The 56973-nt window shown below is 60.1% G+C and carries 50 protein-coding genes, 1 tRNA gene and 1 riboswitch (2 of these 52 cut by a window edge); of the genes, 22 read left to right on the top strand and 29 right to left on the bottom strand.

Annotation, left to right across the window (positions count from 1 at the left end):
• Positions 1-2366, bottom strand: partial view of a translocation and assembly module lipoprotein TamL gene (gene tamL, locus ACYU7Q_RS03660; protein WP_460608077.1) — the 5' portion only. Its footprint begins 310 nt before the window's first position; the window shows 2366 of its 2676 coding nt (coding positions 1-2366); the start codon lies at positions 2364-2366; its stop codon lies off the left edge, out of view.
• On the opposite strand from tamL, the gene ACYU7Q_RS03655 reads away from it, so the two are divergent.
• Entirely contained in the window at positions 2357-3115 is a 759-nt protein-coding gene (locus ACYU7Q_RS03655; RefSeq protein ID WP_460608076.1) for an RNA methyltransferase, read from the top strand. The genes tamL and ACYU7Q_RS03655 overlap by 10 nt on opposite strands.
• 187 nt (positions 3116-3302) lie before the next feature.
• Here the strand turns inward: ACYU7Q_RS03655 and ACYU7Q_RS03650 are convergent, their stop codons facing one another.
• From ACYU7Q_RS03650 to ACYU7Q_RS03640, 3 genes are read right to left on the bottom strand one after another with little or no spacing between them, the layout of a single operon-like run.
• Positions 3303-4445, bottom strand: a complete 1143-nt coding sequence (locus tag ACYU7Q_RS03650) for a porin family protein (RefSeq protein ID WP_460608075.1) — start codon at positions 4443-4445, stop codon at positions 3303-3305.
• 24 nt (positions 4446-4469) lie between these two features.
• Positions 4470-5534 carry a hypothetical protein gene (locus ACYU7Q_RS03645; RefSeq protein WP_460608074.1) on the bottom strand — a complete coding sequence of 355 codons (1065 nt, stop codon included), beginning with the start codon at positions 5532-5534 and terminating at the stop codon, positions 4470-4472.
• Between the two features lie 11 nt (positions 5535-5545).
• On the bottom strand, positions 5546-6106 hold the full coding sequence (locus tag ACYU7Q_RS03640) for an RNA polymerase sigma factor (protein WP_460608073.1): 561 nt from the start codon (positions 6104-6106) through the stop codon (positions 5546-5548).
• Positions 6107-6242: 136 nt separating this feature from the next.
• Between ACYU7Q_RS03640 and ACYU7Q_RS03635 the strand changes: the two genes are divergently transcribed.
• Positions 6243-6782, top strand: a complete 540-nt coding sequence (locus ACYU7Q_RS03635) for a hypothetical protein (protein ID WP_460608072.1) — start codon at positions 6243-6245, stop codon at positions 6780-6782.
• 6 nt (positions 6783-6788) lie between these two features.
• On the opposite strand, the gene ACYU7Q_RS03630 is transcribed toward ACYU7Q_RS03635, so the two are convergent.
• From ACYU7Q_RS03630 to ACYU7Q_RS03605, 6 genes are all read right to left on the bottom strand, one after another.
• On the bottom strand, positions 6789-8072 hold the full coding sequence (locus tag ACYU7Q_RS03630; RefSeq protein ID WP_460608071.1) for a voltage-gated chloride channel family protein: 1284 nt from the start codon (positions 8070-8072) through the stop codon (positions 6789-6791).
• Positions 8073-8121: 49 nt separating this feature from the next.
• A riboswitch (Fluoride riboswitch) is annotated at positions 8122-8195 on the bottom strand.
• A 105-nt stretch (positions 8196-8300) separates the two neighbouring features.
• On the bottom strand, positions 8301-9911 hold the full coding sequence (locus tag ACYU7Q_RS03625; protein WP_460608070.1) for a hypothetical protein: 1611 nt from the start codon (positions 9909-9911) through the stop codon (positions 8301-8303).
• Between the two features lie 37 nt (positions 9912-9948).
• Positions 9949-10326 carry a cupredoxin domain-containing protein gene (locus ACYU7Q_RS03620; RefSeq protein WP_460608069.1) on the bottom strand — a complete coding sequence of 126 codons (378 nt, stop codon included), beginning with the start codon at positions 10324-10326 and terminating at the stop codon, positions 9949-9951.
• A gap of 56 nt (positions 10327-10382) precedes the next feature.
• The gene (locus ACYU7Q_RS03615) at positions 10383-12650 is read right to left on the bottom strand and encodes a heavy metal translocating P-type ATPase (protein ID WP_460608068.1); all 2268 of its coding nucleotides are present in this window, start codon (positions 12648-12650) and stop codon (positions 10383-10385) included.
• A 202-nt stretch (positions 12651-12852) separates the two neighbouring features.
• Complete coding sequence (locus ACYU7Q_RS03610; RefSeq protein ID WP_460608066.1) at positions 12853-13221, bottom strand: CoA-binding protein; 369 nt, start codon at positions 13219-13221, stop codon at positions 12853-12855.
• A gap of 72 nt (positions 13222-13293) precedes the next feature.
• Positions 13294-13719 (bottom strand): hypothetical protein, encoded by a 426-nt coding sequence (locus ACYU7Q_RS03605; RefSeq protein ID WP_460608065.1) that lies wholly within the window; start codon positions 13717-13719, stop codon positions 13294-13296.
• Positions 13720-13860: 141 nt separating this feature from the next.
• On the opposite strand from ACYU7Q_RS03605, the gene ACYU7Q_RS03600 reads away from it, so the two are divergent.
• Positions 13861-14538 (top strand): RNA polymerase sigma factor, encoded by a 678-nt coding sequence (locus ACYU7Q_RS03600; RefSeq protein WP_460608064.1) that lies wholly within the window; start codon positions 13861-13863, stop codon positions 14536-14538.
• On the opposite strand, the gene ACYU7Q_RS03595 is transcribed toward ACYU7Q_RS03600, so the two are convergent.
• Positions 14535-16106, bottom strand: a complete 1572-nt coding sequence (locus ACYU7Q_RS03595; protein ID WP_460608062.1) for an NAD(P)/FAD-dependent oxidoreductase — start codon at positions 16104-16106, stop codon at positions 14535-14537. The two genes, ACYU7Q_RS03600 and ACYU7Q_RS03595, sit on opposite strands and share 4 nt — an antisense overlap.
• A 149-nt stretch (positions 16107-16255) precedes the next feature.
• Between ACYU7Q_RS03595 and ACYU7Q_RS03590 the strand changes: the two genes are divergently transcribed.
• On the top strand, positions 16256-17575 hold the full coding sequence (locus ACYU7Q_RS03590; RefSeq protein ID WP_460608060.1) for an MFS transporter: 1320 nt from the start codon (positions 16256-16258) through the stop codon (positions 17573-17575).
• A 168-nt stretch (positions 17576-17743) separates the two neighbouring features.
• Complete coding sequence (locus tag ACYU7Q_RS03585; RefSeq protein ID WP_460608059.1) at positions 17744-17953, top strand: hypothetical protein; 210 nt, start codon at positions 17744-17746, stop codon at positions 17951-17953.
• 199 nt (positions 17954-18152) lie between these two features.
• Here ACYU7Q_RS03585 and ACYU7Q_RS03580 read toward each other — a convergent pair whose 3' ends face one another.
• Positions 18153-18863, bottom strand: a complete 711-nt coding sequence (locus ACYU7Q_RS03580; RefSeq protein WP_460608058.1) for a YqjF family protein — start codon at positions 18861-18863, stop codon at positions 18153-18155.
• A 173-nt stretch (positions 18864-19036) separates the two neighbouring features.
• A complete protein-coding gene (locus ACYU7Q_RS03575; RefSeq protein WP_460608057.1) occupies positions 19037-20032 on the bottom strand; it encodes a tryptophan 2,3-dioxygenase in 996 nt (331 codons plus the stop codon).
• A 270-nt stretch (positions 20033-20302) separates the two neighbouring features.
• Between ACYU7Q_RS03575 and sdaAB the strand changes: the two genes are divergently transcribed.
• The 7 genes from sdaAB (at position 20303) to ACYU7Q_RS03540 (ending at position 27015) form a co-directional block, all read left to right on the top strand.
• Complete coding sequence (gene sdaAB / locus ACYU7Q_RS03570; protein WP_460608056.1) at positions 20303-20983, top strand: L-serine ammonia-lyase, iron-sulfur-dependent subunit beta; 681 nt, start codon at positions 20303-20305, stop codon at positions 20981-20983.
• Positions 20984-21052: 69 nt separating this feature from the next.
• The gene (locus tag ACYU7Q_RS03565) at positions 21053-22612 is read left to right on the top strand and encodes a TolC family protein (protein WP_460608055.1); all 1560 of its coding nucleotides are present in this window, start codon (positions 21053-21055) and stop codon (positions 22610-22612) included.
• Positions 22613-22734: 122 nt separating this feature from the next.
• Complete coding sequence (locus tag ACYU7Q_RS03560; RefSeq protein ID WP_460608054.1) at positions 22735-24144, top strand: efflux RND transporter periplasmic adaptor subunit; 1410 nt, start codon at positions 22735-22737, stop codon at positions 24142-24144.
• A 98-nt stretch (positions 24145-24242) separates the two neighbouring features.
• Positions 24243-25232 carry an NAD(P)H-dependent glycerol-3-phosphate dehydrogenase gene (locus ACYU7Q_RS03555; RefSeq protein ID WP_460608053.1) on the top strand — a complete coding sequence of 330 codons (990 nt, stop codon included), beginning with the start codon at positions 24243-24245 and terminating at the stop codon, positions 25230-25232.
• A gap of 89 nt (positions 25233-25321) precedes the next feature.
• On the top strand, positions 25322-25633 hold the full coding sequence (locus tag ACYU7Q_RS03550; RefSeq protein WP_460608052.1) for a GIY-YIG nuclease family protein: 312 nt from the start codon (positions 25322-25324) through the stop codon (positions 25631-25633).
• Positions 25634-25706: 73 nt separating this feature from the next.
• Positions 25707-26579, top strand: coding sequence for a glycosyltransferase family 2 protein (locus tag ACYU7Q_RS03545; protein WP_460608051.1), 873 nt, complete (start codon positions 25707-25709; stop codon positions 26577-26579).
• Between the two features lie 4 nt (positions 26580-26583).
• Complete coding sequence (locus tag ACYU7Q_RS03540) at positions 26584-27015, top strand: EamA family transporter (protein WP_460608050.1); 432 nt, start codon at positions 26584-26586, stop codon at positions 27013-27015.
• Positions 27016-27106: 91 nt separating this feature from the next.
• On the opposite strand, the gene ACYU7Q_RS03535 is transcribed toward ACYU7Q_RS03540, so the two are convergent.
• The 4 genes from ACYU7Q_RS03535 to pdxH all read right to left on the bottom strand — a co-directional run bounded on the left by ACYU7Q_RS03535 (position 27107) and on the right by pdxH (position 31591).
• Positions 27107-28888, bottom strand: a complete 1782-nt coding sequence (locus ACYU7Q_RS03535; protein WP_460608049.1) for a hypothetical protein — start codon at positions 28886-28888, stop codon at positions 27107-27109.
• Between the two features lie 41 nt (positions 28889-28929).
• Positions 28930-29520: a Maf family protein gene (locus ACYU7Q_RS03530; protein ID WP_460608048.1), complete on the bottom strand. Its 591-nt coding sequence runs from the start codon at positions 29518-29520 to the stop codon at positions 28930-28932.
• Positions 29517-30845 (bottom strand): DUF1015 domain-containing protein, encoded by a 1329-nt coding sequence (locus ACYU7Q_RS03525; protein ID WP_460608047.1) that lies wholly within the window; start codon positions 30843-30845, stop codon positions 29517-29519. The genes ACYU7Q_RS03530 and ACYU7Q_RS03525 overlap by 4 nt, the downstream gene beginning before the upstream one ends.
• Positions 30846-30940: 95 nt before the next feature.
• Entirely contained in the window at positions 30941-31591 is a 651-nt protein-coding gene (gene pdxH, locus ACYU7Q_RS03520; RefSeq protein WP_460608046.1) for a pyridoxine/pyridoxamine 5'-phosphate oxidase, read from the bottom strand.
• A gap of 241 nt (positions 31592-31832) precedes the next feature.
• Here pdxH and ACYU7Q_RS03515 point away from each other — a divergent pair, with 241 nt between their 5' ends.
• The 4 genes from ACYU7Q_RS03515 (at position 31833) to ACYU7Q_RS03500 (ending at position 35468) form a co-directional block, all read left to right on the top strand.
• The gene (locus tag ACYU7Q_RS03515; protein ID WP_460608044.1) at positions 31833-32387 is read left to right on the top strand and encodes a YqgE/AlgH family protein; all 555 of its coding nucleotides are present in this window, start codon (positions 31833-31835) and stop codon (positions 32385-32387) included.
• A 90-nt stretch (positions 32388-32477) separates the two neighbouring features.
• Positions 32478-34949 carry a DUF349 domain-containing protein gene (locus ACYU7Q_RS03510; RefSeq protein ID WP_460608043.1) on the top strand — a complete coding sequence of 824 codons (2472 nt, stop codon included), beginning with the start codon at positions 32478-32480 and terminating at the stop codon, positions 34947-34949.
• A 122-nt stretch (positions 34950-35071) separates the two neighbouring features.
• Positions 35072-35144, top strand: a tRNA-Thr gene (locus ACYU7Q_RS03505).
• A 126-nt stretch (positions 35145-35270) separates the two neighbouring features.
• Entirely contained in the window at positions 35271-35468 is a 198-nt protein-coding gene (locus tag ACYU7Q_RS03500) for a hypothetical protein (RefSeq protein ID WP_460608042.1), read from the top strand.
• 100 nt (positions 35469-35568) lie between these two features.
• Here the strand turns inward: ACYU7Q_RS03500 and ACYU7Q_RS03495 are convergent, their stop codons facing one another.
• Complete coding sequence (locus ACYU7Q_RS03495) at positions 35569-36393, bottom strand: phosphatase PAP2 family protein (protein ID WP_460608041.1); 825 nt, start codon at positions 36391-36393, stop codon at positions 35569-35571.
• Between the two features lie 322 nt (positions 36394-36715).
• Between ACYU7Q_RS03495 and ACYU7Q_RS03490 the strand changes: the two genes are divergently transcribed.
• From ACYU7Q_RS03490 to ACYU7Q_RS03470, 5 genes are all read left to right on the top strand, one after another.
• On the top strand, positions 36716-37363 hold the full coding sequence (locus ACYU7Q_RS03490; RefSeq protein ID WP_460608040.1) for an HD domain-containing protein: 648 nt from the start codon (positions 36716-36718) through the stop codon (positions 37361-37363).
• A gap of 49 nt (positions 37364-37412) precedes the next feature.
• Positions 37413-37661: a hypothetical protein gene (locus tag ACYU7Q_RS03485; protein WP_460608039.1), complete on the top strand. Its 249-nt coding sequence runs from the start codon at positions 37413-37415 to the stop codon at positions 37659-37661.
• Positions 37662-37886: 225 nt separating this feature from the next.
• Positions 37887-40532 (top strand): DNA gyrase subunit A, encoded by a 2646-nt coding sequence (gene gyrA, locus ACYU7Q_RS03480; protein ID WP_460608038.1) that lies wholly within the window; start codon positions 37887-37889, stop codon positions 40530-40532.
• 185 nt (positions 40533-40717) lie between these two features.
• A complete protein-coding gene (locus tag ACYU7Q_RS03475) occupies positions 40718-41875 on the top strand; it encodes a tetratricopeptide repeat protein (RefSeq protein WP_460608037.1) in 1158 nt (385 codons plus the stop codon).
• 968 nt (positions 41876-42843) lie between these two features.
• A complete protein-coding gene (locus ACYU7Q_RS03470) occupies positions 42844-43887 on the top strand; it encodes a hypothetical protein (RefSeq protein WP_460608036.1) in 1044 nt (347 codons plus the stop codon).
• 79 nt (positions 43888-43966) lie between these two features.
• Here the strand turns inward: ACYU7Q_RS03470 and hisIE are convergent, their stop codons facing one another.
• From hisIE to rpe, 9 genes are all read right to left on the bottom strand, one after another.
• The gene (hisIE, locus tag ACYU7Q_RS03465; RefSeq protein WP_460608035.1) at positions 43967-44635 is read right to left on the bottom strand and encodes a bifunctional phosphoribosyl-AMP cyclohydrolase/phosphoribosyl-ATP diphosphatase HisIE; all 669 of its coding nucleotides are present in this window, start codon (positions 44633-44635) and stop codon (positions 43967-43969) included.
• Positions 44636-44663: 28 nt separating this feature from the next.
• Positions 44664-45419 (bottom strand): imidazole glycerol phosphate synthase subunit HisF, encoded by a 756-nt coding sequence (gene hisF / locus ACYU7Q_RS03460; protein ID WP_460608034.1) that lies wholly within the window; start codon positions 45417-45419, stop codon positions 44664-44666.
• A gap of 39 nt (positions 45420-45458) precedes the next feature.
• Entirely contained in the window at positions 45459-46175 is a 717-nt protein-coding gene (locus ACYU7Q_RS03455; protein ID WP_460608033.1) for a 1-(5-phosphoribosyl)-5-[(5-phosphoribosylamino)methylideneamino]imidazole-4-carboxamide isomerase, read from the bottom strand.
• A gap of 33 nt (positions 46176-46208) precedes the next feature.
• Positions 46209-46796 carry an imidazole glycerol phosphate synthase subunit HisH gene (hisH, locus tag ACYU7Q_RS03450; RefSeq protein ID WP_460608032.1) on the bottom strand — a complete coding sequence of 196 codons (588 nt, stop codon included), beginning with the start codon at positions 46794-46796 and terminating at the stop codon, positions 46209-46211.
• Between the two features lie 78 nt (positions 46797-46874).
• Positions 46875-47981, bottom strand: a complete 1107-nt coding sequence (gene hisB / locus ACYU7Q_RS03445) for a bifunctional histidinol-phosphatase/imidazoleglycerol-phosphate dehydratase HisB (protein ID WP_460608030.1) — start codon at positions 47979-47981, stop codon at positions 46875-46877.
• 48 nt (positions 47982-48029) lie between these two features.
• Complete coding sequence (gene hisD, locus ACYU7Q_RS03440; protein WP_460608029.1) at positions 48030-50444, bottom strand: histidinol dehydrogenase; 2415 nt, start codon at positions 50442-50444, stop codon at positions 48030-48032.
• 11 nt (positions 50445-50455) lie between these two features.
• A complete protein-coding gene (hisG, locus tag ACYU7Q_RS03435; RefSeq protein ID WP_460608028.1) occupies positions 50456-51307 on the bottom strand; it encodes an ATP phosphoribosyltransferase in 852 nt (283 codons plus the stop codon).
• A 397-nt stretch (positions 51308-51704) separates the two neighbouring features.
• Complete coding sequence (locus tag ACYU7Q_RS03430) at positions 51705-54308, bottom strand: TonB-dependent receptor (RefSeq protein ID WP_460608027.1); 2604 nt, start codon at positions 54306-54308, stop codon at positions 51705-51707.
• 27 nt (positions 54309-54335) lie between these two features.
• Positions 54336-55049 (bottom strand): ribulose-phosphate 3-epimerase, encoded by a 714-nt coding sequence (gene rpe / locus ACYU7Q_RS03425; protein ID WP_460608026.1) that lies wholly within the window; start codon positions 55047-55049, stop codon positions 54336-54338.
• A gap of 145 nt (positions 55050-55194) precedes the next feature.
• Here rpe and ACYU7Q_RS03420 point away from each other — a divergent pair, with 145 nt between their 5' ends.
• Positions 55195-55791 (top strand): hypothetical protein, encoded by a 597-nt coding sequence (locus ACYU7Q_RS03420; protein WP_460608025.1) that lies wholly within the window; start codon positions 55195-55197, stop codon positions 55789-55791.
• 89 nt (positions 55792-55880) lie between these two features.
• On the opposite strand, the gene trmB is transcribed toward ACYU7Q_RS03420, so the two are convergent.
• Together trmB and ACYU7Q_RS03410 are read right to left on the bottom strand one after the other, a co-directional pair.
• Positions 55881-56546: a tRNA (guanine(46)-N(7))-methyltransferase TrmB gene (gene trmB / locus ACYU7Q_RS03415; protein ID WP_460608024.1), complete on the bottom strand. Its 666-nt coding sequence runs from the start codon at positions 56544-56546 to the stop codon at positions 55881-55883.
• A 42-nt stretch (positions 56547-56588) separates the two neighbouring features.
• Positions 56589-56973, bottom strand: the final stretch of a protein-coding gene (locus ACYU7Q_RS03410) for a bifunctional folylpolyglutamate synthase/dihydrofolate synthase (protein WP_460608023.1). Its footprint extends 929 nt past the window's final position; 385 of the gene's 1314 nt are visible here — the last part of the coding sequence; its start codon lies beyond the right edge, outside the window; it ends in the stop codon at positions 56589-56591.

The following is a 56973-nucleotide window of genomic DNA, read 5'->3' as shown; positions in this document are numbered from 1 at the left end:
CTATAAATCGGGAAGCGGTACTCGGCGCTACCTTCCAGCAGCAGCTCGCCCGGCTGCTCGGTGAGGTAGTCGCGCACGGGCTGGCCGTTGCTCAGGCGCGTGGGCGTGAAACCGCCCGGCCCCAGGCGGCGCGGCTGCCAGGCCCGCAGGCTGGTGGAGCCACCGGCAAAAAACGACTTGTCGTAGGGCACAATGTATTGCGGGTCGTTTTCGGGTGTAGTAGGGTCGTCGGTTTTGGTGAGGGCGTGCACCGCGCCGCCGTTGAGGCGCCACACAAAATACGTTTGGGGTGTGAGGCGGTAGTAGCGGCGGTAATCGGCGCTGATGCGGGCAAAGTCGTACACGCTCAGATTAGTTTGGCTGTAGAGTGCATCGCGGTAGAGGCCGCGCGTGAGGCCCCCGATTTCAGCAAAAAGGCGCAGGTAATAGGCGTTGCGGGTTTCGTTGAAATCGTTGGAATTGTAGAGAGAGGTAAAGCTGAAGCTGGGCTCGACTTGTTTGCTGAATGAGCGGTACAGCGACGAGCCTTCCGTTTGCTGTAGTCGCAGCAGGCGAGCTTTGAAGGAGTCGCTGCTAAACGGCGTATTTACCAGTGTGATAACGACCGGCGAGAAAACGTACTGGTGAAACGGCGAGCGCTGCCAGATGTAGTCCCAGGCAAACTCGAAGTTGGACCGGATGTATTCCGGGCGCTTCACATAGGTTTCGGAGAGCGAGAAGCGGGTTTTGGGGTTGTAGCGCGTCAGGAAATAATTGGTGCGGAAGGGCACCAGAAACTGCGGCAGCACCAGCGCCGCCGTAGCCCCTAGCTGCGTGGTGTACACGTTATCCGTCGTGTTGTCGGTGGCTACCCGCGTGAGTTGCCCCTCAAAGCCGGCTCTTACACCAAATTCCAGCACTTCGGCCCCGCCAAAAGGGTTACGGGTTTTTAGGCGGTAGTTCAGGAACGGGCCGGGCAGGTAGGCCACGTAGGTGGCGCCCACTTCTACGGTCTGCGAGAATTTGGGCGCGGGCGAAGCGTTGATGACGGCCACGAGTTGGCCGGTGGTGGGGTGGTGGCCGGCGCTGTCGGCGGTGGGCGGGTCGGGCACCTTGCGGTAGTTCACGGTATTGAACCGGAACATGTCCAGGTCGGCCAGCAGGCGCTGGGTTTGCAGGGTGTTGGTCAGGCTGTAGTGCTGCTCGGGCCGCACCAGCACCTTATTGGCCAGTAGTCCGGTGCTGAATTTTTGCTGGTAAGCCGCAAAGCGAACCGAATCCGTAACCACCGTATCCGTGCGCACGCCCAGGCTGGGGCGGGCGCGCAGCGCGCCGGGCGTGCCCACCCGCCGCAGGGTGTCGCCGGAGGCGCTGCGCAGGGTGCGGCCCACGCCGGCATCGGTGATGAAACGGACCTGGCGCAGCGTGTACACGCGGTGGCCCTGGTTCGGGCCAGGGTTGGCGATGAAAGTGCGCAGCCGCACCGTGAACTTCTCGTAGCTGGTGTCGGCTTCGAGGGTGATGTACTGCTGGCGGAAATCGAAGTAGCCCGCGTTTTTGATGAGGGTTTCGAGGCGGGTACGCTCCTGGCCAATCAGTTCCTCGTTGTAGCGGTCGTTTTCGTGCAGCAAGGTGGCCGGCTGGCCCCGGCGCACCACCGCCGCCACCCCCGAATCGGGAATGCTGGGGGCCTGCAGGCGGTAGAGAAAGGGTTGGCCCTCCTTAATATGATAGGTCACCGTTACGCGGCGGTACTGCTTGGCCGCGTCCAGCGAGTCGGGCTTGCCGGGAATGACCGAGCCCACGGCCTTCAGCAACCGAAACGCGATGCTCCGGTGGTAGCGGGCCGTGTCGGTAGCCGACACCCGCGCCCGGAAAAAGCCCTGCGACCGCAGAAAAGTCGTCATCTGCTCCACCGATTTGCGCGTCAGGGCCGAGTCGTAGATAACCGGCGGTTCGCCCAGGCGCATGATGGCGTTGCCCTTGTCGAGAGCCAGCTGTTTGCGCTTGGTTTTGCGCTCGCGCTGCGCAATTAGCTTGCCCAGCTGGGCTGAGTCGGTGCCAGCGGCTTTTATTTTGGCCGCGTAAGTCGTTTCAATAGCGCGCAGCTTGTTTTTGATGCGCACCGAATCATAAAAATTGAAGCCCAAGTGGTAGATGGCCAGCTTGGGCGGCAGCTTGGTGTTGGGCTTTTGCTGGGCCAGCGCGGTGAGGCGTTCTTTGTCGGCCTGTTCGATGCCCTTGATTTCGACGCGGCTGAGCAGGCGCTGCTTGGGCCGCAGCAGGCCAAACGGCGAGCACGCTGCCAGCCCCAGCAGCACGAGCAGCGGCCCGAGCCGGTGCGCAGGCCGTAGTTTTGGCGAATAAGTAAAGCGTAATGGTTTCAAAAGCACTTGGCAAATACGTGCAGTCGCTGCACCAGAAGAAGTACCGGCACCGCCACGGGGCGTTCTTGGTGGAAGGGGGCAAAAGCGTGTTGGAGCTGCTAAGTTCCGACCTGGAAGTTGAACACGTGCTGGCCACGGCCGAATTCATCGACCAAAACCGTGCCTACCTGCCCGCCCGGCTGCCGCTCAGTGCCGCCACCGAAACCGAACTCACCCAGCTCGGTACGCTGGCCACCAATACCACCGCCCTGGCCGTGGTGCGACTGCCCGCCGAAACCCCGCTGCCCCTAACGCTGCCCGAAACCGGTTTGTTGCTCGCCCTCGACGAAGTGCGCGACCCCGGCAACCTCGGCACCCTGCTGCGCCTGGCCGACTGGTACGGCCTGCCCGGCGTGGTCCTCAGCCCCGGCTGCGCCGATGCGTACGCCCCCAAAACCGTGGCCGCCAGCATGGGGGCCTTTGCCCGCGTGCGCGTCTGGGAGCGCGACCTCGCGGAATGGTTGCCCACGCTGGCGGCCACGGTGGGCATCTTCGGGGCCGATTTGGAAGGTGACAACGTACACCGCCTCGCCCTGCGCCCCGCCGGCGTGCTCGTGATGGGCTCGGAATCGCACGGCCTGACGCCCGCCGTGGGGGCGGCCCTCACGCGGCGGTTGCACATTCCGCGCGGGGCCGGGGGCCAGGCCGAGAGCCTGAACGTGGCCATTTCGGCGGCCATTCTGCTGGATAATTTCTTTCGAAATCAGTGAGGCAGTAGAGGGACATTGCAAGCGCAGCGAAGCAAAATGTCCTGTCAAACTATGGATGCACTACGATGAAAAGCCCCGGCACTGCGCAGTGCCGGGGCTTTTCATCGTAGTGAGCTTGGCACTAAGAAGCTGGATTTGTGCGGAATTTCATTTGCCGTGTTCCGTTGCACTCTACTTGGAATGATGGTTAGTTAATTCCAATAATTCGCAGGCCAAAGCTCAGTACCTGCGTGTCCGGGCCGGCGTTGGCTTTGAACAGGCTGTTCATGTTGTATTTGCCGAAGAACTCCAAGCCGCGGTAGCCGATGGTACCCTGCAAGCCATACTGGAAGTTTTCCATGTTGTAGCTGCCGTCCTCTTTGTCCTTGTAGGTGGTGCCTTCGGAGGTGTATTTCAGCTTGGTCCAGGACTTGATACGGTAGCCCACAAAGCCCCCCGCGCCGATGGTAAAGGTGGGCTTGTAGTGCGTGTCGCGCAGCTGCAGGCGCAGCATGAGGGGCAGGTTGACGCTGGACGTGGCCAGCTTGGTTTTCTGGTACTGATGGCCGTTGGTTTCGTGCACCACGCTGGTGCGGCCGTTCTCGTTCACCCACTTATTGTTGCCGCTGAGCATGTAGTTGTTGAAGGCAAACTCGGGGCCGACGGTCAGGCTCACGGGGCTGCGCTTGCTGCCGAGGCGGGCGTCCCAGCTCAGGCCGATGTTGACGTAGCGCGAGCCCTCGGTGCGCAGGTCCACCGTCGATTGCCCGGCAGTCGCTTTCTGATTAACCAGCGCGTTCAGGCCCAGGTCGAAAATCAGGTGCGATTTGGTGCTGTGTTTCTCAATCTCCTTCAGGCGGGTCGAGTCGCGGTGGGCCTGGCGCTGCTCCTTGGTCTTCACGTCGACCGTGTTGTAGGACTTGTTGCCCTTTTCATCGGTGCTCACCGTGATGCCGAAGGCTTTGTTCAGCACCACGTCGACGCGGTTGGTATTCGCTTCTTTTTTGCGAGTGGTGATGCGGATTTGCTCGGGCAGGTTTTTGCCGGGCTGGTCCTTGTCGGGGTAAAATTGCAGGGTCACCTGATTCGTGCTTGAGCTTTGAGCTGCTTTTTCAGCCTGGGTGATGTAGCTGGCCAAACGCGACGTAAGGGAATCGAGCTGGTAATTTTTCATTTGGCGCAGCTGAGCCGCGTCGCGCACCACCAGTGTGAGGGTGGCTTGGTTGGGCAGGCGCACCACAATGGTGTCTTTAAAGGCAGCGGTATTGGCCGTGAGGGCCGTGGCGCGGGCCACGTTCAGCCCGCCCAGCGTCGTCATCAGCAGAAAAAAGGAGAGAAAAGCGCGTTGCATGGTTTCTAACGAGAAGAGGGTGAATTACAATTGAATAGATTTTGTGACCTGGTGGCCGGCCACGGTGGCCTGAATGGTCACGTTTTCGGGCAGGCCCGCAACTTCGGCCAGGCTCACCCGCTCGCCCCGCACCAGCTGGCCGCCCATGTGGAGGAGGCGGCCGCCCAGCCGCCGACGCTCGGCCGGCTCGGGGCTGGCGGCCAGGGCCGAAATCACAGACCGGGCAGACCGGGCGGGGGCTTCCCCGTTGCGCACCTCCACCGTGATAAGCCCGGGGGCGGGTACCAGGCGGGCGGGGTCGATTACCGTCGCGGGCGCTGGAGTGGTTGGGTTGGCGGCTACCACCGGGGCCGGCCGTTGCTCGTCAGCAGCGGAGGAATGAGCCGGGGCGGGCGTTGTCGTGCGGGCCGCGAGGGCGGGCGAAGGGGCGGCCGCGTCCGGCTGCCGGGTGCTTCCCAGCGGGTGGCGCGGCGACGGCCGCTCGGCCAACTTCCTGGCCTTTGGTGTGGTAGATGCGAAGGCCAAAGAGTGGGTTGCCTGAGCTGTCGTATTTTTTTGAGCGGAGGTAGAAATTGAGCTTTCGGTAGCTGCTGGGGCATTATTTGCGGCTAAGACTTCTTCCGAAACTGATGCGGCAGCAACTGGATTGGCTGCGATGGGAGCCGTAGCGGCGTTGGGCACGGCCGCACCTACTGTAGGCTTAGTAGTAGCGGTTTTTGTGCCGTTGCCTTTCTGAATAGCTACTTCGCTCCCGCCCACATTTCGGGCGGGAAAGCCCAGCCAGAGGCCAGCCCCGCCGGCCAGCAGCAGGATGAGCACGGCGGCGGCCATGGCCATGGGCCACCACGCGGCGGCGCGGCGCTGGCGGGGGCGCAGGTGCTCGTCTTCGAGGCGCTCCCAGAGCTCGCGGCGCGGGGGCGTGGCGTGGGTGCTGAGGCCTTTTTGAAACAGCGCATCGAGGCGCGGGTCGTGGGCTTCGGGCTGGGGGGCGCTGGATTGCAGGCGCGCCCAGAGGTCGTCGCCGGGGGGCGTTTCGTGGCCGTCGAGCTGGCGGCGGAATAAATCGTCAATATTATCTTCGGGAAGCATGGTTCTAGGGGCTAATTCGCCGAGATGGCGGAAAACTGAACGCGCCGCTGGAGCATGGCGCGGGCCTTGCTCAGCTGGGATTTGCTGGTGCCTTCGCTAATGCCCAGCAGCTCGGCAATTTCCTGGTGGCCGTAGCCTTCCAGGGCGTAGAGGTTGAAGACGGTGCGGTAGCCGGTGGGCAGGGTGGACAGCAGGTTCATCAGGTCTTCGGCCTGTAATTCGGTATCGGCGGTGGCGGCGGTGGTGGCCAGGTTCTCGGGCTGGGCAAAGTCCTCGAACGACACGGTCATCACCTCGCGCTGGCGCAGCTGCATCAGGGCTTCGTTGACCATAATGCGGCGCACCCAGCCTTCGAAACTGCCTTCGAAGCGGTAGTTGGGCAGGGCTCGGAACATCTTGGCAAAGCCCAGAATCAGGGCTTCTTCGGCATCTTCGCGGCGCTTGAGGTAGCGGCGGCAGACGGTGAGCATCAGCCCGGCCAATTGGTCGTAGAGCTGGCGCTGGGCCCGGTGCTCGCCCCGCACACAAGCAGCGATGAGGTCGGCTTCGGTCGTCACGGTAAGGGTGGGCAAAGGAGCAGAAAGGATGGTGAGTTAGGGCGGCAGATGCAAAAAAGGCGGGTAGGGTTGCCTGGGGTAGGAAGTTTTTTGCCGAACTCCGGTTGTTGGCTTGGAGGACGTAGTTTCGCAAGCGCTAATCACTGCAATTATGCAAAAACTACTACCGTTCCTGCTGTTCCCGTTGGCTATTTCGCGCCTGGCGGCACAGGAGAGCCCTATCAAGCCCGCTGTCTATCGCAAGTACACGGTTGCGCTGGGCATTCTGGGCAATCCCAAAGTGCTGGGCGTGCAGGCGGAGCGGCGTTTCGGGCAGCATTTTGGCGGGCGGCTGTTGGCCACGCAGGTGTTCGATTCGCATCGGCAGAACGAATTTAGCGCCGGGGGCATCGGCTTGCTCACGTATTACATCCCGCTGAAAAACCCGCGCCTGGAACCGGTGGTTGGAATCGGCGGCGTCTATTCGCTCTACCATTGGGACCTGGGCCCCAATGCCCATAAAGGCACCCTGGCGGACTTCAACGTGGGCGGCGGCATGGGCCTGAACCTGCGCTTCAGCAACGGCTTTCGGGCCGGTATCAACGTATTATTTGCCAATGGATTTGTGGCCGACTACCAAGCCGACGATATGCGCATTGTGCGCCGGAAGCTGCTCGTGATGCCCGCCCTCACGTTTGATATTCTGCTGTAGGCCCCGCTAGGGCAATTCGCGCAGCGGCCGGCCTTGTTGCCGCCCCAGGCGCAGGTACTTCGCTTGCCCCACCACCTGCGCCCCATAAATGCCCGTGTGGCCGGAGAACAAATACGCCATCACGCAGGCTAAGGCTAGATACACGCCCGCATTGGCCCCAAACAATTCCAGTCCCATCAGCAGGCAGGACAGGGGCGTGTTGGCCGCGCCCGCAAACACGCCCACGAAGCCCATGGCCGCCAGCAGCGCCACTGGCAGCGGCAGCACTACGGCCAGCGCGCTGCCCAGCGCCGCCCCAATAAAAAACAGCGGCGTGACCTCGCCGCCCTTGAAGCCGCAGCCCAACGTGAGGGCCGTGAGGGCCAGCTTGAGGGCCCAATCGGTGGGAGCCAGCGGGTGCTGAAAGGCTTCGACAATTACTGGCACGCCTAAGCCGCCAAAACGAATAGAACCGGCCACCCACAGCAGGCCCGCCACCAGCATGCCGCCCACCACCGGCCGCAGCGGCGGGTAGCTGATGCGGCTGAAAACCCAGCCGATGCCGTGCGTGAGTGTGGCAAATGCCCGGGCCGTGAGCCCAAACAGCGCCCCTGCCAGCAAGGTGCAACCCAGCAGCAGGGGCGTAAGGGGAAGTGCGTCAAGGGTGGGGTAATGGGTATGGCCCACGCCCCAAGCGCGCGTCACAAAATCAGCAAAAATGGCGGCCAGGAAGCTGGGCAGCACCGCATCGTAGCGAATCGAGCCCAGCAAAAAGACTTCAAGCCCAAACACGGCCCCGGCCAGCGGCGTGCCAAACACGGAGGCAAACCCCGCGCTCATGCCCGCGATGAGCAGCAGGCGGCGGTCGCGCGGGCGCAGGCGCAGCCAGCGGGGGAGTTGGTCGGCCAGGGCGGCGCCCATCTGCACGGCCGTGCCCTCGCGGCCCGCCGAGCCCCCGAACAGGTGCGTGACCAGCGTGCCACCCAGCACCAACGGCACCATCCGTAGCGGCAGGCGCTGGCTGGGACGGTGGATTTCATCGAGAATGAGGTTGTTGCCGCGCACCGCACGGTTGCCGAAATGATGGTAGGCCAGGCCGATAAGTAGGCCCGCCACCGGCAGCAGCGCCAGCACCCAGGCATGGGCTTCGCGCCAGCGCGTGACCCAGTCGAGCGACACCAGAAAGCCGGCCGAGGCGGTGCCCGCTAGCCCGCCAATCAGGCCGCAAATCAGCAGCCAGCGCAGCAGGAAAAGCAGCGCCGAAGTGGGTAGCGAGGCCTGCAGACGGGCAAAAGAGTTGGATGCAAACATGGGTGCGAACGGCAGGATGAGCTAAGCAGCGAAGCCATTGGGGCCGCGCCGTTTCGTAGGAATCATCAGCGCGGGGCGCGGGGCTCCGGCGGTTCGCGGTGGCAATCCATCACCGTATTCTGGGGCCAAATATAAACGGCGCTTGCTGGCGGTGCATTGGCCGCTATGAAAAGAAAACGCAGCGCCCGATTCCTGGCACTGCGTTCAGCAACCAAGCGGTTACCAGCTTTACATCTTCATGCCCTGCATTCCGCCGTGTTTCATCCCGCCGTGGCCCATGTGCATGCTCATGCGCGGCGCGATGAAGCGCAGGTAGACTTCAAAGGAGAGTGGGTTGCGGCCATAGGCCGCGAGCAGGGCGGCATTATTGGTATTATAGGTGTTGAGGGTGCCGGTGAGGCCGAGGTCGAGCCAGCCGGCTTTGGTTTTGGCGATGTATTTGGATGCGCCCAGGGTGAAGGCGGCCACCGAGCGATTGGCGTGGGCGTCGTGGTCGGCGGTGGCGGGCAATAGCAACTCGCCGTAGTTGAGTTGCAGGGTTTCGAGGCGGGTGAAGAGGTTGAACTGCCGGGCCTGGAGGTTGCTTTCGAGCAGGAAGGAATTAGAATACGTGGTTTCCTCGCCGAGGCCGCTGTGCCGGTTCATGCCCCACACGAAGGTGGACGACAAGATGCTTTCCTTGCCCACATTCGCATTGTGCAGAACCGAGGCGCTGGTCCGGTCCACGTTGTCGTTGGGTTCCAGTTCTTCCGGGCTTTTGAGATGAGCGGCCGAGACTTGCAGGGCAAGATTATCGGATGGATTCATTGAAAGGCGGGCGCTGTAGGAATCAAACCGGGGCCGGTCGAAGCCGTAGCGGTTTTCGTTGGGCTCGCGGCCGGTGAAGAGCGAGCCTTCGAGTTTGGCGTTGCGGTAGCGCACGCCCAGCGTGGCCACCCCAAACTGAATATGCGTGGCATCCTGCCAATGGTGGCCCAGCGGGGCCGTGGGCAGGCTGGCCGCCGAAGGCCGGTGCATGAACACGGGCGGCCCGATGGCCGGCTCGCCGGGGTAGCCGAGGTAGGCGGTCAGGTCGACATCGGAGCTGGCGGCATAGGTGTAGCCCACGGCTAGCGCGCTCACGAGGTCGTGCGGATGCTGGTGGTCGTGCAACTTTTCGCCCTGCCACGACTCGCCGGTCTGAAACAGCAGCGGGTAGCCCGCGCCGCCCACCGTCAGCGGGTCGGCCGATACCATGGCCTGAATGCTGAACAGCCCGCGCTGGCCCACCAGATGGTTGGCCATGCCCATTACGTAGGAGTTGGCGCGGAAATTTGCGTCACCCCGGAGCGCGCTATGGTTGAAATTCTGGCTGGTGTAGCGCAGGAAAACGGAGTACATCAGCATCACGTCCCAGCCCCGCGACTGGTACATCTGCATATACATCGGCGAGGAATCAGGGTGCCAGCTGGTGCCCGAGCCCTGCCGCGTCATGGGCAGGTTTTTCGAGAACGAATTACGCATCTCCATCATCATGTCGCTGCTGTCGGCAGTCATGCCGGGCATGGTGGCGCTGCCGCCCGTGCCCATGTTCATGCCGGGCATGGCGGGTGCGGGCGCGGTGGTCGGGGCCGGCTCGGGCATGCTCATGCCGGGCATATCCATTCCCGGTATGGCCGGGGCGGCGGCTTTGGCGCGTGGCGCGGTAGTGGCAGGTTTCGGCTTAGACGCGGGCGCTTTTGATTTCGGCTTGGGTGCAGGCGCCGGCATCGACATATCCATGCCGGGCATATGGGTGTGCTGGGCAAACACCGAAGTGCCGAGCAACAGGCCCAGGGAAGTTAGAAAAAGCGTTTTCATAAAATAGCGGGTTGGCAGCGTTGGCTGGCTTGAACGGTTATTTCACGAGGATACTACCGCGCAGCATGCCCATGCCGCAGGTGAACTCGAAGCGGCCGGCTTGCTGCGGCAATAGTTCGATGAGCGTGGTTTTGAAAGCCGGCAGCTCGCGCCGGATGCTGAAATCGGGCATGAGCAACTCTTCGGAGCAGCTGTTTTCCTCGTCGCGGTAAAAATTGAGCCGTACCGGTTTGCCGCGTTCTACCTCAATCACATCGGGCGAATAGCCTCCTTTTACGGTAATGTCAACTTCCTGCACACCACCCGCTGAAGACACGGCGCTGGCCACCGGTCGCGATGAGAAAAAGAAATACCAGACCACAAACCCAGCCAGGCTCAGGCCGATAATGGTGACGATGATGGCGGGAACATCCATAGAAGTAGAGGAAAATGGTAGAGCCGGGTGAGATGCGCTAAGCGGGTGACTGGTTTTTATTCGGCCTGGAAGCCCCGCAGGCGCAGCGAGTTGGTGAGCACCGACACCGAGCTCAGGGCCATGGCCCCCGCCGCAAGCATGGGCGAGAGCAGAATCCCAAATACCGGGTACAGCGCCCCAGCCGCGATGGGAATGCCCAGTGTATTATAGATAAAAGCGAAAAACAGGTTCTGGCGAATGGTGCGAATGGTTTGGCGGCTCAGCACGATGGCCGTGACCACCCCCCGCAAGTCGGAGCGCATGAGGGTGATGCCGGCGGTTTCCATCGCCACGTCGGTGCCGCCGCCCATTGCCAAGCCGATATCGGCCCGGGCCAGCGCGGGCGCGTCGTTGATGCCGTCGCCCACCATGGCCACCACGCGGCCCTCGGCTTGCAGGGCCTTCACCTGGGCGGCTTTATCGGCGGGTAGCACCTCGGCGAAATAGCGCGTGATGCCCACCTGCGCGGCCACCTGGGCGGCGGTTTCGGGGTTGTCGCCGGTCATCATTACCACTTCCAGCCCCATTTTTTGCAGCTGCTGAATGGCCGCGCGGGAGGTTTCGCGCACCGTATCGGCCACGCCGATGAGACCGGCCGCCTGGCCCGCCACGGCCACGTAAAGCACCGTTTTGGCTTGGGCGAGGAGCTGCGTTGCCTGCGCGGTGAGGGCCGGCGGCAGGGCAATTCCCGCTTCGGCTAGCAAACCGGCGTTGCCGATGTGCAGGGCTTGGCCCGCCACGATAGCCGTCGCGCCCCGGCCTTCCACGGCCCGGAAATCAACCGCTGCCAGCGAGGCCACGTTTTGCGCCTCAGCGTAACGCACCACGGCCGCCGCCAGCGGGTGCTCGCTCTGGCGCTCCACGGCGGCGGCCAGCGCCAATAGATTCTCCTTTATTTGGCCGGGCGCGGCCCAGAAATCCGTCACGGCCGGCTCGCCTTGGGTAATGGTGCCGGTTTTGTCAAGCAGCACGGTGTTCACCTGGTAGGCTTTTTCGAGGGCTTCGGCGTTGCGGATAAGTACGCCGTGCTCGGCGCCCTTGCCGGTGCTCACCATGATGGCCGTGGGCGTGGCCAAGCCCAGCGCGCAGGGGCAGGCAATAATCAGCACGGCCACAAAGTTGACCAGCGCCAGCGGCAGGCGCGTGCCCGCCGGGGCCAAATCGAACCACAGCACAAACGTGAGGATGGCAATGACGACCACCGTGGGCACAAATACGGCGCTCACCTTATCGGCCAGCCGCTGAATGGGGGCGCGGCTGCCCTGGGCATCTTCCACCAGCTTCACTATCTGGGCCAGCAAGGTATCGGCTCCCACTTTGGTCACGCGGAAGCGGAAGGAGCCGGTTTTGTTGAGCGTAGCCCCGAACACGGCATCGCCGACTTTCTTCTCCACCGGCAGGCTTTCGCCGGTGAGCATAGCTTCGTCGAGGGCCGAGCGGCCTTCGGTGATGAGGCCGTCGGTGGCCACTTTTTCGCCGGGGCGCACCAGCACAATGTCGCCCAACCTCACCTGATTAATGTCCACGTCTACTTCCTGGCCGTCGGGCCGCACCACGCGGGCAGTTTTGGCCTGCAAGGCGATGAGGCTGCGCATGGCGGCCGAGGTCCGGGTTTTGGCGCGCAGCTCCAGCACCTTGCCCAATAATATCAAAGCAATGATGGTGGCCGTGGTGTCGTAATACACTTCGGGTCGCAGGCCCCGGCTGAGGAAAAACCCGGGCGCAACCGTGGCGGCGAGGCTATAGATAAAGGCTGCGCCCGTGCCCACGGCAATCAGCGTGTCCATGTTGGCCGCCCGGTGCCGAAAGCCGTTCCAGGCCGATACATAAAATTCGCGTCCGCTGAACAGCAGCACCGGCAACGTGAGCAGGAGCAGGGCCCAGTTCAGCCCTTGCATGTTGAGGCGGGCCATCATCGCGGGCCAGAGCATGAGCATGCTCAGCGTCATAATTACGGCCGCCAGACCGGCGGCCACGCCGAAGCGGCGCTTGAGCTGGCGGTAGGCTTCGGCTTTCTGGGCGTCGATTTCGGCCTGGCGGTCGGCCGCGCTGGTGTCGGGCACGCGGTCCACTACGCCGTAGCCTGCATTTTCCACGGCCGCTTTCAGCGTGGCCAGCGAAGCCTGGTCGGGCAGGTACTGCACCGTAGCCTTTTCGGTGGCATAGTTCACCAGAGCATTTTGCACGCCCGGCGTGCGGGCCAGTGATTTTTCCACCGCCGAGGCGCAGGCCGCGCAGCTCATGCCTTCAATTTCGAGGGTGGTGGTTTCGGGGGAGGGAGACATATATTAGTAGGGCACCGTTGAAGTGGTGCCGGGGTATGGTGCAAAATTCGGGCATTCTGGACCCGGCATTGGTACGGAATCAGGCCAAAAAGATGTAGAATTCATCCCTGGGCAACCACCGGTTGCCGCCCCGCAAAAGCAAGCGCGCCCTCCGAAATCTGATTTCGGAGGGCGCGCAACGGCAAAGCCGGATTCTACTGATTTAATACTGCCCAATCGAGAGCAATACCAGCGTGCAGGCTTCTTCGGTCTGAATGCCGCGCTGCTGGGCCAGGCGCTCCAGCTCGGGGTTTTCGGTGCCTGGGTTGAAGAGAATGCGCTTGGGTTTGAGGTCCAGAATGTAGTCGTACCAGGCGGGCTGGTTTTGCGGCCCCACGTACAGGGTCACCGTGTCGATGTCCGTTTCCTGGGGCCGGTCGGTGTGAATGTCAAGCCCCGCCACCTTGCCTTTGCGAATGCCCACGGGCACCACTTCGTGGCCGTGGTTTTTGAGCATGTGCGCCGCCCGATAGGAGTAGCGGGAGGGATTATCTGAGGCCCCGAGAACGAGGGTTTTTTTCGTGGATTCCATGGGTGGTTAACTACGTACGGAGACAAAAACGTTCGTGCTCCATACGCAATAACCGGCCTATGGGCTGCCAGGTTATGCGTGCGGCTGGCCGGATGCTTCCAGGTGGCCCAGAGCCCAGGCCCCGACGGCAATCACCAGGTCGCGCACGGCCACGTCGAGGTAGCGGCCGCTGCCCAACAGCGTCAGGGCAATGGCCGTGAGCCAGGCCATCACCACGCGCGCCCCGAGGCGGGGCCGCAGCAGCACCAGCGCGCCGGCCACGATTTCAATGATGCCCACCAGCATCATAAACGAATGCGCCGGAACCGGCAGCATCTTCACCAGGCCCGGCGCGAGGTAAGCCTCCCAGTTGGCGAGCAGGTTCGTGAATTTGTCGAGGCCGGCCACGATGGGCACGACCCCGTAGGTAAATGTCAGGACCCGGACCACGGTATGAACCGGGCCGGTTGCGGGCCGGGCGGCTAGCTCGGCGTAGGGGAAGTTGGCGGAGGGTAACATGGCAACGAGGTTAAAAAGGGTTGTTGCCATTGGATGAATTACCCCCGCGGCGGGTTACATTTTATTATTTATATTTTATTGTAACCCGGCCTGTGGCCGCAGCATCTAATGCATATCTCCCGCGGAAACCATTCCTGAATTATGCTACCGCCCCTGGCCCTCATGCCTTATCTCCCATTAACCAATGCTGAAGTCATTGGCCGGGTGCTGGCGGGCGAAAAGCAGCTTTTTGAGTTGCTCATGCGGCGCTACAATCAGCGCCTTTTCCGCGTGGGCGTGGCCGTATTGGGGCACCCCGCTGCCGCCGAAGAAGCCATGCAGAATGCCTGGGTCAAGGCCTACCTGCAACTCGGCAGCTTCGCGGGCCGGGCCAGTTTCCCCACGTGGCTCACGCGCATCATGCTCAACGAATGCCTGATGGACCGGCGGCGTCAGCAGCGCTTTGTCGACCTCGAAACCCCGCCCGACGACGAGCCGGAGCCCGTGGCGGCCACGCCCACGCCCCTGCAAACCGTGCTGAACGACGAGCTGCGCGAAGCCCTCGAAGCCGCTGTGCAGGCGCTGCCCGACAAATACCGCAGCGTATTCGTGCTGCGCGAAGTAGAAGGCCTCAGCGTGGCTGCCACTGCGGCGGCCCTTCACCTCGGCGAGGCCAACGTGAAGGTGCGCCTGCTGCGCGCCCGCGAGCAGCTGCGCACCCAGTTGGCTCATTTTGCCCCGCAGCATGCTTTCGCCTACCTCGGCGCGCGCTGCACCCGGATGGTAAGCCGGGTGTTGGCGCGTCTCGAAGCCCTGTCAATACCGCAGTCCCGCAATTAGTGCTTCACCGCTGCCCGCACGGCCTCGGCGCAGCGCTCGCCATCCATCGCCGCCGACACGATGCCGCCCGCGTAGCCCGCGCCTTCCCCGCACGGATACAGGCCCGCCACCACCGGATGCCGGAGGGTATCCTTGTCGCGCGGAATGCGGATGGGCGCCGAGGTGCGGCTTTCCACGCCCACAATCTGGGCGGCGTTGGTGGCGTAGCCGGGAATCTTCCGGCCGAAATCGCGGAAGCCCTGGCGCAGCCGTTCGGCCAGCACCGGCCCGAGCACGTCGTCCATCCGCACCGATACCAGGCCGGGCTGGTAGGATGTTTCGAGCAGACTAGCGGACGTTTTGCCTTTGAGAAAATCGCCGAGCAGTTGGGCCGGGGCCTGCTGCGTGCCACCCGCCGCCTGGCAGGCCAGCTGCTCAATCTGCTGCTGGAAATGCAGGCCGGCCAGCGGGCCGTGCTGCTTTACGTCCATGTCGCTCAGCTCCACGGCGGCCACAATGCCGGAGTTGGCAAAGCGCGAGTCGCGGCGGCTCGGGCTCATGCCGTTCACCACTACCTCGCCCGGGGCCGTAGCCGCCGGCACGATGAACCCGCCCGGGCACATGCAGAACGAGAACACGCCGCGCTGCTCGCCGCGCACCTCCGTCTGGTGCACCAGCGAATAGGAGGCAGCCGGCAGCAGCCCGCGTTCGGCCCGCCGGTACTGCGCCTGGTCAATCAACTCCTGCTGATGCTCGACGCGCACGCCCAGCGCAAACGGCTTGGCCTCGATGAGCACGCCGCGGCGGTGCAGCAGCTCATAAATGTCGCGCGCCGAATGGCCGGTGGCCAGAATGGTGGCCTCCGCCTCAAAGGCTGCGCCAGTGGCCGTGACCACGCCGCGCAGCTGGTTGTTGTCCAGCAGCAGGTCGGTCACGCGGGTATCAAAGTGTACCTCGCCACCGGCTTCGATAATTGCCTCACGCAGCGCCTGCACCACGGCCGGCAGTTTATTGGTGCCGATGTGGGGGTGAGCGTCTACCAGAATATCAGGCGTGGCCCCGTGCTGCACCAACCGACGGAGTACGCGGCCCACATCGCCTCGCTTGGTGGCGCGGGTATAAAGTTTGCCATCCGAATACGTACCGGCCCCGCCTTCACCAAAACAGTAATTGGAATCAGGGTTTACTATTTGGTCCTTGTTGATGGCCGCTAAGTCGCGGCGACGAGTACGCACGTCCCGCCCACGCTCCAGCACAATTGGTTTCAGCCCCAGCTCCAGGCAGCGCAATGCCGCGAACAACCCCGCAGGGCCTGCCCCAATGATGAGTACGCGGGGGCTATTTGTTTTAACATTTGGATAAATAAACCAAGGGCCAAACAGCTCGTTGGGTGGCGTCTGGCGGTAGATGTCAGCACGCAGGCGCACGAGGGGCTGCCGCCCACGCGCATCAATAGAACGACGACGCAGATGAACAAAATCGGCTTCGCCAGGCAATAAACCCGCTTGTTGCAAAATGGCTTCGTAGCGTGCCAGTTCATCATAGGCGACTTCCGGAGCGAGGAGTATTTCTAATTCTTGTTTTAACATTTGTGTAATATGAAAGGTGGCTATCCTTTTGGTCGTAGGCAGATTATTGCGCCGCGCAGTTGCAAAGTTACGGCCCTTGCAACGGGGCCGTCCGAGCAAAAAAACAGGATGCGTCGGCCATGCTGGGCCGCCAACCGTTTATTTGCCCCATGACAACACTTACAGTTTCAACGCCTGTTTCGCGGCTCCGCTCCATCGTCAGTGGCTCGATTGGTAACCTGGTCGAGTGGTACGACTGGTATGCCTACTCAGCCTTTGCGCTCTACTTTGCCCCCGTCTTTTTCCCAAAAGGCAGTGCCACGGCTCAGCTGCTGAACACGGCCGCGATTTTTGCGGTGGGGTTTCTGATGCGGCCGCTGGGGGCCTGGCTCCTGGGCGCGTATGCCGACCGGAATGGCCGCCGGGCCGCGCTGTTGCTTTCGGTGCGGCTCATGGCCGGCGGTTCGCTGCTGATTGCGGCCGCCCCGGGTTACGCCAGTATTGGGGTGGCTGCGCCGGCGCTGCTGCTGCTGGCCCGGCTGGTGCAGGGCATCAGTGTAGGGGGCGAGTACGGCACCTCGGCCACTTACCTGAGCGAAATGGCCGGGGCAAAGCATCGCGGCTTCTGGTCCAGCTTTCAGTATCTCACCCTGATGGGCGGGCAGCTGCTGGCGCTGGTGGTGCAGCTGGGATTGCAGCAACTGCTCACCCCGGTGCAGCTGGGCGAATGGGGCTGGCGCGTCCCGTTTGTCATCGGGGCATTGGCGGCAATGGGCGCACTCTACCTGCGCACGCACATGGGCGAAACCGCTGCTTTCGAGCAGCAGCAAAATGCCGTTCTGGCCAACCCCGAAGGCGAAGGCCGTGCACCGTCGCCCAGTCAGTTCCGCTTGTTGATGCAGCATCCGCGCGCCGTGCTTACTGTGGTGGGCCTTACCCTGGGCGGCACGCTGGCATTCTACACTTTCACTACCTACGCCCAGAAATTTCTGGTCAATACTTCCGGCTTTTCCAAGGAGCAGGCCACCCTGATTTCGTTCGGGGTAATGGCGGTGGCGCTGCTGTTTCAGCCCTTGCTGGGGGCGATTTCCGATAAGTTGGGGCGGCGGCCGGTGCTGCTCATGTTTGGCATTGGGGCCACGCTGGGCACGGTGCCGTTGCTGCGCCAGCTGGCCCACACGCACGATGCCTGGCTGGCGGCGGGTCTGCTAATCGCGGCGCTGTTCGTGGTGAGCGGCTACACGTCCATCAGCGCGGTGGTGAAGGCGGAGCTTTTTCCGACCGAAATCCGGGCCCTGGGGGTGGGCCTGCCGTTTGCCCTCACCGTGGCCATCTTCGGTGGTACCGCGGAGTACGTGGCTTTGTTCGCCAAGCAGCACGGCGTGGAAGAATGGTTTTACTGGTACGTGACGGGCTGCGCGCTACTCTCACTGCTGGTGTACTGGCGCATGGGGGAAACGCGGGCAGAGAAAGGAACGATGGCGGATTAAGCACCAGACAAGCTCGCACCGCCCAGTACAGCCTTGCATCGGGCTACTTGTTTTACCTCAATAATATCCCTATATTTAGAGTGTTGCAAGCCCCTCGGCAGTGGTTCGATTCTGTTTGCGGGAGTTTGTCAGCCTGTTCATTCGTTTTATCACCAAACTTCTTCGGCAATGAAATCCCTAATGAAGTCACCGTATGTTTCCCCTGCGCGGCTGTTGCTGGTCACCACGCTGATGTTTCTGGCAGGCATTGTGGCCTGGTGGAGTTGGACGCAGACCGGCCAGGGCGGATTCCGCTACGCGACGGTAGGGCTGGTTATCGTGGCCGCGGCGATTGCCTTTTTCGGCCGGTGGAAAATGTATGGCACCAACCGACGGTAATTTAAACTATCGGGGCATTGGCCATGCGGCAAGGCCAAGTGCTTAGAAAATTTAATGCTCGGAAAAAATCAGGTTTAGGATGGCTGCCCCGGCATCCTTCAGCACCGTTGTGTCGTCACGGGTACATTACGGATAGAGCACTGTTCCCGCTGCTGGGCACCGGCAGCCGGGAACAGTGCCGAAAAAGGCACAAGACGGGCTAAAGTGCTGATATACGATGCCACTCGTGGGCGGTGTTTTTCATTATTAGGGCGTTGTCGAAAACAATCGAATTGGGTGGGAACAGGGTCGCATCTTCAAAGTAGGTGGAGGTGATATTGCCCACTGCTAGGGACGAAACCTGCCACTGAGGCGTATTTAGCTTAACTCCGCTAAAACCAGCCCCGGATGGATTGGGGGAGTAGCCAGTCGCCCCATTTCGATAAAATTCGGAAGCCTGCTCCAAGCTGTCAAAAATGCTGGTTGCCGGCCAGTTCATGGTTTCCTCCGCTTCCACTGCCAAGCAAGTGCCGTCGGAGCTGAGGAACGAAACGGCGTAACGCCCGTCTTTTTCCTTTACCTGGAATTTGCTGTGATAGTGTTTGCCAAAGAGGTGATTTCCCAATAGGCAGTTGATACGGGAAGAGGTGTCACGTCGGGGAATGTAAACGCCCCGGTGCAGCTTGGCCCCCGCCTCCCACTCAACGGCGATGCGGTGGGCTCCATTTTCTGACTCCAGTCCGAAGGCTACCGGAAGACCGCGAAGCCGCTCTTGCTTTAAGCGAATCAGACAGATGCCCACCATGGCTTTTCCCGCCATTAACTGTGGTCGGAATGGGGCGGGTAAAAGCCTGCTTACCACCGCCGGGTCGGCGCGAAAATTCAAGAGAATACGACGGTCAATGAGGCCGGTCAGGGGCAGCGCGTCCATAAAAGAGGGCTTAAGTAAGCATGCTTACAACGCCTGACGGTTAACCCGGTTGAATGTTTTAAAACCTAGTTCATTATTCCAACGTCGGCTTTAAGCAGCTGACTGAATAGAAAAAAGGAGGCCTCATCAGCTGAATGATGAGGCCTCCCTTTTTCTATTCGGATATGCAAAGGCTACGCGCCAACACCCGTTTCTTCCAGCACGCTTTCTACCCAGCCTTTGCCCCAGTCTTCGAGTTCCTGGGCGTTCCAGAGCTGGGGATAGAAAATGCGGCGTTGGAACTTGGGCGGCAGGTAGCTGCGCCAGTTGGTACCGCCGGTGGCGGCGAGGTCGGTGGGGTTGCGGTGCAGGTAGCGTACGGCCGATTTGAAGTGCATCAGCGGCCAGTTCACATTCACGCTCACGTCGAGCTGACGCAGGGCGCGCAGCAGGCGGGGGTGGTGGCGCTCCGCTTCGGGCAGGCGCTGCACCACGGCCCACACGTTGCGCTGGTGGAAGGCTTCGGCGTGGCGAACGAGGTCGGCGGTGTACTTGCGCTCGAATTCGATGAGCGTGAGGGCTTTGGCCCCGCTGGCTTCGATGGTGGCCCCGGCTTTCCAGTAGATGCAGCCCAGCAGCGCGTCATAATCATAAGCCGAAGCCTTGCCCAAGGCCTGGCGTTTGGCCTCGTCGGTGAGGTTTTCGAGGCTGGTGCTGGCAATCTCAATCATGCGGTACTGCACGCTCTGGAAGCCTGAGGCGGGCATCAGGGCCATGCGGAAATCGAGGAACTGCTGCTTGTCCATGCCGTCCACCATCACATCAAACGAGTCGATGAGGTTGTCGAAATAGCGGTTGATGCGGCCGATGCGCAGTACGACTTCGCCCAGCGTGGGCTGCTCGAGGTCGCCAATTTGCTCATATTCACACAGGCAGAGCTTGAAATACAGCTCCGAAATCTGGTGGTACATGATGAAAATCCGCTCGTCGGGGATGTTGGTGAGCGGCCGTTGGAGGGAGAGTAAAGTGTCTAACTCGATATAATCCCAGTAGTTAACGTATTTGGCGTGATACAGACCTTCGAGGTAGGCGGCCAGGTCTTGGCCGTCGGGGGCGTATTTCTCCTGGAGCCGGCGCAGCTGCGCCAGTACGGCGGGAGAAAACTCCTCCTGGGTGGGAGAGGGGGACATGAAAATGGGGGTGAGGTGGGAGGGTGGGGACAGGCTGGGTGGCCCGCAACAAATATCGTTAAAAAGCTGACTTCACAAAGCGGTATTTTACGCGGCGTGCCGAACAATTCGCAACCAAAACGGTTGGGGCGCATCTTTGCCCTGGAATTCCTGATAAAAAGAATTTGGCGCGAAAACTTTTTGTGTAAATAGTGCCAGGTGTCGGCACCGCTCACTCCGCCGCGCAAGCGCTACTTTTAGCTTTCCAAACCGCACCGAAGGCATCTGCCCATGGCTGAAAAATCCAGCATTTTTGATATGATTGGGCCCGTAATGATTGGGCCGAGCTCGTCGCACACGGCCGGGGTGGTGCGCATTGCGCGCGCCGCCATTCGCATCCTGGGCGCGGTGCCCACCGAGGCGGTGGTCACGTTCTACAACTCGTTTGCCCGCACGTATGAGGGGCACGGCTCGGACCGCGCCATTGTGGCCGGCCTGCTGGGCTACGCCCCCGACGACACCCGCATCCGCACCGCGTTCGACCATGCCGAGGCCGCCGGCCTGCGCTATACTTTTCAGAGCGTGGGCAATGCCTCCACCATGCACCCCAACACCATCAAGCTGAACCTGCTGGACGGCGCCACCGGCCGCCGCGTGGAAGTGGTGGGCCAGAGCCGGGGCGGCGGCGTGATTCGCATTGTGGAAGTGGACGGCTTTCCGGCCGATTTTTCGGGGGCGCTGCACACGCTCATCATCGATGCCGACGACGTGCCCGGCTCCATAGCCTTCATCGCCTCCGTCATCGCCCACGACCAATGCAACATTGCCACCATGATGGTGAGCCGCAAGGGCCGCAACGACGTCGCCCGGCAGTTTATCGAAATGGACAGCCCGATTAAAGAAATAACCCTGGCCTATCTGCGTCAACTGAGCTGGGTGCAGGGCATCACCTACATCCCGACGCTGGACTAAGGCCCGGTCGTGTAATAAAGCCGTCCCGAAACCGATTATGCTACCACCACGCACCCAATTTTCTGCAAGATGAAAACGAGGATACCCATTGCCGCCTACTCGCCCCGGGCGCTGGCCCTGGCCGGGCTGGGGCTGAACCTGCTGCTGGGACCGGCCGCCCTGGCCCAAACGCCGGCCATTCCGGCCTCGCCGCCCGCCGCCGCGCTGGGCAGCTCCGACCAGCCCGCCACCGGCCCCTGGACGCTGCAACGCGCCGTGGACTATGCCCTGGAGCATAACCTGGGCGTGCGCCAGTATGCACTCACGGCTCAGGGCAACCAGCAGGTGCTGCGCCAAAGCAAGGCCGCGCTGCTGCCCACCGCCAACCTCAACGGCACCCAGACCTGGCAGTACGGCACGAGCGTGAACCCGCTCACCTACGAGTACCAGAGCCAGACGGTGCGGGCCAACAACTTTTCGGCGGCCTCGCAGCTGGTGTTGTTTCAGGGGTTCCAGCTGCGCAACACCATCAAGCGCAACGCCCTGGACCTGGAAGCCAGCGTGCAGGACGTGGCCAAGGCCCGCAACGATTTGAGTTTGAACGTGGCCTCGCAGTTCCTGCAGCTGATGCTGGCCCAGGAGCTGGTGCGGGCCAACCAAACCCGCGTTTCCAGCGACCAGGAGCAGATTGCCCGCACCAAAATCCTGCTCAAAGCCGGCAGTATTCCCGAGAGTACGCTGCTCGACAGCCAATCGCAGTTGGCTACTGATGAGCTAAATGTTATCACGGCCCAGAACCAGGTTGACCTGGCCCGGCTGGCCCTCATGCAGCTGCTGAACCTCGACCCGGCCACGGCCAAGAATTTTCAGATTGAGGTGCCGCAATTGCCCGACCCCGACGAGGAAGCGCCCTACGCCATCGACCTGAACGATACCTACCAGGGGGCCGCAGCCCGCCTGCCCGAAATAAAAGCAGCCGAGCTACGGGTGCAAAGCGCCCGGCGCAGCATCGACCTGACCCGGGGGGCTTACTACCCGCGTCTGTTTTTGAACGGACAAATTTTCACTGGTTTCTCCTCTTCGTCGGTGTCGCGCGTGCTCACAGGTACCTCGTCGGGTACGCCGTTTCCGCTGAATATCCTGGATTCGGCCGGCAATCCGGTGCCGGGCACCACGGGCTATACGGTGGTGCTGCCCGGCCAGCCGACCTACGACGTGTTGCCGGTGCGCTTCTTCGACCAGCTGAATAACAACCTGGGCAAGTCCATTCAATTTGGCCTTTCGGTGCCCATTCTGAACGGCTTGCAGGTGCGCACCGGCGTGCAGCGGGCCATCATCAACGAGCAGGTGGCCTCGGTGCGGGCCGAGCAGGCTCGCCTCACGCTGCGCCAAAGCATCGAGCAGGCTTACGCCGATGCGCGTGCCGCCCAGCTGCAATACGCGGCCAGCAAGCGCCAGGTAACCGCCCTCACGCTGACGCAACGCAACGCAGAAATCCGCTTCAACAACGGCCTGCTGAACGGCACCGAATTCAACATCGCCAAGAACAACCTCACCTTCGCCGAATCGAATCGCATTCAGGCCAAATACAGCTTCATTTTCCGCCGCAAGGTGCTCGACTTTTACCAGGGCAAGCCGCTGGCATTGTAATCCTGCGGGTAGTCGGTAACGGTATTTGGTAGTCAGAGCTCAGCCCTGATTATTAAATAGCTGGTGCCGCTGCTTGCCTGACAAAGTCTGACTACTGAATACCCATTACCGACTACTTTTTCATGAAAAACAACCGTTTACTGTACATTCTGGGAGGACTGGTGCTTGTGCTCATCGTGGGCTACACCGTGGCGAAAAAGAAGGGCTGGGTGGGCAAAGTCCCCGGCGTGGAAGTGCTGGTGGCCAAGGCCGGTCCTGCCAACATTGTGGAGAAAGTGAGTGCCTCGGGCAAGGTGCAGCCCGAAACCGAAGTGAAAATCTCGCCCGACGTGTCCGGCGAAATCACCGAGCTCTACGTGCAGGAAGGCGATTCCGTGCGCAAGGGCCAGCTGTTGCTCCGTATCCGCCCCGATAACTATCAGGCCCAGGTGGCCATGCAGAGCGCCCAGGTGGGCACCCAGCGCGCCAACGTGGGTCAGGCCCAGGCCCGCCTCCAGCAGCTCATGGCTTCGGCTAAGCAGACGGAGCTGACCTTCCGCCGCAATGCCTCGCTGTACAAGCAGAAGGTGATTTCGCAGGCCGACTACGAAGCCAGCCAGGCCGCCTACAATGCCTCACAGGAAGAAATAAACAGCGCGAAGCAAACCATCCGGGCTTCGCAAAGCACCGTGAATGCGGCCTCAGCCTCGCTGGAAGAAGCCCGTAAAAACCTCAACAAAACCACCATTTACGCGCCCGTGAGCGGCACCATCAGCAAGCTTAACGTGAAGAAAGGCGAGCGCGTGGTGGGCACCACCCAAATGGCCGGTACCGAAATCATGCGCATTGCCAACCTCAACAACATGGAGGTGCGCGTGAACGTGAACGAGAACGACGTGAACAACGTGAGCATCGGCGACTCGGTGGAAGTGGAAGTAGACGCCTACAGCAACAAGGATGAGAAGTTTCGCGGCCTCGTGACCAACATTGCCAACACGGCCAAGGACGCCCTGACGGCCGAAGCCGTGACCGAGTTTGAAGTGCGCATCCGGCTGCTGCCCGAGAGCTACCAGCACCTGTTGCGCAACGTGCGCGGCCACATCGTGGTACCGTTCCGCCCGGGCATGACGGCCTCGGTCGACATCATCACCGACCGCAAAAGCGGCGTGCTGAGCGTGCCGCTGGCCGCCGTGACTACGCGCTCGGACTCGGCCAAAACCGAGAGTGCCAAGAACGGACCGCGAGTGGGCGGCAGCCGGGGCAGCGGCACCGCCACGGCCGTGGACCCTACTGCGGCTACAAAAAAGGCCGACATCCAAGAAGTGGTATTCGTGGTGAAGGATGGCAAAGCGGTGATGACGCCCGTGAAAACCGGCATCAGCGACTTCCAGAATATTGAGATTCTGAGCGGCGTGCCGGCCGGGGCGCAGGTAGTGCGCGGACCGTTCCGGGCCGTGGCCAAAACGCTGAAAGATGGCGCGGTGGTCGACATCAAGGACGAGAAATCGCTCAACAAAGAAGCGTTGAAAGAAGGCCCCGACGACGCCAAATAAGTTGGTTCTATCGTACGTGCAAAACTCCTCTTCCGGCTTGGGAGAGGAGTTTTGCCGTTATTGCACTCCATTTCCTGCCTTATCCCCACCCATCTCCTTTGGAAAAAATTGCCATGCTCGGCGGCGGCTCCTGGGCCACCGCACTCACCAAAATCCTCAGCGAAAACGGCGCCCGCGTGGATTGGTGGCTGCGCTCGAAAGACGATGTGCAGCACCTGCTGCGTACCCGCCACAACCCGCGCTACCTCTCGGCCGTGCAGTTCGACCTGAACCGCGTGTACCCAACCACCGACCTGGAAGACGCCATCGAGGAGGCCGACTGGCTGGTGTTGGCCGTGCCGGCCGCCTTCGTGCAGCCTGTGCTCGACAAGCTGGACCGCGACGCGCTGAAGCACAAAAACGTGATTTCGGCCATCAAGGGGATGATTCCGAGCAAAAACCAGCTCGTGACCGATTACGTGGCCGAGCGGTTCCGGCTGCCGCGCACGCAGCTGGGCGTCATTGCCGGGCCGTGCCACGCCGAGGAAGTGGCGCTGGAAAAGCAGAGTTACCTCACCATCGGCTCGCCCGATGCGGGACTCGCGCTGGCCTTCTGCGAGCTGCTGCGCAACCGCTTCGTGAGCGCGCACCCGGCCACCGACCTCGACGGCATCGAATACTGCGCGGTGATGAAAAACATCATCGCCCTCACCGGCGGCATCGCCCACGGCCTGGGCTACGGCGACAACTTCCTGGCCGTGCTGGTGAGCAACGCGGTGCAGGAAATCCGCCGCTTTTTGCAGGCCATCAACCCGCAGCCGCGCGACCTCTCGGCCTCGGCCTACCTCGGCGATTTGCTGGTGACGGCCTACTCGCAGTTCTCGCGCAACCGCACGTTCGGCAGCATGGTGGGGCGCGGCTACTCCGTGAAATCTGCCCAACTAGAGATGAACATGGTGGCCGAAGGCTACTACGCCGTGAAGTCCATCCACGAGCTGAATAAGAAGCTCAAAGTGAGCATGCCAATAACGGAGGCCGCGTATAATATTCTCTACGAGCGGATTTCGCCGGCGGTGGAGCTGGAGATTCTGAAAGAGAAGCTGCGGTAGTTATTCGTTGTCATTCCGAACGCAGTGAGGAATCTGAGTAATAGATTGCCAGACCAATTCGTCAGACTCCTCACTGCGTTCGGAATGACATGAAAACCTACTTTGTCTACCTACTAACCAATCCCAAGCGGACCGTTCTCTACATCGGTGTAACCAACGATTTGGCTCGCCGCCTAGAAGAACATATCGAAAGTGAAAATGTCCGCCGCACGTTCGCAGGGCGCTACTTTTGCAACCTTCTTATGCACTGGGAAGAGTTTAAGGATATCAACCAGGCCATTGCTCGGGAAAAGGAAATCAAAGGCTGGCGGCGAGAGAAAAAAGATGCTTTAGTGGCCATTGCTAATCCTGAATGGAAGGATTTGAGCGAACTCATATTTGGCAATGACACTACTTTTTAGTCTCAATATCAGACTTGTTTAGTCCTAATCAGAACTCAGATTCCTCACTGCGTTCGGAATGACACAATAGCACATGAAAGTAGTTGGTTTCACCTTCGTCCGAAATGCCATCAAGTACGACTATCCAGTCCTCGAAAGCATAAATTCTCTCTTGCCGCTTTGCGATGAATTAGTAGTAGCCGTAGGCAATTCGGATGATGACACGCTGGGCCTGATTCAGGGCATCAATTCCCCAAAAATCCGCATCATCGAAACCGTGTGGGACGACACCCTGCGCGAAGGCGGCCGAGTGCTGGCCGTGGAAACCGACAAGGCCCTGGCCGCCGTGCCGACCGATGCCGACTGGGCCATTTACCTGCAAGCCGATGAGGTGCTGCACGAGGCTGACTACGCGGCCATCCGGGCAGGCATGGAGCGCTGGAAGGACGATAAATCCGTGCAAGGACTTCTACTGAATTACCGCCATTTCTACGGCTCGTATGACTACGTGGGCGACTCGTACCGCTGGTACCGGCGCGAAATCCGCATTGTGCGGCCCGGCATTGGGGTGGCTTCGTACCGCGACGCGCAGGGCTTCCGGCTGGCCGATAACAGCAAGCTGCGCGTGAAGCTGCTCGATGCCACCGTGCACCACTACGGCTGGGTGAAAACGCCCGCCGCCATGCAGCGCAAGCAGGAAACCTTCAACAAGCTGTGGCATTCCGATGATTGGGTAGCCCAGAACGTGGCCTCCGCTGAAGAATTCGACTACAGCCAGGTCGACTCGCTGCAACGCTTTACTGGCACGCATCCGCAGGTAATGCTGGGCCGCATCCGGCAGCAAAACTGGCGCTACGAGCACGACATGAGCCGAAACCAGCACCGCTTCAAGGACCGTTTCAAACGCTTCCTGGAGCAGTTGACGGGCTACCGGCTGGGCGAGTACCGCAACTACAAGCTTGTCTAGCCCGATGATGAACTGGCTGCCCCTGGCGCTGCTCACGGCCCTGTGCCTGGCGCTCTACAACTTTTTCATCAAGCTGGCGGCCGACCATGTGCCGCCGGCCGTGGGCGCGGTGGTGCTGCAGCTGGTGGCTGCCGCCCTCGGGGCCGCGTGGCTGCTGAAACTGAAGCTGCAGGGCCAGCCATTGTCCTTGTCGGGCAAGGGGCTGGCCTGGGCGGTGCTGGCCGGGCTGGGCGTGGGCCTGGCTGAAATCCTCACGTTCGTGGTGTTTCAGCGCGGGGTAAATTCCTCCGTGGGCACGCCCGTGATTGTGGGCGGCTCGGTGCTGCTCACAGCGGTGCTGGGGCTGGTGGTGCTGCGCGAGGCCCTGACGCTGCCTCAAGTGGGTGGCCTGCTGCTGATTGTGGCCGGCATTGCACTGCTGGCGCGAGGGCATTAAATGTCATTCCGAAATTGCCATTCCGACGCAGGAGGAAGCTGAAAAAATCGCTCAAATGCTATCCTCAGCTTCCTCCTGCGTCGGAATGGCCTTACTCCGCTAAATGCCAATAGGAGGGAAGCGCCCCCGCTGCGCTGGCCGAATCGGCTACGGCCGGATTGAGTTGGTAGATATCCACCTGCTCATTGTGAAAAACGGGCGGGAAGGCAAAGGGGGGCTGAAACCAGCCGTGCAGTTGGGGAAACGCCAGCACGTAGGTGTAACTAACGCCCGGCTGCGGAAAGTGGTCGATGGGCCAGCGCTGACCGGGCCGCTCCGAGTGGAGGTACATCCGCACGAAGAGGCTGTGGGTTGATTCGGGCATGAGCGTGGGCGCTTTGGGGTGCTGGTCGAGCCACTGGAAGGCCTGGTACAGGGCATCGTTGCGGCGGCGCGGGCGCTGGTTGTCGCGCCACAAGCTGTTGATTTCGTAGCTGAACCAGAGCACTGCCACCAAGCCCAGCGCCGGGCGCAGCCACCGTTGCCAAGCTTTCGGGGCCACGTACAGGAGCCAGTCAATGACCAACGCCAGCAGCAGGAAGAAGAAAAAGGCTTTGTACAGAACCGCGCGGCCGGGGGCAAATACCCGTTGCGCCGCCATCATGGCGTAGGGGAAGGCCATGAACCACAGCGCCACCGGGACTAAGTGCTGCCAGGGCTGCCGCAGCGCCATTGGCCACTGCGCCGCCCGCCGCCAAAGCACCAGTGCGGCTGCCAGGACGCCGAGTACCAATAGTCCGCCGACCTTGGCCTGACCTGCCAGGAAGCCCTCGGTTTCCCACAGATATGCCGGCAGGCCATGCCAGAACTGCCCGAATGGTTTTGGGGCCACAAAGCCGTTACCGAAGAAAATGGCCGGCCCCGATACGAACAGCAGCGGCGCATATAGCAGCAGGCTTCCGGCTACGACTACCGCTCCTAAAACCGCCAGCCAAGTAATGGCCGGCCAGTTGCGCTGCTGCAAATACTTCAGCCCCAACCACGAAAAAGCCGACCCCAGCACCAGCGCGAATGTGGGTACCGTGTACAGGCCCAGCACGCCGCCCAGCACCAGCCCGGTCCAGGCTGCGCGGGGCTGGCGCGTGCCATTTGCCAGGGCCAGGGATGCGAAAAAGGCGACCACCGCGAATAACGTCAGCAGCCAGTAGCCCCGGCCCACGGCTACGTGGTAGAGGCTGAGCTGCGCCAGGCTAAACAGCAGCGTACTCAGCCACGCCACCCGAAAGCTGGCCCGCGCCCAGAGCAGGCCCATAAACAACAGCACGGTAGCCACCGTAGCGGCCAGCACCACCGGTAGGCGCATCGTAAACCAAAACCCGGGATTCACTTGGTAAAATACCCAACTGATGGTGTTGGACAGCACATGGTTATTCGGCACTGGGTAATAGCCCGAAACGGCCAGCAGGCTCTTACTGGCAAACATTTCGTACGACGGCACGTCATCATAGCCCGGTGTCACGGCCGGCAGGCTGATAAGGAACCGGAAGGCCGTGAGGACCAGCAGGAGCAGGGTGGCGCCGCGCTGTTGCCCCGCGGGCAATGCCGTGAAAGTGCGGCGCAGGCCCATTAAGGCGTCACGCAATTCGCGGCCCAACAATCGGCTTTCGGCGCGGCCAGCTGGTGTGGTAGCCAATACGCCGGCGCTGATTCCCAGCATAATTGCCGCGCCCGCCAACCACTGCCGGGCGAGGTCTAAATCAGCCGCTGAAAAAAGCCGGATGCGCCATTTATAAAACGGAAAAATGGCGTCGAGCTGCCGTGCCTCGGCCCAGGTAGAGCTGTACAGCACCAGAGCCGCATAGCCCGCGCACAACGCCAACAGTCCCAATGACAAAATGCTGAAAAAGCGCGCTCCCGGTAGCTTTGGTTGCGGACTCATCGCGGCTGAGCGCTGCCGGGCAGTGCTCCCAGCGCTTCCAGCTCGGCCCACACGCGGTGCGTGGGCAGGCCCATCACGTTAAAATACGAGCCTTCGAGCCGGGTGATGGCGGCCATGCCCAGCCAGTCCTGCGCGCCGTACGAGCCGGCTTTGTCGTAGGGCTGACAGGTGTCGATGTAGTAGCCGATTTCGACCGGGCTCAGCGGGCGGAAATGCACGGTGGTCTGGTCCGAGAACACAACTTGGCGGCCGTCGCCTGCCCGCAGGCACACGCCCGTGAACACATCGTGGGCGCGCCCTTGCAGGCGGGTGAGCATGGCGGTGGCCTCGGCGCGGTCGGCGGGCTTGTTGAGCACGTCGTTTTCGAGGCACACGATGGTGTCGGCGGTTATCACCAACTCATCAGGAGCCAGGTCGGGGGCGTAGGCGGCGGCTTTGTGGGCGGCGAGGTATTCGGCTACTTCGGCCCGGCGCAGGTGGGCGGGAAAGTCCTCGTCGACTTCGCGCAGCCGGATTTCGTAGGGCAGGCCCATGTCCGTGAGCAGCTGGCGGCGGCGGGGCGAGTTGGAGGCTAGAATCAGTTTCACGCGGGGTCGGCCTGGAAATACTCGGCGAAAGCGTTGCCGGCTTCTTCATCGGCAATGCTGCTGAAGAGGAAACCGCCAATGGTTTTGGGATAGAAAAAAGTCGATTTGGGCGGCATCACGGCCCCGGAATGGCACACGGCTTCCACTTCAGTCATGGTCACTTCGTTCACGATGAAGGCCGCCCGGGCCTCGCCGCGGTCCACGCGCTGCAGGCATTCGGTGAAATTGCGCACGTAGGCCACGCCAGGCCAGGCCCGTTGCGCATCCGGCCCCACAATGCCCAACACCTTTTCCAGTACGAAAAAGTGCAGCACCGTTAAGTCCAGGGCTCTCACTTCCTCGGTCGTGTCCCAGTTCAGCTGCGCGTGCACTTCGGGCCGGAGCCGGATTTTGAACGCCTGCCCGTCCATATACAAGCCGAAAGCCCACTGCTTGCCCGCAATTATTTCCGGCAAATCGCTGGCATCGTCGGTGGGCAATACCGTGAAGTAGGGCGCCAGCCGGTCCAGCAGCTCGCCGGCGCTCAGGTCGCCGGGGAGGTCCAGCAGCAGGCGGTGCGTGGGCAGAATGCGCAGGTCGTCGGCTGCCGCGTTGGTGAGGTACATGAGGTGATAGTTCCAGGGCTCGCGGCCGGTGGCGCGGCCTTCAGCGGCCAGTTCGCGGGCCTGACGGTAGGCCAGCGAGCCTTCGTAGCGGTGGTGGCCGTCGGCCAGAATTACCTCGCGGCTTGCCAGCACCGCCTGGAACCGGCGGATGACGGCGGCATCCTGAATCACGGCCAGCACGTCGCGGGCACCCTGGTAGTCTTCCTCGGTTTCCACCAGCGGCGAACGCATGGCCTCGTCCAGATAAGCTTCCAGCTCAAAGTCCTCGTCGCGGTACAGTCCGTGCGTGGCGCTGGTCTGAAACTGGGTGCGCGCCAGTAGCTCGGCCCGGTCGTTTACCGAGGCAGGTAGCGTGTTCTCGTGCCTTAGCACCACATTCTCTTCCCAGTCATACGCCCGAATATGGCACATGAAGCCCTTGCGGCAGTATTTGCGGGGGCTGCCAGGCAGCTGGAAATACTGGTAGTAGGCGTAGATGCCCGGCATCTCGTCCTGCCGCAGCACGCCGCTGGCTTCCCACTCGCGCAGGCGCGTCAGCGCGGCCTCGGCCGGGTCGTCGCCCCGGGGCACCGACAGGTGAATGGAATTGAGCGGGTTGCGATACAGCGCTTCTCGCTGCTTCGCCGATACTACATCGAACAGCGGCGAAACATAGGCGTCGATGTTGACGCTCAGCACCGCATTGTAGCGCCAGCCGCGCAGAGGTTGAATTTCAGCCAAGAAAATAGAAGGGTTGAGGGTTGAGGGTAAGTGTTGAATGTGTTGAGGCGTTGAAATTGTCATTCAATACTTAATCCTCACCACTCAACACTTCATCACGGGGCCAGGCGACTGCGTTTCCAGGCATTGCCTTCGCGTTCGTACACAATTCGGTCGTGCAGGCGGCTGGGACGGCCCTGCCACAGCTCCAGCCGCGTGGGGCGCAGGATGTAGCCACCCCAGTTGTCGGGGCGTGGCAACGGGTCCTGCTCCGCAAATTCTTCGGCTACGGCTTCTTCGCGGGCTTCCAGCTCTTCGCGGCTGCCAATGACCTGGCTTTGGGGCGAAGCCCAGGCTCCCAGCTGGCTGCTGCGCGGCCGGCTCTGGAAATACTCGGTCGACATCGCTTCCGGAGCCTTTTCCACGCGGCCTTCCACGCGCACCTGCCGCTCCAGCCCGGGCCAGAAAAAGTTGAGCGCCGCCAGCGGCTGCGCCGCCAGTTCCTGGCCTTTGCGCGAGTCGTAATTCGTGTAAAACAAAAAGCCGGCGTCATCCGGCAAGCCCTTTAGCAGCACCACGCGCGACGAGGGCTGGCCCGTGGCCGATACCGTGCTCACGGTCATGGCCGTGGGCTCCTCTACCTGGGCCGCCAGGGCTTCCTCCAGCCACACCCGGAATTGGGGTACGGCCTCGGGCAGCACATCAGCTTCGGAAAGGGTGCGCTGGGCGTAGGTTTTGCGCAGGTCGGCAAGGTGCGGGTCAGTCATGCGGAGTGAAGTTCGGGAAACAAAATACGGGCGGGTGGCACCCGCCGGCTCGGCGGGTTCGCATGGCAGTAAGGAGGAACATTTTTAGGCGAATGGCAGTCTTACTTATTCCGCCAGTGCGGTTGCCGGGGCATTGCGGGCGCAAGATACGACCCCGCGCAAGGCAGGGTGGCCCGTACCCGCTCATCGGCTGCCAGCTGCTCCAACTCCTTTATTCCTCATTCTTCAAATACACCCGATAATGCGGCCCGGTACTCTGCTCATCTCCAAGCCCTTTCTGGGCGACCCCAACTTCGAGCGCAGCGTGATTCTGCTCTGCCGCGACGAGCCCACCGACGGCTCCTTTGGCCTCGTGCTGAACCGCGTCACCAGCCTCGTGCTCGACGACGTACTCGACCTGCCGCCCGAAGCCACAGCCGCCGCTATGGTTCCCATCTACGTGGGCGGCCCCGTCGAGCCCAATACCCTGCACTACCTGCACCGCCGGGCCGACCTGCCCGGGGCCACTGACCTGGGCCAGGGCGTGTACTGGGGCGGCGATTTTGAAATCCTGCTCGGGTTGCTCGGCAGCGGAGCCGTTGTGGCCGACGATGTGCGGCTGTTTGCCGGATACTCGGGGTGGTCGGCGGGCCAGCTGGCGGTCGAAATGCAGGGGCAGAGTTGGATACGTCACCCCGCAAGCGCCGGGAAAGTGTTTACTTTGGCATCTGATGCGTTCTGGCGGGAAATTCTGCGGGAAAAAGGCGGCAAGTTTAAAGTGCTGGCCAATTATCCCGTCGACCCCCGCCTGAACTAATGCAGATTTTGTCCGGACTTTTGTTTTATTCCCACTTTTTTTTGCTCTCTCCTCTGGCCCCATGTTCCGGGCTGGCTTTTACGAAGATTTATGGCTGCTGAAGAAAACCCCACTGCTCCGCTCGCGGGCGGCAACGACCCGGCCAGCGAGGACCGGATGACCATTTTGCAACGCCGTCTGGCCGAAATTCAGAGTAAATCGGCTTCGGCTGCCCCCGCGGCCGATGTTGCTGCACCCTCGGCTACGCCCACGCCCAACGCGGCCGGCGAAACCCAGGTAGAGCTGTCCGCCCAGGGCACGCCGGATTTGGCCGCCGGGCAGCCCGATGGTGCCGGCACTGCCGAAGCGCCCGCTGCCGCCGTAATCGCTACCGATTTAGGCCCAACTGCTCCCGCACCCGGTACTCCCGAGGCTGTCGCTGCCGCCGAAACCGCCCAGCACGTTCCCGATTCGGTAACGGTTGATGGCAGCGATGTGTCGGCTCCGCAAGCGCGCGCCATTGCGCACTACGGCGAAGAAATGGCCACGACGCCCAATCCCGATGCCCTGCCCGCTGCCGAGCACATCGACAGCGCCACGCCCGCGCCCATTGCCGACCCCGAAACGCTCAGTGGCCCGAACACGGCCGCTACCGTCGAAAACCAATCGGCCGAATTGCCCACCGTGGAACTGCACGATGCCCCGGAACTGGAAACGGCCCAGGAGCCGCTGGCTACGCTGCCCACCTCGTCGGGAACGCCCCTGGACGCCGCTCCGGCCGATGTAGCCGCCATTGAAGCCGGCGAAGAAGCTACGGGTGTGGAAAGCGAAGACGCTGCCGAAACCGTTGCGCCCGATTTCACGGCGCTCGACCTGCCCGCCCAGGCCAATTACCTGGTGGGCCTGTTGCGCAGCCCCAATGCTGGCAAAAACCGCAAGCAGATTTCGGACCTCACCCGCCAGTACGAAACCAACGTGGGCCTCGCCCGCACCGCCGCCCGCGAGAAATTCGCCGCCGGCGGCGAAGGTGCCGAAGCCTTTGCTTTCCAGCAGCCCGAGGGCCAGCAGGAGCTCAACAAAGCCCTGCAGGAATTCCGCGAAAGCCGCGCCAAGGATGCCAAAGCCGAGGACGCCAGCCGTGGCGACAATCTCATCAAGAAAAAAGCCCTGCTCGACCAGCTCCGCGCGCTGGTGGACGCCGCCGAAACCAAAGACAGCTCGGGCAAGCTGAAAGCCCTGCAAGCCGAGTGGAAAGCCACCGGTGCCGTGCCCCAGGCCGATAGCCAGGGCATCTGGGACACCTACCACGGCCTGCTCGATATCTATTACAGCAAGCAGGGCCAGTTCCTGCAGATGAAGGACCTGGACCGCCGCCGCAACCAGGAGGCCAAAGAGGCCCTCATCAAGCGCGCCGAAGCCCTCGGCTCGGCCCCCGGCATCAACAAGGCCCTCGATGAGCTCACCAAGCTGCACGAAGACTGGAAGAACATCGGCCCCGTGCCCAACGACCAGCGCGAGCCGCTGTGGCAGCGTTTCATCGCCGCTTCGGATGTGCTGCACCAGCGCCGTAAGGAGTTCGTGGACCAGCGCTCGACCGTGGAAAAAGCTAACCTCGTGGTAAAGCAGGCCCTGCTGGAGCGCGTGCTGCCCTTCGCCTCCTTCGACACCGACCGCGTGAACCTGTGGCGCTCGAAAACCGACGAGCTACAGGAAATCAAAACCGAGTGGGAAGCCGCCGGCCTCGTGCCCCGCGCCCAGGCCGATGCCCTGAACAAGCAGTACTGGGCCGCCTACAAGGCCTTCTTTAACCGCAAGAACGACTTCTTCAAGTCGCTTGACAACGAGAAGTCGGCCAACGTGAAAGCCAAGCAGGCCCTCATCGACCAAGCCGAAGAAGCCGCCAACAACCCCGATGCCGACGCCGCCCGTCAGGTTATCATCCGGGTACAGAAGGAGTGGAAGGACGTGGGCCGCGTGCCTGATAAGCTCGCCGACAAGCTCTGGCACCGCTTCCGCGCCGCCTGCGACGCCGTGTTTGAGCGCCCCAAGCAGGAAGCCCGCTCCCGCGAGGAGAGAGTGCAGCAGTCGTCAGTGGAGCAAACCGCGCACCTCGATAAAATCGCGGAGCAGGTAAATGCCCTCACCGCCGATGCTCCGGGCTCGCTGGAAGGCTTCCGGGCCATCCTGGCTGACTGGGCTGCCGAGTTCGATGCCAACGACGAGCATCCGAACCGTGGCACTGCCGACCGTAGCGAGGAGCAACTGCTTTCCCTGCTGGGTAAGTACCTCGACCATGTGCCCGGCCTGAGCTACGCCGACCGCGCCGACCTGTTGTTCCAGACCGAAATCGCACGTCTCAAAGCCCGTCCGCAGGCTCAGCAGCAGCTCACGCGCAAGGAAATGGCCCTGCGTAAGGAAATCAACGAGCTGGAAAACGACCACGCCACGTTGCAAACCAACCTCGATTTCTTTGCCCGCTCCAAGAATGCGTCCCAGCTCCGCGAGGAATACCAGGGCCGCATCGCCGAAGGCCAGAAACGCATCGAGGCGTTGAAGAAGCAGTTGCGAGTGATTCGCAGCTAATTAGCGCTTCGAAACACAGTGAAGCGGGCCAGCATCTAGTATGCTGGCCCGCTTTTTTTTAGTAAATGTGGCCCGATTGCTGGGAAAGCGGCGTCGGCTGTTTACTTTTGCACCACCAACCCGCCGCCTTAGCTCAGTTGGTAGAGCTTCTGACTTGTAATCAGAGGGTCGTTGGTTCGAGTCCGACAGGCGGCTCATACATGGCAAAAGCCCGTTGTAATCCTCGGATTGCAATGGGCTTTTTGCTGGACTATTTCCGGTCGATTTCGCCGTTTCAAGCGAAAGAACGGCCGTACCCCAGATACTTTCCGTAGACAGGCTATGGAACCGAATCAATTGCCCCCAAATTCAGAAGTGCAGGAAACTGCCGACGACCATTTGCTCGAAGACCTGGCTGCTGCCACCAGTCTGTTCAACCCCGCCCAATTATGGCAACGGGAAGTCGAACTGGAGGCCCTGGACGAGCAGGATGCAGCTGACACCACGGGCACGGTTAGCTCCGAAACCCCGGTAACCTAGCTTTACCAAAATGCACTCCAACGCAAATCGGGCCGCCCGCATCAAATGATGCGGGCGGCCCGATTTGCGATTATACTGTAACAGGAGGGATTTCCTGCCACTATTTCGGTCGCCAGGTGAAGCATAGGCCCGTGCCGCCCGCCGGCGTCCACATGGGCATGAAGCTTGTGTCGCCGATGCCGCGGCCGGTGGGCTTGTGGCCCCAGCGGTTGCGGTGGGTCAGATAGGCCACGTGCGCCGAGAGAATCCCGAAGCCCGCGCCGGCTACCACGTCCGACTCCCAGTGCTTGTTGTTTATCATGCGGAACGCGGCCACGCTCGTGGCCAGCGTGTAGGCCCCGATGCCGTACCACTGGCTCTTGTCCCGAAACTCGGTGTGCACAATGCTGGCCGCCAGAAACGCCTGCGCCGTGTGCCCCGACGGAAACGACAGCTTGTCCGAGCCATCGGGCCGCTCGATGCCGGTCAGCGTTTTCACCACGTACACCGAGGAAAGCATAATCAGCTCACTTTTTACGATAACCAGGCCAAGGTTTAGCCGGTCGTTGTGCGATTCTACCCCGGCCAGCAGCACCACTGGAATTTCCAGGTAGGGTGCCCATTGCAGGTAGTCGTCGATGTGGTTGCGATAGTCTCCAAAGGCATTGCGAATGTCCTTTTTTGCATCATAGGAGCTATAAAAGCCGTTGCCGTGGATGGTGCTGACCCCGTAGCCAATCAGTACCGCCGGTACGATGCTGGCCCGAAACCCTTTGCTTTTGAAGAACGGCTTTTTGACTGGCGAAGACACCCCACCGGGGTTCTGGTACTTGTGGGTGGTATCGGCCGGCGCGGGGGTGGCCAGGGGCACCTGCGCGGCCGCGAGCCGCGGGGCCGATGCCAGCGGCAGGAGCAGGGCCAGCGAAAGAAAACAGCGGGAAATCATAGAAATGAACTTTAAGAAGGCGAAGAAACGGCCGTATGGTGTAAGTGTGGTGAAAGGCGCCCGTATTGTCTCTGTCTAAAACGGAAGTTGCGCCCGCTGCGGTGGCATTCTTGCAACTATTAGCTTGTACGTGGGTTGCTGGCGTAAATGAACCGGTTGATTCTGATTTGTTTCGGTATTCGGTAGCGAAGAAATTGGCCCTGATGCACCGCGGAATTGTTTTTCTAATGTTTGGCCAGAGCCTGTAGGCACAGAATAAGCCCGTACTTTTGCCCGGCTCTTAGGCGGCCGTTTTTCGACTCTTATCCTATTTTCAGTTCCCTTGGACGTAATTGCCACCACCGCCCGCTTTATCGAAGACAAGTTTGCCAACGAAGGCAGTGGGCACGACTGGGCGCATATTCGCCGCGTCTGGCTCATGGCCCGCCGTCTGGCCGCCGCTCATCCCGAAGCCGATGCGACGGTAACCGAGCTGGCCGCTCTGCTCCACGACATTGCCGACTGGAAATTTCACGGCGGCGACTACGAAGCCGGCCCCCGTGCCGCTCGCGCCTGGCTGCTCAGCCAAGAGGTGCCCGAAGCAGCCATTGCCCGCGTCGAAACTGTCATCCGGGAGGTTTCCTTCAAAGGATTGGGCGTGGCCACGCCGGTTTCGTCCATCGAGGCGGCCTTGGTGCAGGATGCCGACCGCCTGGATGCGATTGGAGCCATTGGTATTGCGCGGGCGTTTGCCTACGGCGGCCACGCCGGCCGGCCGCTGCACGACCCCGCCATTGCGCCCGTAGCGCACGACAGCTTCGCCAGCTATCAGAAAAACACGGCCCCCACGCTCAATCACTTCTACGAAAAGCTTTTCCATCTCAAAGACCGGCTGAATACGGACGGTGCCCGTGCCGTTGCCGAAAAACGCCACGCTTTCATGGAAGCCTACGTGGCCCGCTTTCTGGCCGAATGGGACGGCGAAGACTAAAGCGCGCAATCCGGCGTTTGGTCCGGTATTGGCCTGCGCCGCCTGTCGTATGCGTTACCTTTACGCCATGAAGCTGTTTTTTCGCTCGTTGTTTTGCCTGTTGCTGGTGGCCGTGGCCAGTTGCCGCACTTGTCCCATCGAATCCTGCCATACGCGCAAGGTGCACATGCACAGTGGGGTAAAGTACCGGGGCCAGCCGCTCTGGAAAAAGCAGAACCCCGCCATCGGCGAGAAAATCAAAGTCTACAATTCCAAGCCCGCCAAGCACGACAACGACCGTAGTAAGTCCATCCGGTAGGCTGGTTTCGGCAGTAGGAGGGAAGGTGCTGATTTAGTGGTTTTGCTGGTTTTTCATTCAGAACACCATCCGCTTTGAATCCGTCCGATTTTAGCCCGAAAAAGGCCGCAGCGCTTGCCGTTGCGGCCTTTTTAGTGTATCTTCGCACGCATATAAAGAACCATTCACCCTGCGGCTGAAAACCACCTTATTTGGGTTTTTTCAAGCCGCCTATCAACCCCCTCAATGGCGGAAGGCGAAAAAATCATTCCGATTAACATCGAAGACGAGATGCGGGGCGCCTACATCGATTACTCGATGTCGGTTATCATCTCCCGGGCCCTGCCCGATGTGCGCGACGGCTTGAAGCCCGTGCACCGCCGCGTGCTCTACGGCATGAGCGAGCTGGGCGTGGGCTACAACAAATCCTACAAAAAATCTGCCCGTATCGTGGGCGAGGTGCTGGGTAAATACCACCCGCACGGCGACTCCTCGGTGTACGACACCATGGTGCGCATGGCCCAGGACTGGAGCCTGCGCTACCCGCTGGTAGACGGCCAGGGCAACTTTGGCTCCGTCGATGGTGACTCGCCGGCTGCCATGCGTTACACCGAGGCCCGCCTCAAGCGCATTGCCGACGAAATGCTCGGCGACCTGGACAAAGACACGGTTGACTTCCAGCCCAACTTCGACGACTCGCTCGAAGAGCCCAGCGTATTGCCCGCCAAATTCCCCAACCTGCTGGTAAACGGCACGTCGGGCATTGCCGTGGGCATGGCCACCAACATGGCGCCGCATAACATGACGGAGGTCGTGAGCGGCATCATCGCCTACCTCGACAACCCCGACATCACGGTGGCCGAGCTCATGCAGCACGTCACCGCACCCGATTTCCCGACTGGGGGCATCATCTACGGCTATGAGGGCGTGAAGCAGGCCTTCGAAACCGGCCGGGGCCGCGTGGTGATGCGTGCCAAAGCCACGTTCGAAACCACCAAAACCGGCAAAGAGCAAATCGTCGTCACCGAAATTCCCTACATGGTGAACAAGGCGTCGATGATTGAAAAGACCGCCGCGCTCATCAACGACAAGAAGATTGAGGGCATTTCGGACATGCGCGACGAGTCGGACCGCGACGGTATGCGCATCGTCTACGACCTCAAGCGCGACGCCATGCCCAGCGTGGTGCTCAACAACCTTTACAAGTACACCCAGCTGCAAAGCTCCTTCGGTGTCAACAACGTGTGCCTGGTCAAAGGCCGCCCAATGACGCTGAACCTGCAGCAGCTCATTCAGTACTTCGTCGAGCACCGCGCCGAGGTCATCGTGCGCCGCACGCGCTACGAGCTGGCCGAAGCCCAGAAGCGAGCCCACATCCTCGAAGGTCTGCTCATTGCCCTCGACCATTTGGACGAGGTAATCGCCCTCATCCGCGGCTCGCGCGACCCCGAGGTGGCCCGTGGCCAGCTCATCTCGCGTTTCGCGCTGAGCGAAGTGCAGGCCCGTGCCATTCTGGACATGCGTCTGCAGCGCCTCACTGGCCTGGAGCGCGACAAAATAGTGGCCGAGTACAACGAGTTGATGAAGCTCATCGACTACCTGAAGTCGGTGCTCGAATCGGAAGTATTGCAGCGCGGCATTATCAAAACCGAGCTCGAAGATATCCGGGAGCGGTACGGCGATGCCCGCCGCACGGAAATCAACTACATCGGTGGTGATTTCTCGACCGAGGACATGATTGCCGACGAGGCCATGGTTATCACCATTTCCCGCGAAGGCTATATCAAGCGCACCAACCTCGACGAGTACCGGGCCCAGGGGCGTGGCGGCGCGGGTTCGCGCGGGGCCATCTCCAAAAAGGACGACTTCACGGAGCACCTCTTCATAGCCACCACCCACGAGTACCTGCTGTTCTTCACCGAGCTCGGCCGGGTATTCTGGCTGAAAGTATATGAAGTGCCGGAAGGAGGGAAGGCGACCAAAGGTCTGCCCCTGCAGAACCTCATCGAAATTCCACGCGAGGATAAAGTCCGTTCTGTACTCAATGTACGCGGCCTGAAAGACCCGGATTATCTGGAAAACACCTTCCTGATGTTCTGTACCGAGCAAGGCACGGTGAAGAAAACCCCGCTCGAAGCGTATTCGCGTCCCCGTACTGCCGGCATCAACGCCATTACCATCAACGAGGGCGACCGGATTTTGGACGTGCAACTACTCGCGCCCAATGCCGAAGTCATCCTAGCTTCGCGCACGGGGCGTGCCGTACGATTCAACGAGAGCGAGGCCCGCTCGATGGGCCGCGCCGCCGCTGGTGTGCGGGGCATTCGCCTAGAAGATGTGCCCGGCAATCGGGTGGTGGGCATGGTGTGCGTATCCGACCCCACACAGGAATTGCTGGTAGTGAGCGAAAACGGTTTTGGCAAGCGCAGCCAACTCGAGGAATACCGCGTTACCAAGCGCGGCGGCAAGGGCGTTCGGGCCATGAAAATTACCGAGAAAACCGGTAATCTCGTGGCCATCAAGGATGTTAACGACTCTGACGACCTGATGATTATCAATAAGTCGGGTATCACCATCCGCTTGCGCATGAGTGATTTGCGTACGATTGGCCGCGCCACCCAAGGTGTCCGGCTGATTAAAATCAGTGCCAATGACGAAATTTCTTCGGTAGCCAAAGTGGCTGCTGAAGAAAAGGAGGAAGAAACAGAAGTTGTACTGCTCGCCACTGGGGAAGAAGGCAGTGCGCAAGTTGCTGCTATTGCTAATGAATCTGGTAATGAAACATTTGCCGAAGATGCCGATGAGCCTGATGAAACCGACGATGAGTTGGAAGAAGACAGCGATGACGATGCAGATTTAGAGGATGAACCAGAATCCGATGACTTGGCATAATTGCTGAAGTAGGAGCGGGGCGGTCCATTTGGGTCGCCCCGTTTATTTTTGACGAACCCAAGGCCGGCAACCACCGTTTCCGGGTGAGGGTTTTGTCCCAATATTCACTATTTTTCATTTTCCCCGTCGTTATCAAACCGGGTGATTTTCACTCAGTCCCTGAATTTCGGCATATTCCCGAACTCATGAAGAAGACATTTCTGACGATTGCCGTCGCCGTGGCCCTGGCCGGTGGGTTGCCCTCGCTGGGTTACGCCCAAACTTCAGCCGTCACCAACGCCATTCTGAACCAGCGCTCCGGGCTGTTGGACAAAGCCCGTACGGACATTGACAAAGCCATTGTGAATGAGAAAACCATGGGCAAAGCCAAAACCTGGTATACCCGTGGTGAAATTTACCAAGGCATGCTGGAAAGCCCTATTTACAGCAAGCAATTGCAGCCTGGTGAAGGGGTTCAAAAAGCATATGAGTCTTATAATAAGACCGTTGAGCTTGATACGAAAGACGGTGAGTTCGGTAAGCAAGCCGTTGCCAAAATGGATGGCCTCTATGGTCGGGCGTTTAATGATGCTGTGAATAGCTACAATGCTAAGGACTACGACAAAGCCATTGAGAGCTATAAGTTAGCCTCGAAGATTAAGCCGCAGGATACCACCGCCGTGCTGTACTCGGCCTATGCCTCGGAGGCTAAGCAGGATTATGCTGGTGCTAAAGCCAGTTACAACCAGTTGCTTGGTATGAACTATAAGTCGGTAACGTTGTACTCGCGCTTGCTCCAAATGGCAAAGCAGCAAAACGATAATGCGGAAGCTGCAAAAGTGCTGCAGCAGGCTCTTGCTGCGTACCCGACGAATAAGGCCTTCATGTTGGAGGACTTGAACATGTCGCTCGCGAGTGGTAAGGGCGAGGATGCGCTGGCTAAAATCAACAAGTCTATTATTGCTGACCCAAGCAACTCTAATCTTTACGCAGTACGCGGGTCGATGTACGACCAGCAAAAGAAGACCGACTTGGCCCTTGCAGACTACAAGAAAGCGGTCGAGCTTGACCCGAATAACTTTGATGCGCAGTTTAACCTCGGCGTATATAACTACAACAAGGCTGCTGATGCCTACACCAAGGCCAGTAAGATGGATCTGAAAACATACCAAGCCTCGGGAAAGAAGTTTGAAGCTGAAGGTAAAAAGTATTTCGAAGCCTCGGTTCCTTACTTTGAGAAAGCCTTGCAGTTGCAGCCTGATGACCGCAACACGCTTACTTCTCTCCAGAAAGTATATTTCCGTTTGGGTCGTACTGCTGATTCCGAAAGGCTTAATGCAAAACTGCAAAGCCTGAAGAAGTAGGGGACTAGTGTTGAGTAAGTAAAAGGCCCGCTTTAGGCGGGCCTTTTTTATTGAATCCGGTTATATTTACAAGTCAAATTTAACATAATATAAATTATAGGACATAAATCTCATTGCTGAGAAGCTGTTAATGTAGTGGTGTTTAAAGCCAGTTCCCAGGCTTTGAAAGTTATCAGGTGTGGGCATTTTATGGTCTCCATTTAATGCGAGTCAACAACTCCTTATCCTTGCAATTATAGTACTTGGGACTTCATTTGGTAGTTCATTACACAGAGGTCGATTTTGAAGTTTCTTTTTTGTTGCGCCATGGTAGCCACAATATAATTGAACGCCTGTGGTATGGTCTGGGGTACGTTATTGATTGCTGGTGGTGTGTTTTGTGCTATCTTTTTCTGCTAATTCTTTACATGTCTGATTATGGCTGAGTGTAGTTAGTTCTTTAAGGACAGTAAAGGGAGGCTTTATAATAAGATAAAAAAAAGTATAAAAATTGGCATTTTTATATGCTTATTAATACTATATCTTTACATGTCTGATTATGGCTGAGTGTAGTTAGTTCTTTAAGGACAGTAAAGGGAGGCTTTATAATAAGATAAAAAAAAGTATAAAAATTGGCATTTTTATATGCTTATTAATACTATATTAATTAAAGATGAGCAGTACTCCCCTATTTAGCCTAACTTGCAGTATAAACTATTGGTAAGTAGGACTAAGATGCCTAAAATAGTTTCTGAAGCATTCTGCGGCTTAAGTTTCTGCAGATACTGATGAAACTAAGTCAAAAAAAAGTCGTAGGGATTCAAAGACACATATACTATAAAGACACATATACTATTTAGCAATCTAGCTTTACTGATAACGCAACCCACTAATACCAAAGTCTATAAAAGTATATATTTTCTTAGTGATTTATACTTTTATAGACTTTTATTTAAAACTCAACCTCACCTCTCGCCTATTAATGCATTATGCCAAAACTCATAGACTACCCCCGAACGAGCTATACCGGTGCATGGGAACTAGCTGAAATAACCGATGATACAGGCGGTAAATGCACAATAGAAACAGCTGCCCGGAAACTGAACAGAAAAGTAAGCGGCTCATTTAAAGCAATTATTGGCTCGGCAGTAAAGTTTGGGCTTATAACAAGCAAACGGGAACTGCTCACGACCACCACGCTATTCAAAAGGATTAAGCATGCTTATGATAAGCAGGAAGAGTTAGCTTTTCACCGGGAAGCATTTCTTACTCCGCCCCTGTTCACACAAATTTGCCGGAAGTTCCGGTCCCGTGAACTCCCCGTCCAAATGCTCGATGTAATGCTAATACGCGAGTTTGGCGTCGAGGAAATCAACGCACAGGGCGTAGCAAAGGCATTCGTAGATGGATGCAGAATGGTCGGATTAATGGATGAGCACAACACTATTGCCGATATCGACGCGTTAAATGCCGGCCAAGCAGCAAGACGACAACTAGCCAGCCCAGTGCCGAGAGTCAACTCATTCAAACCTGAGAGTGAGGTTTTGGGAAGTATTATCGCTTCGGAATCAACACGAGCGACAGATAACGCAGTCAACCCTGGAATCAATGGCTTGAATGAATCCCCGACAGCAGAGCATGAGCTAATCACACCTCTGGACTTGGCCAGAAATAATACCGCTGTGCCAATTGCCAAAATAGCCGAGACACCAAGTAGGGATACTGATGCCATTGCCAGCTTATTTGGCTTCGCAACGCATCATCCACCAGCAAGCGAACAAAAGAAGGACTTTACTCAGAATGCACACGCAGAACGAGATATTGCTAGTACACAGAAAGTACCCGATGTAAATGCGGATACTCAACCTGAACTACAACATATCGCGCCACCACCTCCCTCGTCTGCGAAACCGGGTTATCAGATTCAAATCAGTGGCCCTGGAGTTAGTACCGAACTCGCAATTACTGAGGAAGAAGATATTACACTCGCAATTGCCTTACTGGAGAAAATTCGTAGGCAGCTGAAAGGCTAACAAATATGTGAAAATATCCTTGTAAGCTATGGGAAGCAACCGAAAAGGCGCACTGTGGCTTACAAGGATATTTTCACAATTAGCGCTCCGATAAATGACGAGTATTGGGAAGCCGGTGGCGTTCCTGTAATACATCGATTACCTGTGCGGTGGTGACACCCGTGGCTTCTAATAGCACCAGCAGATGATATAGCAAGTCGGCAACTTCGCCCGGAAGTGTGGCATGACTACCAGCAACAGCATCTATTACCGTTTCAACGGCTTCTTCGCCCACTTTTTGCGCGATTTTGGGAATGCCCTTGTTGAATAATGAAACGGTATAGGAAGTCGGGGCTCTCTCTGGAAATCGGTGACGCTCGGCAATAAGGCGTTCGAGACTGGCCAGAAAGCCAATGGGTGCTGCAGGCGCCACGGTTTCATCGGCTTGCACGAAGCAGCTGATAGTGCCCCGATGACAGGTTGGGCCCGCGGGAAGTGCCCGTATAAGCACGGTATCCGCGTCACAATCGATGTGCGTGCTCACCACGGTGAGAAAATTACCGCTTGATTCGCCTTTGGTCCAAAGCCGGTTTTTCGACCTTGAGAAAAACGTGACCCGTCCCTCCTGCTGCGTTTTGGCCCAAGCCTCGGCATTAACATACCCCAGCATCAGGACTTGTCCGGTATCGGCATCCTGGATAATTGCCGGGGCTAAGCCTGTGGTTTCATCGAACCGAAGGCCATTAGAGGGATTGGAATCAGGAGTCATCTTGGAAGGGAAAACAATAAATACAGAATTACAGGCGTACGGCAACACCCGCCGCATGCAGGTACTGTTTTAGCGCGGGCAGAGCGGTTTCATTGAAGTGGAAAATACTGGCGGCCAAGGCCGCGTCTGCCCCACCTGCTTCAAAAACAGCCGTAAAATCAGCGGGCTGGCCAGCGCCACCGGACGCGATTACGGGCACGGAAACAGCGTCGCAGACCGCACGGGTCAGTTCCAGGGCAAAACCGGCTTTGGTACCGTCGTGGCTCATGGAGGTTAACAAGAGCTCACCGGCCCCCAAATCGGCCGCCAGCCGGCACCAATCGACGGCTTGCCTGCCGGTGGGCATCGTGCCCGCCCGCGTCATGACCTGCCATTCGCCTTCCACCAGGCGGGCATCAACGGCTACGACGACGCATTGGGAGCCGAAACGCCGGGCCAAATCCGAAATAAAAGCCGGCCTAGCCAAAGCGGCGGAGTTGATAGAGACCTTATCGGCTCCACTGAGGAGCAGCGCTTCTACATCGGCTACGGTGCTGATGCCACCGCCCACGGTGAAGGGAATATCCAAAACGCGGGCGACATCACGCACCAGGTCCGTGAGCGGCTGCCGGCGCTGGTTGGTCGCGGTGATGTCGAGGAATACCAGCTCGTCGGCCCCCTCGTGGGCATACCGAGCGGCCAACGCCACCGGGTCGCCGGCATCGCGCAGGCCTTCAAATTGAATGCCCTTCACGGTGCGGCCGTCGCGCACGTCCAGGCAAGGAATAAGTCTTTTCTTAATCACAATGGTAGCCGTTTAAGAAGTGCCGAACACCTGAATTTACTACAGGAATCGCTGCAAATCGCCCAAAGCAATGGTGCCTTCGTAAAGCGCCTTGCCGATGATGGCCCCGTGCATACCGGCCTCTACCAGTAGCTCCAGGTCGCCGATTGTGGTGACGCCACCGCTGGCAATAAAGCGGGCCGCAGGAAACTTCTGCACCAGCAAGCGGTAAGTTGGCAAGGACGGCCCTTGGAGCAAGCCGTCTTTGCTCACGTCAGTGCAAATGAAAGTGGTAGCGCCAGCAGCCATGTAATCGGCAATAAAACCGGCCAACGTCAGCTCACTTTGGTCGGCCCACGCATTGATGACAATATGATTGCCTTTGTAGTCAGCTCCCAGGAAGATAGTATCAGGCCCGTGCTGCGCCAGCCAGGCCTGCACCGTGGCGGGCTCGCGCACGGCCAGGCTGCCGGCGGTAGCGTGGGAAGCACCGGCGGCCAGCACCTGCGCCAGAGCAGCATCGTTTTGAATGCCGCCACCGGCATCAATGCCGAGATTGGTTTGGCGAGCAATGGCTTCCAATACGGCCAGATTAACCGGATGGCCGGCGCGGGCCCCGTCGAGGTCGACCAGATGCAGGCGGCGCAATCCCGCATCGGCAAAACGCTGGGCGACGGCTACAGGGTCGGCATCGTAGGTGGTTTGGCGAGCAAAATCGCCGGCGCTCAGCCGCACGCACTGGCCATTAATAAGGTCGATAGCAGGAATAATATCCACTGAGGATTGGGATTTGTGAGGGGGTGACGCCGGTTACAGCGCCAGAAAATTGGCCAGAATGCGCGTGCCCACTGGGCCGCTTTTCTCGGTGTGGAACTGCACACCATAGAAGTTTTTGTGTTGCACTGCCGCGCTGAAGGCGCTGGGATGCGCGGCTTGCGCAATGGTATAGGCCCCCACCGGGGCATAATAACTATGCACAAAATAGACGTGGTCGGCTTCGGTGAGGCCCGCCAGCAACGGTCCACGCAAGGCTTGCAGGTTGTTCCAGCCCATGTGCGGGACTTTGTGGTCAGCATCGGGCACAAAGCGCTGCACCTTGAAGGGTAGTAGGCCGAGCATAGGGGTATCGTTTTCGTCGCTGTGCGTGCCAAGCAACTGCATCCCCAGGCAGATGCCTAGAAACGGCTGGGTGAGGGTGGGCAAGACCAAGTCGAGACCTGACTCACGCAGCGCCTGCATAGCCGATGAGGCTTCGCCTTCACCCGGAAACAGCACTTTGTCGGCACGTCGCAATACGTCGGGGTCGGCAGTCAGGATAGCCTGCGCACCTAAACGTTCCAGGGCAAACAGGACTGATTGCACATTCCCACCCTTATAGTCTACCACTGCTATTTCCATAACAAATCACTTAATCCAAATGAATATAAACCATCATTATTTATTTGGATATACAACATATTTTCCACTTGCTACACACTACAAAATCCCTTTTGTGCTGGGAATAGCAGCTGATTCGTCGCGCTGCAAAGCCATTTTGATTGCCTTAGCCACCGCCTTGAAAATGGCTTCAATCTTGTGGTGTTCGTTGTCGCCCCGGCAGGAAATGTTGAGGGTAGCCCGGGCGTTATCGGTGAAGGACTTAAAGAAATGGAAGAACAATTCGGTAGGCAAATCCCCTACCCGCTCGCGCTTGAATTCGGCGTCCCAAACCAGCCAGGGCCGGCCGGAAAAGTCGATAGCCGCCTGGGCCAAGGCTTCGTCCATGGGCAGCAGAAAGCCATAGCGGGCTAAGCCACGCTTGTCGCCCAGTGCCTGGGAAAAGGCGGTGCCGAGGGCAAGGGCCGTATCTTCAACGGTATGGTGTTCATCAATGTGCAAATCCCCTTTTACACTTATGTGTAAATCAACTCCACTGTGGCGCCCTAGCTGTTCCAGCATATGGTCGAAGAAACCCAAGCCCGTGTGAATATCGGTTTTACCGGTGCCATCCAGGTTAAGACGGATGGCAATCTGGGTTTCGTTGGTGTTGCGCTCGATAACGGCAACGCGGGCCGGGTAACGCAGGAAATTGTAGATAGCCTCCCAACTGGTGGTGGTGAGGGCAGCGCGGGGGTCCGGCTCCTCTCCTATCAGAATGGACTGGCTGCCGAGATTTTCCGCGAGCTGAACATCGGTGAGCCGGTCGCCGATGACGTAGGAATTGCGAAGGTCGTATTCGTTGGCGGGGTCGAGGTACTGGCCGAGCAGGCCCGTGCCGGGCTTGCGGGTGGGCAAGCCTTCGTGCGGAAAGCTGCGGTCGACGTGCTCGGCGGCGAAATACACGCCTTCATTGGCGAGAATGTCCCGCATTAGCTGATGGGCCGGCCAGAAAGTATCCTCCGGGAAGCTCGCGGTGCCCAACCCATCTTGGTTAGAAACAAGGACCAACTCGTATTCCGGCAAATCGCGGGCAATACGCGCCAGCGCGCTGATGGCTCCGGGCAGGAATTGAAATTTATCGGGCGTGAGGCCGTCGATTTGCTGGCTGGGTTGCGGCTCTACGAGGATAGTGCCGTCGCGGTCGATGAAAAGGGCCTTTTTCAACTCAATAAGATTAACGAAGTGCGAGATAAACCGGGGTTGGCCCGGGTACTATTGGATAAGGGATGCGGCAAGCAAGGGTTGCGTTTCGGCCCCGATTTCAGTGAGCGCCTGCACCAACTGGCTATTTTCGGCTGCTGTACCAACGGTGAGGCGAAGGCAGCCAGCGCAGCCCGGCTGGGTAGTCCGGTTGCGGACTACAATGCCCCGGCTGCGAAGCTGGTCGTACACCGCGGTGGCATCAACAGTGAAGCGCACGAGCAGGAAGTTAGCATCAGAAGGGAAAATGCGCTCGACGATGGCCACCTGCGCTAACCGCTCAATCAGCCAGCGACGGCCTTCGAGCAGTTCTGCCCGCATTTCGGGCAGACGCGGCGCGGCGGCCAAGGCGGCCAGCGCGTGTTGCTGGGTGGCGGCCGAGATGTTATACGGTGGCTTAATTTTATCGAGGTAGGCAATGAGTTGCGCCGACGCATACGCCACGCCCAGCCGCAAACCAGCCAGGCCCCAGGCTTTGGAAAAAGTCTGCATGACTACCAGACGTGGGAATTCGGCCAGGCGCGTAATCCAACTGGGGGCATCGGCAAAATCGGCGTAGGCTTCGTCGACAACGACCAGGCCCCGGAAACTGCGCAGGATGGTTTCAACGGCTTCCTGCGCAAGTAGATTGCCGGTGGGGTTGTTCGGCGAACAGAGGAAAACCAGCTTGGCATTGGAAGCAGCAAGTTTTTCGGCGGCATCGGCGGGTAGCTGGAAATCAGCGGTCAGCGGCAGACGCTCCACGCGCACATCGTTGAGGTTGGCGGCAACTTCGTACATACCATAGGTGGGCGGGCAGATGACGATGCGGTCCTGGCCCGGCGTGCAGGTGAGGCGCACCAGCAGGTCGATGGCTTCGTCGGAGCCGTTGCCGAGGAAAATCTGGTTCGGCTGAACGCCTTTCAGACGGGCCAAACCGGTCTTGATGGCGCGCTGGTGCGGGTCGGGGTAGCGGCTGAAATCGTCCGGGCCGACGGAACCCAGGCTGTTCTCGTTGGCATCGAGCATGACCGGGGCCATGCCCTCAAACTCGTCGCGGGCCGAGGAATACGGCTGCATCCGCTCCACGCTGGGGCGGATGAGGCCGGCATAGGGGCTCACAGGCGTGGCAACGACGGCTTCCGTCGGGACAGAATTGGTGGTCAGTACAGCCAGGCGCAGGCTAACGGCGCGGGCGTGCGCGGCCAGGCCTTCGGCTTCAGCCATGGTTTCCACCACTGGACCAATGGCTTGCAAGCCCTGGGCCGACAGGCGCTGGAAAGTAATTTTCTTCACGAACGAATCGAGCGACACGCCGCTGTACTGCCGGGCGTAGCCGCTGGTGGGCAGCGTGTGGTTGGTGCCGGAGGCGTAGTCGCCCACGGCTTCGGGCGTGAGGTGGCCCAGGAATACGGAGCCCGCGTTGGTCACCTGGGCGGCGAGGGCATCCGCGTTGTCGGTGGCCAGGATGAGGTGTTCCGGCGCGTACTGGTTAGAGAATTCCAACATGCTGTTGGCATCGGGCAGCAGAATGGCGCGGCTACTTTCCAGCGCTTGCGCGGCCACATCGCGGCGGGGCAACAGGGCCAGCTGGCGGGTTACTTCGGCCTGCACCTGCTCCAGTACCGCACTGGAATCACTCAGCACCACCACTTGCGAATCGGGGCCGTGTTCGGCCTGCGATAACAAATCGGCGGCGACAAAAGCCGGGTTGGCGCTGGCATCGGCAATAATTAATACCTCCGAGGGGCCGGCGGGCATGTCGATGGCCACCCCAAATTCGGCGGCGGCCAACTGCTTGGCGGCCGTGACGTAGCGGTTGCCGGGACCAAAGATTTTGTCCACAGCCGGCACACTGTCCGTACCCAGGGCCAGGGCGGCCACGGCTTGCGCCCCACCGGCTTTCACCACTTTATCAATCCCCAGAAGCTGCGCCACGAATAGAATGACCGGGCTCACCGAGCCATCGGCCTGCGGCGGGGTGCACACCACCACCTCCGGGCAGCCGGCCAGTCGGGCCGGTACGCCCAGCATCAGCAGCGTGCTGAATAGCGGGGCCGAGCCGCCCGGCACGTACAAACCCACGCGCTGCACCGGCACCGCCCGACGCGAGCACACCACGCCAGGCATGGTTTCAACCCGCAACTCGGGCTCGCGCTGGGCGGCATGGAAAGCTTCAATGTTGGATTTGGCCTGGCGGATGGCGGCTTGCAAATCGGCTGGGACCTGGGCGGCCGCCGCGCCGAATTCGGCATCAGAAACCAGCAGGCTGGTGAGCGTGGCTTGGTCGAGTTCGGCAGCCAAAGTCAACAGCGCGGCATCGCTACCGGCGCGAACCTGCTCGAAAATGGCCCGTACGCGGGCGGCTACCTGGGGCGCTTCGCCCGCGGCGGGGCGCTGCTGGAGCGCGGGCCAGGTGCTGGGGTCGGGATAGGAATAAAGCTGCATGGCGGACCGGGCTAGGCAATCATCTTTTCAATGGGCAGCACGAGGATGCCCTCCGCGCCCACGGCTTTGAGCTGGCTGGTGATGTGCCAGAACTCATCTTCCTGCACCACCGACTGCACCGAAACCCAGCCGGCCTCGGCCAGCGGCGTGACGGTGGGCGACTTGATGCCGGGCAACAGCCGCCGCACTTCCTCGAGGGCCGATATGGGCGCGTTGAGCAATATGTATTTGCTGCGCTTGGCGCGGCGCACGGCCTGCATCCGGAACTGGAGCTGCTCCAGCAGGTCCTTTTGCTCGGCGGTGAGGTTGGGCTGGGCGATGAGTACGGCCTCGGAGCGGAAGACGGTTTCGACTTCGCGCAGGCCGTTGCCCAGCAAGGTAGAGCCGCTGCTTACGATGTCGCAAATAGCCTCGGCCAGGCCGATGCTGGGCGCAATTTCGACGGACCCGCTGATGGTGTGGAGGTTGGCCTGCACGCCGTGCTCGGCCAGATAGCGGCCGAGGATGTTGGGATATGAGGTGGCGATGTTCTTGCCTTGCAGCGCTTCGATGGACGGGTAGGCATCGGCGCGGGGCACGGCCAGGCTCAGGCGGCACTTGCTGAAACCGAGAGCTTCGACTTCGAGGTTGGGGTAGCCGGCTTCGACCAGCACGTTCTGGCCCACGATGCCGAGGTCGGCCACGCCATCTTTCACGTAGCCGGGAATGTCATCGTCGCGCAAAAACAGGATTTCGAGCGGGAAATTGGTGGCTTCCGTTTTGAGCTTGTAGGAAGTGCTCAGGAAATTGATGCCGCACTCGCGGATGAGGGCCAGGGAGTCCTCGCTCAGACGGCCGGACTTTTGAATAGCTAAACGGAGCATGAAATAGGGTAACTAGCGGGCGCGGCCCCGACGGGGCACAAGCATTGGATATAGCCCTAACGCAATTTAGACGGCGTATGGCTGAATTTCCCGCAAAGTGAAACGGTGAAGCCCGGGGCACACACCCCGAACGCGGCGGTGGAGACTCGGGCAACCGATGCTAGGCTAGCACCCGGCACACAACCCGGCCTCCCACAGATGGTGGTGATGACCGTGGCCCACAACAGCCCAGCTGCCAGCCGAGGCGGGAAGCGAAACCAGTGAAAACGAAAAGGCGAAGGCGGTCATTGCGGCTGCAAAGGTAATTCGGAAAGCCAAACGGGCAAGTCCGGCCAAAGGTTTCGGAAGTAGCGCGGACTTGTAGTCCGCGCTACTTCACACCATCCCATAAACGGCGCTAGAAGCGCGCAATCAGGCGCAGGTTCACGACGCGCTGGGACAGGTAGTTGGGCACCGAATACGTCACGCCGTTCACGTCCTGCAGGTAGCTGTAGCCGGCCACGTTGTTGGCGGCAAACACGTTCAGGATTTCCAGGCCCAGCCAGAGGCTTTCGAAGCTGTAGAAATGGGCTTTGGGGGCATTATTGTTTTTCAAGCCCACCACTTTGGAGAAGCCCAAATCGACGCGGTTGTAGCTGCGGGTGAGGTCGGAGGTGCCGCGGCGGTCGGGCAGGTTGGGCGGGCTGAACGGCAGGCCGGTGCCAAACACGAAGTTGACGTAGCCGCGCACCGAGGGGTTGTTCGGCAGGTGGTCCTGGAAGAAAATGCCCACGTTCACGCGCTGGTCCTGCGGACGGCGGATGTAGCCTTTGGGCTCGCGGCCGGTCACTTTACCGTTGGCATCCACCACGTTCATCGAGTCGCCGTCCACGTTTTCGCGGGTGGTGAGCACGCCGAGGCTGAACCAGGATTCGGCGCCCTTCACAAACTCGCCGCTGATGCGGGAGTCAAAACCGGCGGCGTAGGCCCGGGCATTGTTTTTGGCGAAGTAACGTAAGCGCACGTTGTCCACGTCGTAGGGCACCACGTCGGTGAGGTACTTGTAGTAGGCTTCGGCGGAGAATTTGAACGGGCGGCCGTACTGCTGAAAGCTAATTTCCTTGCCCACGATGAAGTGGTAGGATTTCTGGGCCCGCAGCTCCACGTTCAGGTTGGCAGTTTGAATCAGGGGCTGGCTGGGGTCGGTGCGGTCGCCGGCCTGGTTGCGTAGCTCGCGGTAGAACGGCGGCTGATAGTACACGCCCACGGCCGCCTTGAACGAGCGGTTGGGGTGTGAGCGGCTGATTTGCGAGAACTGCACCCGGGGGCTGATAACCAGCTGGCCGTTGGTAGTCCAGTAGTGCGCCCGCGCCCCGTAGGTGAGCGTCCTCAGCGAATCGAGATTCCAGGTATCCTGCACGAAGCCTTGGGTGCGGGTGCTTTCCAGGCTCAAATTCGATAGCAGCCGGGTGCGGCGGGCATCGGGCACGAAATCAGCCGAGTCGGCAAAGCTGTACTCGTCGAGCTTGTCGGTGATTTTTTCGCGGCCAATTTTGGCGCCCCAGCGCACGGTGTGGTTAGCAGCGGGTGTCCAGCGGCCCCGGGTTTCGGCCGTGAAAATCCGGGCCGTAAGGTTGTTGCGCGAGTGCTTGAACTGCGAACCAATGTCGCGCTGGCGCACGGCCTGGTTGAAATCGGGTGAGTTGGGGTCGCGGTTGATTTCGGCAAAGGTGTAGGCGGCTTCTACGTCGCGGTATTCAAACTCGCGCGAAACCAGGGCCGAGCCCAGCAGCTCCATCTGAAGCTTCGAGGAGAAGTCGTGCTTCAGGTTCAGGCCGGTTTGGTAGGTATCGAACTGCATCCGCTCGCGGCCATCGTAGGCAATAAAGACGCGGGTGAACTGGTTGGTGCCGGTCGAGAATGTGGCCTGGCCGGTTTCGGGCGAGAAGCGGTAGTCGTTGTGGGCCACCACGCCAAGCAGGCCCAGCGTGGTCCGCTGCAGGTCATCCTTCTTGCCCAGGCCAATGTTCACAAAGGCCTGCGCGTCGTAGAAGGTGGGGTTGTAGCCGCCCTGCGCCTGCTTTAGCGAACTCAGTACATACTGCGCGTTCTTGTAGCGCACGCCGGCCAGGTAGCTCACGCGGCCGTTGGCCGAGCGGGCTTCGGCGTGGGCCGCTCCACCCACCAGACTGGCCGTGAGCGAGGCCGCGAATTTCTCGGGGGTCTTATAATCCACGCTCAGCACCGAGGCCAGCTTGTCGCCGTACTTTGGCTGCCAGCCGCCGCTGCTGAACTCCACCTGCTTCACCAAATCGGGGTTGATGAAGCTCAGTCCTTCCTGCTGGGCCGAGGTAACGAGAAACGGCCGGTAAATCTCGAAGCCGTTGACGTACACCAGGTTCTCATCGTAGTTGCCGCCGCGCACGTTGTACGTGCTGCTCAACTCGTTATTCGACACCACCCCGGGCAGGGTCTTGAGAATGGCGTTGAAATCACCGAACGGCGAAGGAAGCTCTTTGGCTGAGCGCGGGTCGATGCGCGTAATGCTCACCTGCTCGCGGGTGTCGGCCTGGTTGGAGCGACCCGTCACGCGCACGTTGCTCAGCGCTTTGGTATCGAGACGCATGGTTAGGCGCAGGGGTTTGCCAGCATCGCCGGGCAGCTGCAGCGGCTGCCGCAGCGTGATAAACCCCAGGCGGCGTACGACCAGCACCACACTCTGGCCCGCGGCCGGCACGCGCACGGGCAGCGCAAACGCGCCGTCGGCGCTGGTATTGACGCCGCCGGGCTGGCCCTCCACTCCCACCGCGGCCAGCTCCAGGGGCTGGCCGCTGGCATCACGTAGCGTGCCCGTGAGGGTTACCAGGGTGCCCGGCGTTGTTTGCTCTGCACCATTGGCTTGCGCCTGAGCCGTAGTTGTCGGCAAAGCCCCCAGGGCCAGACCACCCAGCAACACCAGGCTGCACTCAACTTTCCTAATAACTGGCACTAACGGCAACGGCAAGGTAGCGGGTTGTTTCACGGAGCTTAAAACGAGCAGGCGGGCCAACTATTGCCGACGGCCGGCGGCCAACGCATCCATTTCCAGGCCGGCCAGGTGGTCGCGCAGCCGGGCCAGCGTAGCCACCGGCCCCTCGGGCGCGCTAAACACAAAATTTCCCGCCACCAACACATCAGCTCCGGCTTCCACCAGCGGGCCGGCATTTTCCATGTTCACGCCGCCATCCACTTCAATCAGCGCATCCGAGCCGGTATCAACCAGCAATTCCTTCAGCATGGCTACTTTTTTCAGCGTGTTCGGGATGAAGGCCTGCCCGCCGAAGCCCGGATTTACCGACATCACCAGCACCACGTCGAGGTCGGCGGCGATGTCTTCGAGCAGCGACACCGGCGTGGCCGGGTTCAGGGCCACGCCGGCCCGGCAGCCCAGCTGCTTGATTTGCTGCACCACGCGGTGCAAGTGCGGGCAGGCTTCGTAGTGCACCGTGATGCTGCTGGCCCCCGCGTCGCGGAAAGCAGCCAGGTAATGATGCGGTTCCTCAATCATGAGGTGTACGTCAATGGGCTGCTTGGCGTAGCGGGCCACGGCCTGCAGCACGGGCAGGCCGAACGAAATATTGGGCACAAACCGGCCGTCCATCACATCGAAGTGCAGCCAGTCGGCGGCGCTGGTGGCGAGGCGCTCGGTTTCGGCTTGCAGGTTGGCTAGGTCGGCGGCCAGAAACGATGGGGCCAGCAAGGGCGTGCGGCGGGATGCATTCATGGCAGCGAAGATACGGCGGCCGCGCGCTCCTTAAATAAGGGTAGGCTCCCGCTTGGGCGCTACTTTTGTGGCGGGCCCACCGGGCCTGCTTCCGTTCCTCGCGCTTTGCTTGCCGGGCGGCTTCTTCTCACCTCCTCGTTTTTCCGTGCCCCACCTCGTTCCTCTTCTTATCCGCGGCATCAACAACCTTTCCGATGCCCGCTACTGCGCCGGCATGGGTGCCGATAAACTCACGTTCATTCTCGACCCCAGCCTGCCCGGACACCTCGATACCAAAAGCGTAAAAGAACTCGCCGGCTGGATTGCCGGAGTTGAACTAATTGGCGAATTCGACCAGCTCAGTGCACATGAAATCAATGCAATATCTGCCGAATGCAGCTTGGATGCCGTGCTGCTGCGCACCCCTCGAACTGACGAAGCGCTAGCCGAAATAGCCCCACCGGTATATCTGGAATTAGCCGCCGATTCCGTAGTGCGGGCCCAGCCCCTGCCCGCTTCGCCTATTGGTTTTGTGCTGGAATTACCAACAGCCGAAACGCCGGAAACCCTCGCAGCACTGCACCAAATCAGCGCGCAAGCCCCCTTGTGGCTCGGCCCCGGCCTGCACCCTGACCGCGCCCGTAAGCTGGCCACGGAGTTGCAGTTGGCCGGCCTGGTATTCCCATCCGGCGACGAAGTGAAGCCGGGCCTGCGCGATTTTGACCAACTGGAAGCCGTATTTGAGGCCCTGGAAATCGACTAAATTTATTTGATGCGGAAGCCAAGCGCCCCGCAGGACCGTTATGCAACGGTTCCTGCGGGGCGCTTGGCTTAGTTCGACCCTCGCTTGGTTTACGTCAGCCGAAACTGCACGTATTTGATGGGCACACCAATGGCGCGGTATTTCCCTTCAAAATTGGTCTGAATGGCTTGGGCTTCGGTGAATTCTGGTGCCGTTTCCGCGTACAAATCCCGCGTAAACCGCTCAACGGAAGTACCAGGGCGGCCTGCCAGCGTTTCCAGCGTGTACTCGAAAAGGCCCTCATTATCAGTCTTCAGGTGCAGCAGGCCACCGGGCGTTAACAATTGTTCATAGAGCGCCAGGAAGCGCGGCGACGTCAGCCGGCGCTTAATGTCGCGGTCGCGGGGCCGCGGGTCGGGAAAGGTTATCCAGATTTCATCCAGCTCGCCAGGGCCGAACTGCGCGGCCAGGGCTTCGGCCCGCATCCGCACAAAGCCCACATTCGTCAGTCCCATTTCGGTGGCGCGGGTACTGCCCCGCCAGATGCGCTCGCCCTTGATATCGAGCCCCAGAAAATTGCGGCCGGGATGGCGCTGGGCCAGGCCCACGGTGTATTCGCCTTTGCCACAGCCAACTTCCAGCGTCAGCGGATGAGGTTCGCGGAAGAAATCGGTGCGCCAGCGGCCGCCCAACTGCTCGTATTCGGGTTTGCCCGGCTCAATAATGTCGGGACGGGAGGCGTTGTCGGTAAAACGCTGAAGCTTAACTCGGGGCAAATCAGTAGGTGTCTGTTGTTATACAAAGGTAAAGCGAGTAGGCTAGGTCGGGGTATATAGCTCCTCCACTTCAGCCACCACAAAGGTGCTGCCGCCAATGAAAACCACGTCGGCTGGACCAGCGGCGTTGCGGGCCGCCGCTACTGCTGCCGCCACCGAAGCGTAGGTTTGGCCATGCAAGCCCAGCGCCTCCCCTTGCGCGGCCAGCTCGCCCGCGGGCAAGGCCCGGGGAATGTTAGCCGCACAGAAATAATAAGTGCCTTCCTTTGGCAGTAAAGCCAGCATTGAGGCTACATCTTTATCATTCACAGTCCCGATTACCAAATGTAAACGCTCATGCGAAACCCGATGTAATTGAGCCATTACTGCTTTCAGGCCGGCCGCATTATGGCCCGTATCGCATATCACCAGCGGCTGGCGGCCGATG

Source organism: Hymenobacter terrigena (assembly GCF_054776515.1).
This window is presented reverse-complemented; position numbering and strand designations above follow the sequence as displayed.

Excerpts from the sequence above, each read along its gene's own strand:
- ACYU7Q_RS03655 (WP_460608076.1), top strand. The coding sequence starts at position 2,357 with ATGGTTTCAAAAGCACTTGGCAAATACGTGCAGTCGCTGCACCAGAAG.
- ACYU7Q_RS03650 (WP_460608075.1), bottom strand. The coding sequence starts at position 4,445 with ATGCAACGCGCTTTTCTCTCCTTTTTTCTGCTGATGACGACGCTGGGC.
- ACYU7Q_RS03645 (WP_460608074.1), bottom strand. The coding sequence starts at position 5,534 with ATGCTTCCCGAAGATAATATTGACGATTTATTCCGCCGCCAGCTCGAC.
- ACYU7Q_RS03635 (WP_460608072.1), top strand. The coding sequence starts at position 6,243 with ATGCAAAAACTACTACCGTTCCTGCTGTTCCCGTTGGCTATTTCGCGC.
- ACYU7Q_RS03630 (WP_460608071.1), bottom strand. The coding sequence starts at position 8,072 with ATGTTTGCATCCAACTCTTTTGCCCGTCTGCAGGCCTCGCTACCCACT.
- ACYU7Q_RS03625 (WP_460608070.1), bottom strand. The coding sequence starts at position 9,911 with ATGAAAACGCTTTTTCTAACTTCCCTGGGCCTGTTGCTCGGCACTTCG.
- ACYU7Q_RS03620 (WP_460608069.1), bottom strand. The coding sequence starts at position 10,326 with ATGGATGTTCCCGCCATCATCGTCACCATTATCGGCCTGAGCCTGGCT.
- ACYU7Q_RS03615 (WP_460608068.1), bottom strand. The coding sequence starts at position 12,650 with ATGTCTCCCTCCCCCGAAACCACCACCCTCGAAATTGAAGGCATGAGC.
- ACYU7Q_RS03610 (WP_460608066.1), bottom strand. The coding sequence starts at position 13,221 with ATGGAATCCACGAAAAAAACCCTCGTTCTCGGGGCCTCAGATAATCCC.
- ACYU7Q_RS03605 (WP_460608065.1), bottom strand. The coding sequence starts at position 13,719 with ATGTTACCCTCCGCCAACTTCCCCTACGCCGAGCTAGCCGCCCGGCCC.
- ACYU7Q_RS03600 (WP_460608064.1), top strand. The coding sequence starts at position 13,861 with ATGCTACCGCCCCTGGCCCTCATGCCTTATCTCCCATTAACCAATGCT.
- ACYU7Q_RS03595 (WP_460608062.1), bottom strand. The coding sequence starts at position 16,106 with ATGTTAAAACAAGAATTAGAAATACTCCTCGCTCCGGAAGTCGCCTAT.
- ACYU7Q_RS03590 (WP_460608060.1), top strand. The coding sequence starts at position 16,256 with ATGACAACACTTACAGTTTCAACGCCTGTTTCGCGGCTCCGCTCCATC.
- ACYU7Q_RS03585 (WP_460608059.1), top strand. The coding sequence starts at position 17,744 with ATGAAATCCCTAATGAAGTCACCGTATGTTTCCCCTGCGCGGCTGTTG.
- ACYU7Q_RS03580 (WP_460608058.1), bottom strand. The coding sequence starts at position 18,863 with ATGGACGCGCTGCCCCTGACCGGCCTCATTGACCGTCGTATTCTCTTG.
- ACYU7Q_RS03575 (WP_460608057.1), bottom strand. The coding sequence starts at position 20,032 with ATGTCCCCCTCTCCCACCCAGGAGGAGTTTTCTCCCGCCGTACTGGCG.
- sdaAB (WP_460608056.1), top strand. The coding sequence starts at position 20,303 with ATGGCTGAAAAATCCAGCATTTTTGATATGATTGGGCCCGTAATGATT.
- ACYU7Q_RS03565 (WP_460608055.1), top strand. The coding sequence starts at position 21,053 with ATGAAAACGAGGATACCCATTGCCGCCTACTCGCCCCGGGCGCTGGCC.
- ACYU7Q_RS03560 (WP_460608054.1), top strand. The coding sequence starts at position 22,735 with ATGAAAAACAACCGTTTACTGTACATTCTGGGAGGACTGGTGCTTGTG.
- ACYU7Q_RS03550 (WP_460608052.1), top strand. The coding sequence starts at position 25,322 with ATGAAAACCTACTTTGTCTACCTACTAACCAATCCCAAGCGGACCGTT.
- ACYU7Q_RS03545 (WP_460608051.1), top strand. The coding sequence starts at position 25,707 with ATGAAAGTAGTTGGTTTCACCTTCGTCCGAAATGCCATCAAGTACGAC.
- ACYU7Q_RS03540 (WP_460608050.1), top strand. The coding sequence starts at position 26,584 with ATGATGAACTGGCTGCCCCTGGCGCTGCTCACGGCCCTGTGCCTGGCG.
- pdxH (WP_460608046.1), bottom strand. The coding sequence starts at position 31,591 with ATGACTGACCCGCACCTTGCCGACCTGCGCAAAACCTACGCCCAGCGC.
- ACYU7Q_RS03515 (WP_460608044.1), top strand. The coding sequence starts at position 31,833 with ATGCGGCCCGGTACTCTGCTCATCTCCAAGCCCTTTCTGGGCGACCCC.
- ACYU7Q_RS03510 (WP_460608043.1), top strand. The coding sequence starts at position 32,478 with ATGGCTGCTGAAGAAAACCCCACTGCTCCGCTCGCGGGCGGCAACGAC.
- ACYU7Q_RS03500 (WP_460608042.1), top strand. The coding sequence starts at position 35,271 with ATGGAACCGAATCAATTGCCCCCAAATTCAGAAGTGCAGGAAACTGCC.
- ACYU7Q_RS03495 (WP_460608041.1), bottom strand. The coding sequence starts at position 36,393 with ATGATTTCCCGCTGTTTTCTTTCGCTGGCCCTGCTCCTGCCGCTGGCA.
- ACYU7Q_RS03485 (WP_460608039.1), top strand. The coding sequence starts at position 37,413 with ATGCGTTACCTTTACGCCATGAAGCTGTTTTTTCGCTCGTTGTTTTGC.
- gyrA (WP_460608038.1), top strand. The coding sequence starts at position 37,887 with ATGGCGGAAGGCGAAAAAATCATTCCGATTAACATCGAAGACGAGATG.
- ACYU7Q_RS03475 (WP_460608037.1), top strand. The coding sequence starts at position 40,718 with ATGAAGAAGACATTTCTGACGATTGCCGTCGCCGTGGCCCTGGCCGGT.
- ACYU7Q_RS03470 (WP_460608036.1), top strand. The coding sequence starts at position 42,844 with ATGCCAAAACTCATAGACTACCCCCGAACGAGCTATACCGGTGCATGG.
- hisIE (WP_460608035.1), bottom strand. The coding sequence starts at position 44,635 with ATGACTCCTGATTCCAATCCCTCTAATGGCCTTCGGTTCGATGAAACC.
- hisH (WP_460608032.1), bottom strand. The coding sequence starts at position 46,796 with ATGGAAATAGCAGTGGTAGACTATAAGGGTGGGAATGTGCAATCAGTC.
- hisD (WP_460608029.1), bottom strand. The coding sequence starts at position 50,444 with ATGCAGCTTTATTCCTATCCCGACCCCAGCACCTGGCCCGCGCTCCAG.
- hisG (WP_460608028.1), bottom strand. The coding sequence starts at position 51,307 with ATGCTCCGTTTAGCTATTCAAAAGTCCGGCCGTCTGAGCGAGGACTCC.
- rpe (WP_460608026.1), bottom strand. The coding sequence starts at position 55,049 with ATGAATGCATCCCGCCGCACGCCCTTGCTGGCCCCATCGTTTCTGGCC.